Annotated in this window: 60 protein-coding genes, 1 tRNA gene and 3 other annotated features (1 of these 64 cut by a window edge); of the genes, 1 reads left to right on the forward strand and 60 read right to left on the reverse strand. The window is 35.5% G+C overall.

Annotated elements, in window-relative coordinates:
* Positions 1-131: 131 nt before the first annotated feature.
* From HMPREF1864_RS00705 to HMPREF1864_RS00760, 12 genes are all read right to left on the reverse strand, one after another.
* A complete protein-coding gene (locus tag HMPREF1864_RS00705) occupies positions 132-1235 on the reverse strand; it encodes a tetratricopeptide repeat protein (protein ID WP_062570925.1) in 1104 nt (367 codons plus the stop codon).
* A 79-nt stretch (positions 1236-1314) separates the two neighbouring features.
* Positions 1315-2037 carry a peptidoglycan editing factor PgeF gene (pgeF, locus tag HMPREF1864_RS00710; protein ID WP_062570926.1) on the reverse strand — a complete coding sequence of 241 codons (723 nt, stop codon included), beginning with the start codon at positions 2035-2037 and terminating at the stop codon, positions 1315-1317.
* A 13-nt stretch (positions 2038-2050) separates the two neighbouring features.
* Positions 2051-2878 (reverse strand): exodeoxyribonuclease III, encoded by an 828-nt coding sequence (locus tag HMPREF1864_RS00715; RefSeq protein ID WP_062570927.1) that lies wholly within the window; start codon positions 2876-2878, stop codon positions 2051-2053.
* 189 nt (positions 2879-3067) lie between these two features.
* Positions 3068-3841 (reverse strand): hypothetical protein, encoded by a 774-nt coding sequence (locus tag HMPREF1864_RS00720; RefSeq protein WP_062570928.1) that lies wholly within the window; start codon positions 3839-3841, stop codon positions 3068-3070.
* Between the two features lie 4 nt (positions 3842-3845).
* Positions 3846-5555 (reverse strand): arginine--tRNA ligase, encoded by a 1710-nt coding sequence (gene argS / locus HMPREF1864_RS00725; protein ID WP_062570929.1) that lies wholly within the window; start codon positions 5553-5555, stop codon positions 3846-3848.
* 9 nt (positions 5556-5564) lie between these two features.
* A complete protein-coding gene (locus HMPREF1864_RS00730; protein WP_062570930.1) occupies positions 5565-7940 on the reverse strand; it encodes an endonuclease MutS2 in 2376 nt (791 codons plus the stop codon).
* Positions 7933-10272: a U32 family peptidase gene (locus tag HMPREF1864_RS00735; RefSeq protein WP_062570931.1), complete on the reverse strand. Its 2340-nt coding sequence runs from the start codon at positions 10270-10272 to the stop codon at positions 7933-7935. Before HMPREF1864_RS00735 ends, HMPREF1864_RS00730 begins: the two co-directional genes overlap by 8 nt.
* Positions 10259-10810 carry a cell division protein ZapA gene (gene zapA, locus HMPREF1864_RS00740; RefSeq protein WP_062570932.1) on the reverse strand — a complete coding sequence of 184 codons (552 nt, stop codon included), beginning with the start codon at positions 10808-10810 and terminating at the stop codon, positions 10259-10261. Before zapA ends, HMPREF1864_RS00735 begins: the two co-directional genes overlap by 14 nt.
* A gap of 10 nt (positions 10811-10820) precedes the next feature.
* Positions 10821-13196, reverse strand: coding sequence for a phenylalanine--tRNA ligase subunit beta (pheT, locus tag HMPREF1864_RS00745; protein ID WP_062570933.1), 2376 nt, complete (start codon positions 13194-13196; stop codon positions 10821-10823).
* Between the two features lie 10 nt (positions 13197-13206).
* Positions 13207-14229: a phenylalanine--tRNA ligase subunit alpha gene (gene pheS, locus HMPREF1864_RS00750; RefSeq protein ID WP_062570934.1), complete on the reverse strand. Its 1023-nt coding sequence runs from the start codon at positions 14227-14229 to the stop codon at positions 13207-13209.
* A 332-nt stretch (positions 14230-14561) separates the two neighbouring features.
* On the reverse strand, positions 14562-14963 hold the full coding sequence (locus HMPREF1864_RS00755) for a type II toxin-antitoxin system HicB family antitoxin (protein WP_062570935.1): 402 nt from the start codon (positions 14961-14963) through the stop codon (positions 14562-14564).
* A gap of 30 nt (positions 14964-14993) precedes the next feature.
* Entirely contained in the window at positions 14994-15185 is a 192-nt protein-coding gene (locus HMPREF1864_RS00760) for a type II toxin-antitoxin system HicA family toxin (protein ID WP_062570936.1), read from the reverse strand.
* Between the two features lie 144 nt (positions 15186-15329).
* On the opposite strand from HMPREF1864_RS00760, the gene HMPREF1864_RS00765 reads away from it, so the two are divergent.
* Positions 15330-15405: transfer RNA gene (locus tag HMPREF1864_RS00765), tRNA-Trp, on the forward strand.
* A 95-nt stretch (positions 15406-15500) separates the two neighbouring features.
* Here the strand turns inward: HMPREF1864_RS00765 and coaE are convergent.
* The 48 genes from coaE to HMPREF1864_RS01005 all read right to left on the reverse strand — a co-directional run.
* Positions 15501-16094, reverse strand: a complete 594-nt coding sequence (gene coaE / locus HMPREF1864_RS00770; protein ID WP_062570937.1) for a dephospho-CoA kinase — start codon at positions 16092-16094, stop codon at positions 15501-15503.
* The gene (polA, locus tag HMPREF1864_RS00775; protein ID WP_062570938.1) at positions 16081-18738 is read right to left on the reverse strand and encodes a DNA polymerase I; all 2658 of its coding nucleotides are present in this window, start codon (positions 18736-18738) and stop codon (positions 16081-16083) included. The genes coaE and polA overlap by 14 nt, the downstream gene beginning before the upstream one ends.
* A gap of 145 nt (positions 18739-18883) precedes the next feature.
* Positions 18884-20518, reverse strand: coding sequence for a DEAD/DEAH box helicase (locus HMPREF1864_RS00780; protein ID WP_062570939.1), 1635 nt, complete (start codon positions 20516-20518; stop codon positions 18884-18886).
* Positions 20519-20890: 372 nt separating this feature from the next.
* Positions 20891-21181: a rhodanese-like domain-containing protein gene (locus HMPREF1864_RS00785; protein ID WP_062570940.1), complete on the reverse strand. Its 291-nt coding sequence runs from the start codon at positions 21179-21181 to the stop codon at positions 20891-20893.
* A gap of 49 nt (positions 21182-21230) precedes the next feature.
* Positions 21231-21608, reverse strand: coding sequence for a RidA family protein (locus HMPREF1864_RS00790; RefSeq protein WP_062570941.1), 378 nt, complete (start codon positions 21606-21608; stop codon positions 21231-21233).
* 1 nt (position 21609) lies between these two features.
* Positions 21610-21954 (reverse strand): ribosome silencing factor, encoded by a 345-nt coding sequence (rsfS, locus tag HMPREF1864_RS00795; protein ID WP_062570942.1) that lies wholly within the window; start codon positions 21952-21954, stop codon positions 21610-21612.
* Between the two features lie 8 nt (positions 21955-21962).
* A complete protein-coding gene (locus HMPREF1864_RS00800; protein ID WP_062570943.1) occupies positions 21963-22841 on the reverse strand; it encodes an LCP family protein in 879 nt (292 codons plus the stop codon).
* A 4-nt stretch (positions 22842-22845) separates the two neighbouring features.
* Positions 22846-23412: a bis(5'-nucleosyl)-tetraphosphatase (symmetrical) YqeK gene (gene yqeK, locus HMPREF1864_RS00805; RefSeq protein ID WP_062570944.1), complete on the reverse strand. Its 567-nt coding sequence runs from the start codon at positions 23410-23412 to the stop codon at positions 22846-22848.
* Positions 23402-24010 carry a nicotinate-nucleotide adenylyltransferase gene (gene nadD, locus HMPREF1864_RS00810; RefSeq protein WP_062570945.1) on the reverse strand — a complete coding sequence of 203 codons (609 nt, stop codon included), beginning with the start codon at positions 24008-24010 and terminating at the stop codon, positions 23402-23404. The genes yqeK and nadD overlap by 11 nt, the downstream gene beginning before the upstream one ends.
* Positions 24010-24297 carry a ribosome assembly RNA-binding protein YhbY gene (yhbY, locus tag HMPREF1864_RS00815; RefSeq protein ID WP_062570946.1) on the reverse strand — a complete coding sequence of 96 codons (288 nt, stop codon included), beginning with the start codon at positions 24295-24297 and terminating at the stop codon, positions 24010-24012. Before yhbY ends, nadD begins: the two co-directional genes overlap by 1 nt.
* Positions 24298-24309: 12 nt before the next feature.
* Positions 24310-25578, reverse strand: coding sequence for a GTPase ObgE (obgE, locus tag HMPREF1864_RS00820; protein ID WP_062570947.1), 1269 nt, complete (start codon positions 25576-25578; stop codon positions 24310-24312).
* Between the two features lie 147 nt (positions 25579-25725).
* Positions 25726-26025 (reverse strand): 50S ribosomal protein L27, encoded by a 300-nt coding sequence (gene rpmA / locus HMPREF1864_RS00825; RefSeq protein WP_005956665.1) that lies wholly within the window; start codon positions 26023-26025, stop codon positions 25726-25728.
* Positions 26018-26356 carry a ribosomal-processing cysteine protease Prp gene (locus HMPREF1864_RS00830; protein ID WP_062570948.1) on the reverse strand — a complete coding sequence of 113 codons (339 nt, stop codon included), beginning with the start codon at positions 26354-26356 and terminating at the stop codon, positions 26018-26020. The genes rpmA and HMPREF1864_RS00830 overlap by 8 nt, the downstream gene beginning before the upstream one ends.
* Entirely contained in the window at positions 26356-26661 is a 306-nt protein-coding gene (gene rplU, locus HMPREF1864_RS00835) for a 50S ribosomal protein L21 (protein ID WP_062570949.1), read from the reverse strand. Before rplU ends, HMPREF1864_RS00830 begins: the two co-directional genes overlap by 1 nt.
* Before the next feature lie 11 nt (positions 26662-26672).
* Positions 26673-26740, reverse strand: a sequence feature (ribosomal protein L21 leader region).
* Between the two features lie 293 nt (positions 26741-27033).
* The gene (gene thrS, locus HMPREF1864_RS00840; protein ID WP_062570950.1) at positions 27034-28944 is read right to left on the reverse strand and encodes a threonine--tRNA ligase; all 1911 of its coding nucleotides are present in this window, start codon (positions 28942-28944) and stop codon (positions 27034-27036) included.
* A gap of 40 nt (positions 28945-28984) precedes the next feature.
* Positions 28985-29163: a binding site (T-box leader), on the reverse strand.
* 121 nt (positions 29164-29284) lie between these two features.
* Positions 29285-29974 (reverse strand): DUF6873 family GME fold protein, encoded by a 690-nt coding sequence (locus tag HMPREF1864_RS00845; protein ID WP_062570951.1) that lies wholly within the window; start codon positions 29972-29974, stop codon positions 29285-29287.
* Entirely contained in the window at positions 29971-30717 is a 747-nt protein-coding gene (locus HMPREF1864_RS00850; protein ID WP_062570952.1) for a TrmH family RNA methyltransferase, read from the reverse strand. Before HMPREF1864_RS00850 ends, HMPREF1864_RS00845 begins: the two co-directional genes overlap by 4 nt.
* A gap of 57 nt (positions 30718-30774) precedes the next feature.
* The gene (locus HMPREF1864_RS00855) at positions 30775-31275 is read right to left on the reverse strand and encodes a DUF4342 domain-containing protein (protein ID WP_062570953.1); all 501 of its coding nucleotides are present in this window, start codon (positions 31273-31275) and stop codon (positions 30775-30777) included.
* A gap of 46 nt (positions 31276-31321) precedes the next feature.
* On the reverse strand, positions 31322-32416 hold the full coding sequence (locus HMPREF1864_RS00860; protein WP_062570954.1) for a DUF3048 domain-containing protein: 1095 nt from the start codon (positions 32414-32416) through the stop codon (positions 31322-31324).
* Positions 32417-32804: 388 nt separating this feature from the next.
* Positions 32805-33455: a potassium channel family protein gene (locus HMPREF1864_RS00865; protein ID WP_062570955.1), complete on the reverse strand. Its 651-nt coding sequence runs from the start codon at positions 33453-33455 to the stop codon at positions 32805-32807.
* Positions 33456-33458: 3 nt separating this feature from the next.
* Positions 33459-34787, reverse strand: coding sequence for a TrkH family potassium uptake protein (locus tag HMPREF1864_RS00870; protein WP_062570956.1), 1329 nt, complete (start codon positions 34785-34787; stop codon positions 33459-33461).
* Positions 34788-34855: 68 nt separating this feature from the next.
* Positions 34856-35206, reverse strand: coding sequence for a 50S ribosomal protein L20 (gene rplT / locus HMPREF1864_RS00875; protein WP_062570957.1), 351 nt, complete (start codon positions 35204-35206; stop codon positions 34856-34858).
* 12 nt (positions 35207-35218) lie between these two features.
* The gene (gene rpmI, locus HMPREF1864_RS00880) at positions 35219-35410 is read right to left on the reverse strand and encodes a 50S ribosomal protein L35 (protein ID WP_005956626.1); all 192 of its coding nucleotides are present in this window, start codon (positions 35408-35410) and stop codon (positions 35219-35221) included.
* Positions 35411-35421: 11 nt separating this feature from the next.
* The gene (gene infC, locus HMPREF1864_RS00885; RefSeq protein ID WP_062570994.1) at positions 35422-36042 is read right to left on the reverse strand and encodes a translation initiation factor IF-3; all 621 of its coding nucleotides are present in this window, start codon (positions 36040-36042) and stop codon (positions 35422-35424) included.
* Positions 35963-36072: a sequence feature (ribosomal protein L20 leader region), on the reverse strand. Its footprint overlaps the gene before it by 80 nt.
* Before the next feature lie 43 nt (positions 36073-36115).
* The gene (udk, locus tag HMPREF1864_RS00890; protein WP_062570958.1) at positions 36116-36733 is read right to left on the reverse strand and encodes a uridine kinase; all 618 of its coding nucleotides are present in this window, start codon (positions 36731-36733) and stop codon (positions 36116-36118) included.
* Entirely contained in the window at positions 36723-37952 is a 1230-nt protein-coding gene (locus tag HMPREF1864_RS00895; RefSeq protein ID WP_062570959.1) for a peptidase U32 family protein, read from the reverse strand. Before HMPREF1864_RS00895 ends, udk begins: the two co-directional genes overlap by 11 nt.
* Positions 37939-38595, reverse strand: a complete 657-nt coding sequence (locus tag HMPREF1864_RS00900) for an O-methyltransferase (protein ID WP_062570960.1) — start codon at positions 38593-38595, stop codon at positions 37939-37941. Before HMPREF1864_RS00900 ends, HMPREF1864_RS00895 begins: the two co-directional genes overlap by 14 nt.
* 42 nt (positions 38596-38637) lie before the next feature.
* Positions 38638-40299, reverse strand: coding sequence for a ribonuclease J (locus HMPREF1864_RS00905; RefSeq protein WP_062570961.1), 1662 nt, complete (start codon positions 40297-40299; stop codon positions 38638-38640).
* On the reverse strand, positions 40299-40760 hold the full coding sequence (locus HMPREF1864_RS00910) for a Fur family transcriptional regulator (protein ID WP_062570962.1): 462 nt from the start codon (positions 40758-40760) through the stop codon (positions 40299-40301). The genes HMPREF1864_RS00905 and HMPREF1864_RS00910 overlap by 1 nt, the downstream gene beginning before the upstream one ends.
* The gene (locus HMPREF1864_RS00915) at positions 40761-41006 is read right to left on the reverse strand and encodes a DUF1292 domain-containing protein (RefSeq protein ID WP_062570963.1); all 246 of its coding nucleotides are present in this window, start codon (positions 41004-41006) and stop codon (positions 40761-40763) included.
* Positions 41007-41014: 8 nt separating this feature from the next.
* Entirely contained in the window at positions 41015-41431 is a 417-nt protein-coding gene (gene ruvX, locus HMPREF1864_RS00920; protein WP_062570964.1) for a Holliday junction resolvase RuvX, read from the reverse strand.
* A 57-nt stretch (positions 41432-41488) separates the two neighbouring features.
* Positions 41489-41743 carry an IreB family regulatory phosphoprotein gene (locus HMPREF1864_RS00925; protein ID WP_062570965.1) on the reverse strand — a complete coding sequence of 85 codons (255 nt, stop codon included), beginning with the start codon at positions 41741-41743 and terminating at the stop codon, positions 41489-41491.
* A gap of 48 nt (positions 41744-41791) precedes the next feature.
* Complete coding sequence (alaS, locus tag HMPREF1864_RS00930; protein ID WP_062570966.1) at positions 41792-44404, reverse strand: alanine--tRNA ligase; 2613 nt, start codon at positions 44402-44404, stop codon at positions 41792-41794.
* A 77-nt stretch (positions 44405-44481) separates the two neighbouring features.
* Positions 44482-45765 carry an AI-2E family transporter gene (locus tag HMPREF1864_RS00935; protein WP_062570967.1) on the reverse strand — a complete coding sequence of 428 codons (1284 nt, stop codon included), beginning with the start codon at positions 45763-45765 and terminating at the stop codon, positions 44482-44484.
* A 4-nt stretch (positions 45766-45769) separates the two neighbouring features.
* On the reverse strand, positions 45770-46897 hold the full coding sequence (locus tag HMPREF1864_RS00940) for a cysteine desulfurase family protein (RefSeq protein ID WP_197415044.1): 1128 nt from the start codon (positions 46895-46897) through the stop codon (positions 45770-45772).
* A gap of 7 nt (positions 46898-46904) precedes the next feature.
* Complete coding sequence (locus HMPREF1864_RS00945) at positions 46905-47300, reverse strand: RrF2 family transcriptional regulator (protein WP_062570968.1); 396 nt, start codon at positions 47298-47300, stop codon at positions 46905-46907.
* 11 nt (positions 47301-47311) lie between these two features.
* On the reverse strand, positions 47312-47767 hold the full coding sequence (gene sufU / locus HMPREF1864_RS00950; RefSeq protein ID WP_062570969.1) for a Fe-S cluster assembly sulfur transfer protein SufU: 456 nt from the start codon (positions 47765-47767) through the stop codon (positions 47312-47314).
* Entirely contained in the window at positions 47757-48998 is a 1242-nt protein-coding gene (locus HMPREF1864_RS00955; protein WP_062570970.1) for an aminotransferase class V-fold PLP-dependent enzyme, read from the reverse strand. Before HMPREF1864_RS00955 ends, sufU begins: the two co-directional genes overlap by 11 nt.
* Positions 48999-50048 (reverse strand): SufB/SufD family protein, encoded by a 1050-nt coding sequence (locus HMPREF1864_RS00960; RefSeq protein ID WP_062570971.1) that lies wholly within the window; start codon positions 50046-50048, stop codon positions 48999-49001.
* Between the two features lie 7 nt (positions 50049-50055).
* Positions 50056-51435, reverse strand: a complete 1380-nt coding sequence (gene sufB, locus HMPREF1864_RS00965; RefSeq protein ID WP_062570996.1) for a Fe-S cluster assembly protein SufB — start codon at positions 51433-51435, stop codon at positions 50056-50058.
* Positions 51436-51472: 37 nt separating this feature from the next.
* Positions 51473-52219 (reverse strand): Fe-S cluster assembly ATPase SufC, encoded by a 747-nt coding sequence (sufC, locus tag HMPREF1864_RS00970; RefSeq protein WP_062570972.1) that lies wholly within the window; start codon positions 52217-52219, stop codon positions 51473-51475.
* A gap of 125 nt (positions 52220-52344) precedes the next feature.
* Complete coding sequence (locus HMPREF1864_RS00975; protein WP_062570973.1) at positions 52345-52704, reverse strand: YraN family protein; 360 nt, start codon at positions 52702-52704, stop codon at positions 52345-52347.
* Positions 52698-53315 (reverse strand): ribonuclease HII, encoded by a 618-nt coding sequence (locus tag HMPREF1864_RS00980; RefSeq protein ID WP_062570974.1) that lies wholly within the window; start codon positions 53313-53315, stop codon positions 52698-52700. Before HMPREF1864_RS00980 ends, HMPREF1864_RS00975 begins: the two co-directional genes overlap by 7 nt.
* Positions 53302-54153 carry a ribosome biogenesis GTPase YlqF gene (ylqF, locus tag HMPREF1864_RS00985; RefSeq protein ID WP_062570975.1) on the reverse strand — a complete coding sequence of 284 codons (852 nt, stop codon included), beginning with the start codon at positions 54151-54153 and terminating at the stop codon, positions 53302-53304. The genes HMPREF1864_RS00980 and ylqF overlap by 14 nt, the downstream gene beginning before the upstream one ends.
* Positions 54154-54984 carry an HAD-IIB family hydrolase gene (locus HMPREF1864_RS00990; protein WP_062570976.1) on the reverse strand — a complete coding sequence of 277 codons (831 nt, stop codon included), beginning with the start codon at positions 54982-54984 and terminating at the stop codon, positions 54154-54156.
* 26 nt (positions 54985-55010) lie between these two features.
* Positions 55011-56099 carry a redox-regulated ATPase YchF gene (gene ychF / locus HMPREF1864_RS00995; protein WP_062570977.1) on the reverse strand — a complete coding sequence of 363 codons (1089 nt, stop codon included), beginning with the start codon at positions 56097-56099 and terminating at the stop codon, positions 55011-55013.
* A 143-nt stretch (positions 56100-56242) separates the two neighbouring features.
* Complete coding sequence (locus tag HMPREF1864_RS01000) at positions 56243-56740, reverse strand: hypothetical protein (protein ID WP_062570978.1); 498 nt, start codon at positions 56738-56740, stop codon at positions 56243-56245.
* Positions 56721-56953: the 3' end of a hypothetical protein gene (locus HMPREF1864_RS01005; RefSeq protein WP_062570979.1), read on the reverse strand. 418 nt of this gene lie beyond the right edge of the window; 233 of the gene's 651 nt are visible here — the last part of the coding sequence; the start codon falls outside the window, past its right edge — the gene reads right to left on this strand; the stop codon is at positions 56721-56723. Before HMPREF1864_RS01005 ends, HMPREF1864_RS01000 begins: the two co-directional genes overlap by 20 nt.

Below are 56953 nucleotides of genomic sequence, written 5' to 3' on the forward strand. Positions count from 1 at the left end.
TAGCATCTAGAAATTTATCTGTCAACTGTTTTTTTATTTTTTTAAATGTTTTTATTTAAATTTTAAAAATAACAGCTGCCTTTTTCGATAACTGTTATATATTACTATCTCATTCTATGGACTGTCAATATTTATTTTAAATTTTTTATAAATTTCTCCAGGTCTTTATTCTGATTTAACTTGTTAGCTTTTTCTAAATATTCTAGCCCCTTTTCTTTTTCATTCATATTGAGATAAATTATTCCCATGTTGTAATTCAATGGATAGGAGTCTTCTATCTCTTCTATTCCAAGTTCTAATATTTCAATTGATCTTGTGAACTCTTGCCTTCCTGCATAGATTGTTGCAAGCAAGTTTATATTTTCTTCTGTGGTTTTCTTTTCCACCGATAGCTTTCCATACTCTTCAGCCTTATCTAATTCTCCTATGTTGTAGTAACAAATTGCGTAAGTATAATAGAAGGATTCTTCCTTATCAAAGTCTTCACTTATACTTTCTAATTGGTTGATGGCCTTGTCATAGTCTCCATAGGATAAATAAGTTTTTGCTGAGTCAAAGCTAACATTATTTCTTATTATTTCTATCTCTTTTCTCACTTGGTCTTTGAGTTCTTCATCTCTTGACAGGTTTATAAACTTTTCAAAGTACATATTGGCTTTTATATATTTGGCAAGGGCGAGGTTAATGTAAGCTAGTCTGTAGTAAGCTAATGAATAATTTTCATCTAGATTTAAGACCTTGTTGTATTTTTTAATTATTATGTTTAAGAGTTTTTCACTTTTTTCATAGTCTTTTTCATGAATTTGATTGTAAAGTGCCTCTAAGATGTTTGCTTCTTTAAAAATTATATCTGGGTCTTCTCCAGCGACTTCCTCATATCCCTTTAAAAAGATATAAGAGTCTAAAGGATCTTCTTCTTGATTTACATAGGCCTTGTGCATAGCATAGTTTTTTAAATCTATTTTTAATTTTTTTAAAATTTCCTTATAGTCCCTTGAGTATTTAAATTCGCTGTCAATTCCAAGTAGGTAGACCATGGCTTCGACTATTTTTTCAAGATTGATCTCTTCTTCTAGTTCCTTTTCTTTTATTCCCTCTATAAGATAGTCCAACTTTATGGGCAAGGAAAAACCCCATGGCAGATCAATGTCCTCCAAGTGGTATTCTTCTTTTAAGTCTATAAAAACTAAATTTTTTAATTTTTTATTGATTTCTTCTTTAAAAAGATTTTCCATTAAATTTCCTCTATTTCTAATCTCATTTGTTTTCTAATAATATTTTAAATACTAACAGATTAAAATTAGATTTTCAATTTTATCTCATCATGACTATCATGGAGTTAAGTCCATAGGTCTTGCCTTCTCTTCTTGCAGAGTGAAGGTCTAGGTTTTTGTAAGTTGATTCCCTGCAGGTATCTATGTTTTCTTCATCTATTCCTGACTCTAATAAAATTCCTTTATTAACCTCTGTCATAGAAAGATGCCAAGTACCTCCAATTTTTTCGAAGAACTTTCCTCTATTCTCGAAGTCTTTAAACTCTTCATAAACTTCTTCTCCAACTTCATAATTTTCTATGTCAATGTTGGGACCAATGTAGGCGAGAATATCCCTTGGGTCTGAGTCAAATTCTCTCTTCATTTTTTCTAAGGCTTTAGCAGGAATTTTCTTTTGTGCTCCCCTCCAACCTGAGTGAACTATTGAAAGAACTTTTTTATTTTTATCATAAAGAACTATGGGAGTACAATCGGCAAACTTTAACAAGAGGGCAAGATTTTTCTTATCTGTTACGAGGCCATCGGTGTCCGGAAAGTTCCTTCCATAGACAAAGTCGCTCCCATTTTCTCCATCACAATATGCAATTTTATCTGTGTGAGTTTGGATGCAAGAATAAATTTCATCTGGTGAGATTTCCATTCTCTTTAACATATCAGCTACATAGTCCTTGACCTTGTCGCCCTCCTTTGCATAGGAAAGAGAATACTCCATACCACTGATTAAGTTTGCAATACCATTATCTTCTAAAAATTTTGACTTCATTTTAAATCTCTTTTTATAAATTAATATCCAATAGAATTGGTGTGTGGTCTTGTCTTTCCCCGGAGTCAATCATTTTTGATTCTGCAACAAGGTCTTTGATCCTATCACTAACTATGAAGTAGTCAATTCTCCAGCCAGAGTTATTTATCTTCGAAGTCTTAACTCTTTGTGCCCACCAAGTGTAAACTCCTTCTGCATCTCCGTGGATGTGTCTAAAGGTATCAGTGAAGCCCCTGGCTAATAAGTTTGTGAAGCCTTGTCTTTCTTCATCAGTGAAGCCTGCTGACATCCTATTGCCCTCTGGGTTTGCAAGGTCGATCTCCTTGTGAGCTACGTTGAAGTCCCCTGTTGCAATTACAGGTTTGATTTCATCAAGTCTTGATAAGTATTCGCCATACTTTTCATCCCAAATTTGTCTTAGTGGAAGTCTTTTTAATTCTCCACCTGCATTTGGTGTGTAGACTTGTGTAAGGAAGAAGTTGTCGAACTCTAAAGTTATGATTCTTCCTTCAAAGTCCATTGTGTCTGGCGCATCGATTTTTGGGAAAGTTACCTTTGGTTCAAGACCCTTCTTGAAGAATGCCATATTGCCTGCGTAACCCTTTCGAGCAGGTTCTTCTGATGAAACAAAAACATAATCATAGTCAGCGAACATTTCTGCTAAGATTTCCTTGTGTTTTTTGCTTGGGCCACCCTTAGGAAGCTTTGTCTCTTGAATTGCAATTATGTCTGGGTCTTCTCTTAATATTGTTGCAAGAACTTCTCTTGACATCTTCGCTCTATTTGAGTCGCTTGTTAGGGCTGCGTTAATTGAATCTATATTCCACGAAATTATTTTCATTTTATTCCTCCAATTTTATTTTATACTTCAATCCTATCAAATAGAATTTTTTCATTCAATCTTAATTTGATTTTATTTATCAAGATTTGTGTTTAAATTTATAGTTACATAACTTCTTATAACTTTATTAAATCCCATAAAGTTTGCAATAAAAAAAGACCTGACCGAAGTCAAGTCTTGATTTAAATTTTATAACTCGCCCATATAGGCTCTCTTTCTTCTAGTTGATCCAACTAATATCCTGTAGAGGTTGCCCCTAAAGATTGCATAGGCACCTGTGATGATGCTGGCAAGTAAAATTTTAATATTGTATGGATCAAGAGGGTTTAGGTAAGATAGACCTGTCATTATCGTTTGACCAAGAGGAATATCTACAATGGAATTCGTTGTAATCATAAAGGTAAAATCAAATCCTAAGAGATGAAGTATGCCAAGGTAAATCAAAAAGGGTATAGTCCAAAGTAAGAAATTTTCCTTCATAAACTCAAGTGAGTGAATGTAGGCTGAAGTGTAATACTCTCCCTTAATATAAATTGACTCTGCAATTGGATTAAGGGCAAGAGTGATTACTGCTCCCACAAGAGTAGTTGCTCCTATCACACCACCTAGAGCTGGCATCAAAAATGAAATTATCATAAGGATAAAAAACACTGAATAAATTGATGCAAAGTATTCCATAAAAGTTTTTGAAAAATTCCTAAAGCTAATTCTATTGTAGTAAATCAAATCACTTAAAACAGAAAAGTAGCTTGATAGGATTAAGGACGTCAAAAGCGGTGCAACAAATCCCATTAGTCCTCCAAGTACCATACCAAGAAAGTTACCAATAAAGAAAAATCCCAAAGTATAAATTATCCCATAAATAAAAGGAAAAACTAAAAATATAGGAGCCTTCTTTATTTTTAAAAGAGTATCCTTGCCTGCCTTCTTATAAACTAATTGTAAGTCTTCAAAAAAATTCATTACATCACATCTTTTCAGGTGCTTTTATGCCAAGCAAGTTAAGTCCACTTGCTATTACATTCTTAACTGCGTAGCAAAGCATAAGTCTTGTATTTTTTAATTTTTCATCATCAACTAAGATTTGAGTTTGGTTGTAGAATTTGTTGAAGTTCTTTGCAAGTTCAACTGTGTATCTTGTGATGAAGTAAGGTTCATATTTTTCGCAAGCATCAACAACAACGTCAGTGAAGTTGTAAAGACTTCTAATAATATTTATTTCGCTTTCTTCTGTAAGTAGACTTGGGTCAATTTCATTATTTATGTCAAAGTCACCCTTCTTAAGAAGAGAGCAAATTCTTGCGTGAACGTATTGAACGTAAGGTCCAGTTTCTCCTTCAAAGGAAAGTGTCTTGTCCCAATTAAATGTGTAGTCCTTGATTCTTCCATTGAAAAGTTCTTGGAATTTAATTGCACCAATACCAACAGTTTGTGCAAGCTCTTCCTTGTTTTCGATTTTTTGACCTTGTTCTTCTTCTCTTGCATCGAGAATTTCACGAACCTTATCTGTGGCCTTGTTGAGTACATCTTCAAGGTAAACTACCTTACCCCTTCTTGTTGAAAGAGTTCCATCTTCAAGAGAAACCATACCAAAAGGAACGTGAACAATTTCATCGTACCAATCGTAGCCAGCCTTCTTTAAGGCAGACTTAAGTTGGTTGAAGTGAAGACTTTGTTGACTTCCTACTACATAAATATTTTTGTAAGGTTTGTAAGTTTCGTGTCTGTACTTAGCAGCTGCTAGGTCCCTAGTTAAATAAATTGTTGTTCCATCAGACTTAACAACAATTGCTGGTGGCAAGTCATACTCCTCTAGGTTAATAACTTCTGCACCTTGTGATTCTTCAAGAACTTTTTTCTCTCTAAGTTCTTCAATAAGTCCTGGCATCTTGTCAGAATAGAAGGATTCTCCATTGTAAGAATCAAAGTGAATGTCAAGCATGTCATAAACCCTGTTGAATTCCTTAAGAGAAACTTCCTTAAACCATTGCCAAATTTCTACAGCTTCAGGATTTCCATTTTCAAGTTCCTTAAACCAATAACGACACTCGTCCTTAACACTTTCATCTTCTTCACAAACTCCATTTACCTTAACATAAAGTTTTAAAAGTTCATTAATTGGATCATTTTCAATTGCTGCCTTGCTGCCCCAAGTCTTGTAGGCATAGATAAGCATACCAAATTGAGTTCCATAGTCCCCAAGGTGGTTAATGGCAATCGTGTTAAAGCCCAAGAAGTCATAAATTCTCTTTAGTGAATCTCCAATAACAGTTGATCTAATGTGACCAATGTGGAAGGGCTTTGCAATATTTGTAGAAGAGTATTCTACGATTACATTTTTATTATCTCCATAGTTTGTCTTGCCAAAGTCTTCTTTTCTATCAGCAGCTTCTCTTAGGATTTCTTCCACTAATATGGACTTGTTGATATAAAAGTTTAGGTAGGCATTTTTATTTTCAACTTTTTCAAAATATTTTGAATCAATTTGTCCTGCCAATTCTTCTGCAATCATAGCTGGATTTTTTCTGTAAATCTTTGCTAGACTAAAAACCGGAAAAGCAAAATCACCAAGTTCATAGTTTGGTGGCACTTCTATCATCTTGTCGATTTCTTTGGCATCAAGGCCATCGATTTTTTCATCAAGTATTTTTATTATTTCTTCTCTAAAATTTATCATCTTGACTCCTTACTTAAGGGTAACTACAGTTACACCGTCGCCACCCTCATTATATTCTGCATCTTTATAGGACTTTATAATCTTAACATTCCTAAATTGTTCTCTTAACTTTTGTCTAAGGACACCTGTGCCCTTTCCATGAATTATTCTAACGGATTTTAAGCCAGAAAGATAGGCATCATCTAAATATTTATCAACAATATCTTTGGCATCTTCAAAATTCTTGCCCCTAATGTCAATTTCACTCTTAACATTTGTGGCCTTGTTCTTCAGAATGCTTCTAGTGTTGTTCTTAGTTGTGTCCTCTTGGACATCAATCCTTGTTAGGGAATCCTTTGGCATATTCATTTTCATTATGCCCGATTGGACTAAGACGTTGCCCTTTTTATCTGGAAGCTCCAAGACAGTTGCAAGATTACCAAGTGATGTCCTCACCTTGTCGCCAACTTTTATTTCTCTTATTGGGTTGGCTGATCTTGTTATTTCAAGTTCTGATCTGTCCCTGGCATTTTTTATGCTTTCACGCAAGAGGTCCTGAGCCTCTTGAATTTTTTTAGAATTTTCAGAACTTATCTTGTCCCTGGCTTCGCTTATTTCAGATAAAATTATATCAACATTTTCTTTAGTGTTTAATAAAAGTCTCTTGGCTTCTTCACGTGATTTTTCTAAAATCTTTTCCTTTTGATCTTCTAGCTTTTTAATTTTTGATTGAAGCCTCTTGTTTTCTTTTTCTAAATCAACTTTTTCTCTCTCAAGTTCTTCCCTGTACTCACGAATTTTTGTCCTGTCCTCGTCAATGGATTGAAGGACGTCTTCGAATTCAATGTTTTCTGAGCTCAAGAGATTTTTTGCCTCTCCAATTATCTCATCAGGAAGTCCCAACCTCCTAGAAATTTCAAAGGCGTTGGACTTGCCTGGGACTCCAATTAAAAGTCTATAGGTTGGAGATAGGCTATCAACATCAAACTCCATGCTGGCATTGGCAACTCCATCAGTTGTCAGTGCATAAATTTTTAATTGATTGTAGTGGGATGTGGAGATGCATCTTATCTTTCTCTCCAACATAAAGTCCATGATTGACCTTGCAAGAGCAGCACCCTCTGTTGGGTCCGTTCCAGCTCCAAGTTCGTCAAAGAGAACCAGGGAGTTCGGCGTTACATTTTTTAAGATGTAGACAATGTTCACCATATGAGATGAAAAAGTTGAGAGAGACTGCTCAATGGATTGTTCATCGCCAATGTCTGCAAAAACTTTTTCAAAAACTGCAATCTCCGATGCTTCATCAGCTGGTATTAAGAGTCCAAATTGTGTCATCAAGGTCAAGAGACCCACTGTCTTAATACTTACTGTCTTACCACCTGTGTTTGGCCCTGTGACAATAAGTGATGTAAAGTCTATCCCCAAGTTTATGTCTATTGGCACTGCAATCTTTCTGTCTAAGAAGGGGTGGTAGGCCTTTATTAAATTTATCCTGCCTTCACGATTTAGCTTTGGCATATTGGCACGATAATTTAATCCTAGTCTTGCCTTGGCAAAAATAAAATCAAGCTCAACTAATTTCTCTTGGTTTGATTTTATTTCTTCGCTTCTTTCTCCAACTAACTCTGAAAGTTCTTTAAGTATTTTTTCGATTTCTAAATTTTCTTTTATATATAATTCCTTTAAGTCGTTGTTGGCTTCCACAACTGCCACGGGTTCAATGTAGGCAGTCTGTCCTGAACCAGAAATGTCGTGGACAAGCCCCTTGACCCTGGACTTATTTTCAATCTTAACAGGAACAACGTACCTTCCATCACGAAGGGTAACTAGGGCATCTTGCAAGAAGTCTGCGTGAGAAGATAAAATTCCATTTAGCCTTGTTTTTATGGAATCCTTTTTTGCCACTATGCCCCTTCTAATTCTCAAAAGTTCACGAGAAGCATCGTCAGCAATTTCTTCTTCAGAAATAATTTTTGAGCTTATCTCATCTTCTAAACTCTTGTCTGTGTAAAGATCATTAATTAGCTTGTCAATGTATTCTAACTTTACTTCTTCGTCACTGTTGAAAGAATCCTTCTTGAGATAAGTCTTTAAGCCACGAGAAACTCTTAAAAAGTCAGAAACTTGTAAGAGACCTCCTGCTGTTAAGCCCCCACCGATTTCTGTCCTCTTGATTATTGACCTAATGTCAACAATGCCAAATAATTGAGGCTCACCCTTGGCAATAATTAATTTTAGGGCTTCATGAGTTTCGTTAAGTCTATTTTTTACAACTTCGTATTGGGTAGAAATCTCAACCTGGTCAATATATTCACTTGTGATACTTGCACTGGCAAGTTTTTTAAGTTCAACTAAGACCTTGTCAAACTCCAAAGTCTTTGATGCTCTCTTTAAAGAATTATCCACTGACAATCCCCCTATTTATATGTCCCTTAGTAACCGCTTGGTACTTGTCTTCTAGTTTTCCTTTTAGTTTATAAAAGTATTCTTCATTGTAGTTCTTGTATAAGTCTATGACTTCATTAGTAAACTCATCTGCCAAGAAAATAAGGCTAATTTTATTTTCTTTTAGCTTGTTCACGTAGCCGTCTAATAAAATTGGATATGAGTTAAAGATTTCTGTAAAAGTGTTTTGCCTCAAAACTTCAAAGTCCACTGACTTTTCATCTCTTAAGAGGTAGTTCTTAGACTTACAGCTTGGACAGTTTCTTTCGTCCTTACAATTTTTTTCAATGGAGTAAGGACAGTGCTTCATTGTCATCACTGGGACCCTCCCATAAGAAATCACATTGACTTCCATGTCTTGCCCCTTAATTATATTTTGAATTTGTCCACTATTCATCTCTGGCGATAAAGTTGCCGACTTAAATCCAAGGTCCTTAAAGAAGTCTAGTGAATTTTTGTTGAAGATATTTAGTCCAATATCTGCGTTGAGTTCAAGTCCGTCATCTTTAAAGATATAGTATTCTGAAAGATTATTTATCCAAAGTCCCTTAAGGTTTTTGTTTTTTAAAATGTATGCTCTAAGTCTTTCAAGTTCGTCGTAGGAATAAAATTTATCCAAATAAATCGAAATATTTTTATCGCCGTAGGACTTTTTAAATTTTTCTAAGTCCTTGGCTCTGATAATTATTTCGTCGATTTTATTTAAATCTGTCTTCTCTAAATCTTTAAACTTGTTGAAAAATACTTTTATAAGAGATTTCTCTGCTTTTATTTTATTTTCATGAACTTGTAATTTATTTTCGACTTGAACCTTTTCAATAGATTCACTTAAAATTTTATCTTCTAAGATCTTTAACCCTTCTCTTCTAAGTTCATTGATAGATGAAATTGGAAGAAAGGCATTGTTATCTAGGTCCAAATTTATATTTTCTAACTCAAAAATACTGTCTCCAGTTTTCGAAATATTTTCAATAACTCTTTCTCTTTCTAAGCCAGCTTTCTTAGCTGGCTCAACTAACCTGTCTAAGGTGTAAGACCCTTCAAGGTCACCTGACTTGAGATAAATTTTTGGATTTTCTCCAATTTTAATCTTTAAGTCCACATTCACTTTTCTCTTGTAGTCATAGGAAGCTATCTTCTCATCAATTTTTTCATAGAGTTTCTTTGAGTAGGTCCTGTTAATTTTTGAATTTTCTAGAGGTCTTTTAAATAGTTCAACTTGATAAACTTGTCCAGCCTTATAAAATTCTTTGGACTTCATCCCAAATCTTCCCTTGGAAGAATTAAATTCTAGTCCGTCACCTTCAAAGATGTCTGTGTCAAAAATTATTTTCGCAAAATTTTTACCAACTTCTAAGACTCTACCGATTTCTATTCCCCTGTTGTCAGGTCTGTCATAGGAAGTGAAGTCCCTACCAAAGTCTCCGTTAAAAAGTCCCTTTGTAAAACCCCTGTTGAATACTTGGATAGTATCTTCCTTGTCCTCCTCTTGTAGTTTTCCTTCAAGGGATTTTTTATAAGAAGAAACCACTGTGTAGACGTACTCGGGGTTTTTCATCCTACCTTCGATTTTAAGAGAATAGCCACCAGCCTTTATAACTTTTGCCACATCGCCAAGGGTGTTTAGGTCCTTGGGAGAAAGATAGTAAAGTCTATTGGCTAGCTTCTTGCCATCAAAGTCCACAATCTCATAAGACCTTCTACAAGCTTGGGCACATTCGCCACGATTCCCTGACTTGCCCCCAATCATTGATGACATTAGGCACTGACCAGAGTAAGAAACGCAAAGGGCCCCATGAATAAAGGTCTCCACATCTATGTCTAAGTCTTTTATTTTTTCAATTTCAAAAATAGGAGTTTCACGAGCAAGTACAAGTCTTGAAAAACCCATATCTTTTAAAAATTTTGCTCCGTAGTAATTGTTTACTGCCATTTGAGTAGATGCGTGGAGTTCAAAATCTGGAAAGTCCTCCCTAATTTTTGCTGCAATCCCAATGTCTTGAAGGATAAAAGCATCAACACCAATGTCATAAAGCATCTTAACACTTTTCATTGCCCTCTTGAATTCGAAGTCTGCAATTAAAATGTTAAAGGTTACATAAATTTCCACCCCTCTTAGATGAGCATACTCAATTGCCTCTTCAAGTTCTTCCTTGTTGAAGTTCTTGGCCTTGGCTCTGGCAGAGAATTCATCATAACCCAAATAAATGGCATTAGCACCTGCTGACACAGCAGCCTTAAGAGCTGCCATATCACCTGCAGGTGCTAACAATTCATATTTATTTCTCTTCATAAATATTTTCCAATTCTCTCGATAGGTCAATTATCCTTCTCGATGCAGAGTTGTTTTTTTCTTCAAGATTAGAGATGCTTTCCTCAAGTTTTTTGATTTCTTCTTTAGCTTCTGTTAGGACCTGGTTCTTATCCATAAGGTCCCTGTTTAGTTTCCTGTTTCTGTCCTCTAGTTCAAGAGTTTTCTCCTGAAGGTCCCTATAAGACTTGTTGGACTTTTTGTTTTCTTCTTCAAAAATCAAAAGTTGCCTCTTCAAATCTTTGATTTCTTCCATCTTCTCCATGATTTCCTTTTTGTCATCGCTGGTGCTTGCCAAGTCGTCCTTGTCAGACTTCATCTTTTCAAAGTCATCTAAGACATTGAGGGCACAAAGGACAAGAGTTTGTACTTGATTCAATTTGTAATTAGTTCTCGCAGTTTCCTTTATTTTTTCATCAAGGTCAGCTGCAAGATCCTTAATATACTTTTCGTTGTCATTACCCATGACATAAAACTTCATGCCATCGATATTAACTTCGATTCTCTTCGCATGGGACATAATAGCCTCCTTAGGATCTTAGTTTAGCTTTAATTTCACTTTCAATCTCAGCAACTACTTTTTCACAAATTTCTGTAACTTCACTTTCTTCAAGAGTCCTGTCTGCCGCCCTAAATACTAGGGAGAAGGCAACAGATTTCTTTCCTTCTTCTATATTTTCACCTTCATAAATGTCGAATACCTTAAAGGATTCAAGAAGGTCCTTACCATATTTTTTCGCAACTTTTTCAAGGTCAACTGAGTCAACATCCCTATCTATAATGAAGGCAAAGTCCCTCTTCATTGTTGGATATTTAGGAAGGTCCTTGTAAGTGTAGTTGTCAATTGTGTTTTCTACGATTTTTTCAAAGTCAAGTTCTGCAACATAGGCTTTTTTCTTTAAGCCATAGTTTTCAAGAACCCTTGGATGTACTTCTCCAAATACTCCAAGACTTTCTCCATTTAATAGGAATTCTGCAGACCTGCCTGGGTGCAAGAAGCTTGCTTCTTTTCTCCTAACTTCTAGCTTATTAATGCCCAAGAACCAAAGGATTTTTTCGATTGATTCCTTTAGGTAGTAGAAGTCGCCTAGGTCATAGAAGCCCATAGTTAATTTTAACTTTTCACTTGGAAGTTCACCTTCTGTTGGGAAGAAAGTATTTCCAATTTCAAATCCACCAACATTTTCGTTGCCCCTTGCATAGTTTTTAGCAAGGGCATCAATCATTGAAGGTACCAGAGTTGTCCTCATAACCGAGTAATCTTCTCCCAATGGGTTTAGAATTCTTATAATATTTTTTTCATCTTCTTGGTAATTTGCCTTTTCATAAGAAGATGGACTCACAAAGGAGTAAGTCATAAATTCAGAATAGCCAAGACCAGTTAAAAGATTTTTGATCCTGTCTTCAACATTTCTAAATCTAGGTTTTCTACCAACTGTTAAAGTTCCCATAAGCTTTTTAGGTTCAATCTTATCATAGCCATAAACTCTTGCAACTTCTTCAATTAGATCTTCTTCTATGTCAAGGTCAAGTCTTACACTTGGAATTTTTGCAACAAGATAGTCGCCTTTTATTTCAGTTTCAATTTCTAATCTATTTAAAATATTTGCAACCTCTTCAATTGTGAAGTCAACTCCAATTAGGTCCACAAGTTTTTGATGTCTAAGTTTAATTTCTTTTTCTTCCTTAGAGAAGTTTCCAACATCCTTAGATCCATCTACCACTTCGGCAATCCCCAACTCTGATGCAAGTTGACAAACTCTGTCAACAGCTTTCTTAGCAAGATTAGGATCAAGACCCTTTTCAAATCTTGAAGATGCTTCACTTCTTAGGTTAAGTCTTCTTGAAGTCTTCCTAATATTTTCCTTGTTGAAATTAGCTCCTTCTAATAAAACATTTACAGTTTTGTCAGTGATTTCAGAATCAAGTCCACCCATAATTCCTGCAAGACCAATGATTTCTTGACCATCAGTAATTAAAATATCGTCAGACTTTAACTTTCTTGTTTCTCCATCAAGAGTAACTGTTTCTTCACCATCTTTTGCCATCCTAACGACAATTTTTTTAGAGTGAAGTCTGTCTAGGTCAAAAGCATGAAGAGGTTGACCATATTCAAGCATTACAAAGTTTGTAAGGTCAACAATATTTGAAATTGGTCTAACTCCAGCTTGCATTAGGTAGGCTTGTAGCCATAGTGGAGATGGTCCAATTTTTATATTTTTAAGTATCTTTGAATAATATCTTGTGCAATTTTCTGTATCTATTTCAATATCATCAAAATAATCAGAAAAATCATCAACTTGATTTTCGATCTTTATTTCCTTGTGCTTAGTCTTTAAGTCAAAGGATGCAGCAGTTTCCACAGCCATTCCCATAATACTTAGGCAGTCTGGTCTATTTGGTGTGATTTCAAATTCAAGAATTTCATTGTCCATGAAAAGAGCTTCCATAGCAGATCCACCAATTTCAGTTCCTTCAGGGAAGATGAAAATTCCATCACGAGCTTCCTTAGGAATAACTGAAGTTTCATAACCAAGTTCTTCTAGGGAGCAAAGCATACCATTGGATTCAACACCACGAAGCTTGCCTTTCTTAATTTTTGTGCCACCAGCCACAGTAGAACCATGAAGGGCAACGGGAACAATAGCTCCCTCAAAAACATTTTTAGCGCCAGTAACTATTTGAAGAACTTCGTCACCAACATTTACAGAACAAATAACAAGCTTGTCTGCATCTGGGTGGTTTTCAATTTTTTCTATCCTTCCAACTACAATTTTATCTAAGCCTTCAGATGGAATAATAATAGATTCAACATGAGAACCAGAATTAGAAAGTCCATCTGCAAGTCTTTTTATATCAAAATCGAAATCAACATAATCTTTAAGCCATTTAATCGGTAATAACATTTATATCTCCTTAAAATTGTTCCAAGAACTTCTTGTTGTTTTCAAACATCATTCTAATATCTGTAATCTTGTACCTTACCATTGCAATTCTGTCAATACCCATACCAAAGGCAAAACCAGAATACTTTTCGGGATCAATACCACAGTTTCTAAGAACATTTGGGTGAACCATACCGCAACCCAAAAGTTCCATAGACCAGCCAGTGTGATTACAAGCACTACATCCCTTGCCGCCACATGAAGTACAAGTCGTATCAACTTCAAGGCTTGGCTCAGTGAATGGGAAGTAGTGAGGCCTAAATCTTGTCTTAACTTCTTCACCAAAGAAGGCCTTAACAAAATAATTTAGGGTGTCAATTAAGTTGGCAACAGAAATCTTTTCATCAACAACAAGTCCCTCAAGTTGATGGAACATTGGAGAGTGAGTTGCGTCAACTTCGTCAGACCTAAAAACTCTACCAGAACATATCATGCGAATTGGAGCGCCATGTTCCTTCATTGCCCTAATTTGGACAGGAGATGTTTGCGACCTAAGAATTGTATTCTTATCAAAATAAAAAGTATCAGACATATCTCTAGATGGGTGGTCCTTAGGTGCATTAAGAAGATCAAAGTTGTTTTCAACAGTTTCAATCTCTGGACCATCGTAAACAGTAAAGCCCATGTGGGTAAATAAGTCTTCAAGATCTTCAAGCGTCTTCTTTAAAGGATGCCTATGTCCTAAAACAATATCGTCAGTCTTTAAAGTAACATCAATTCTCTCGTCGTGAAGTTTCTTTTCCAAGATTTTTACATTTAACTCAGTTTTTTTATCTTCAAGAGCCTTTTCAATCTCTTCACGCACTTCGTTGACAAGGGCACCCATTACAGGTCTTTCTTCCTTGGAAAGATCCTTCATACTCTTTAGGATTTGAGTAATCTCTCCCTTCTTACCTAAGTACTTAACTTTCAGTTCATCTATATCTTTAATTGTCTTAACTTCATTTAAAAGTTTCATGGATTCATCTTTGATTCCAATTAATTTTTCTTTCATTTTGACCTCCAATTCATAATATATAATTATAACATAGTTGCAAAAAATTTTTAAACAAAATCAAGCATATCGCCTTTTTATCACCTATTAAATCATTTTTTTAATTATATCTTAAATTTTTTTCAAGCTTTGATTCTTACATCACTTTTTACAATGGCAATTCAATTTCTTATTAAATCAATTTTATTGTGAAATAAAATCAAATTTTTCACTTTTTTTGATTTTATATTTTTAAAATGAGAAATAAAATTAAATTTTCACTTTTTTTTGATTTTATATTTTAGTTTTATTAATTTGTTTACAAACAAAAAAGAGTGATTGCTCAACCACTCTTAATTTAATCCAATATATTTTTTTATAGCTACTTGTAGAAGTTGTGAAAAATTTACATTATTTTCTTCTGCAAGATCATTTAACCACTTGGGTATGGTCAAGGTTTTTTTTACAGATTTTTCCTCTATTCTGTCTCTAACTAGAGGCATCCACACAGAAATATAGGATAATGATTCATTCTCTCCAGTCTTTATCATAGACTCTGTTGTTTTAGGAATTTCTCTACCCATCTTCTCTCTCTCATAAATAACAAGTCCTAAAACTTCTTGTGCATTATACACTGCTTCCTTTAAGCTATCTCCATCTGTAAAAGCTTCTTCAATATCTGGAAATCTAACATAATAAATCTTATCTTCTTCATCAAATTTTATAATACAGGGAAATGTATAGGTATCTTTCATAAAATCACTCCTCTATGGAAGTTGTCAGGGCTAAAATTTTAGCCCCGTAATTCTTTCAATACTCGTTAAAGTTCCTGATGGAATATCTTTCTTGCTGCACTTTACAGGGCAGGCTTTTCCATCTTTTACATAAATTTCATGAGAGCCATCAGTTCTCGTGTGAACCCAACCATTATCTTTTAGAATTTTGACAACTTTTCTGTAAGGCTTTGTTTTGGCCATAAACAATTCCTCCTTACGCTTATAATTATACACGTATTAATCACACGTGTAAATGTTTATGTTATTTTTTATAACATGTAATTTTGCAAAAAATAATATTCTCTTTACAAGCAATTAAAAATTTGGTATTATGTAATCTGTTGTAGGGGTATAGTTCAGTTGGTAGAACATTGGTCTCCAAAACCAAGTGTCGTGGGTTCGAGTCCTGCTACCCCTGCCAAGATACTGATTGCGTATGCAGTCAGTTTTTTTATTTCCATTTATAATTTTAAAGCAATCTAAAAGATGTGTTAGGTCGGCCCAACACATCTCTTTTTATAATCTTTTTAAATTTTCTTCTACTTGGCGAAAGGTTTCTTCCAAGCTTCCTGAGTTATCTATTATGACGTCTGCCATAACTTTTTTGTCCTCAACAGACATTTGCGAATTTATTTTTTCTAGTGCGTAGCCCCTGCTTATCTTGTCTCTCTTCATAAGTCTTACAATTTGCGTTTCCCTACTTACATATACAAGCCAAACTTCATCAAAGTCTAAGCCATATTTTTCATTTAAGTGCTTGGCTTCAAAGAGAAGTGGTATATCCACAAAGACCCTGCCCGCAGAATTTTTTATCTCTTCTAAGATTATCCTATAAATCTCTGGGTGCTCAATTTCATTTAAGACCTTCCTCTTGTCCTCGTCCCTAAAGACAATTTCTCCAAGAGCCTCCCTGTCCAGTTTATCATCCTTATAGATGTCATCTCCAAAGACTTTTTTTATTTTTCCTTTAACTGGTTCAAGGTCCACAACTTCTCTTGCAATTAAATCGGCGTCGATAAGATTTTCTCCTCTTTGCCTTAAATAATTTGACACCTGGGTCTTGCCTGTTGAGATTGATCCTGTCAATCCAATGATTTTATTTGGACTCATATAGATTCTTTCCCGTATTCATATCCACAGACAATTTTACATTTAAGTCCACAGAGTTTTCCATTAGGTCCTTCATAAGTTCTTTCACTTCTTCAATTTCATCTTCTGCTGTGTCAACAACAAGCTCGTCATGAATTTGAATTATTAATTTTGATTTTAAATTTCTCTTCTTAAGTTCATTGTAAACTTTCACCATGGCAATTTTTATGATGTCGGCAGCTGACCCTTGGATAGGAGTGTTAAGAGCAATTCTCTCTCCAAAGCTTCTAATGTTGAAGTTCTTGGCATTTAGTTCTGGGATGTATCTCCTTCTCTTGAAGATTGTTTCCACATAGCCCTTGTCCTTGCCATTTTTAATTTCTTCTGCCATATAGTCTTTTATTCCCACAAAATGACCAAGATAGTTATCAATATATTCCTTGGCAGCCTTCCTTGGTATGTTTAAATTTTGTGAAAGTCCGTAGTCGGAAATTCCATATACAATTCCAAAGTTTACTGCCTTGGCTTCATATCTTTGACGGTCCTCAACTTGATCGTAGTCTATATGAAAGACTTCTGATGCAGTTTTTCTGTGGATGTCTAGTCCATGCTTAAAGGCATCAAGCATCTCCTTGTCATCTGATAAGGCAGCTAAGACTCTAAGTTCAATTTGTGAGTAGTCGGCGTCAACTAGGACTCCACCCTCTGATGCCAAGAAGGCCTTTCTTATTAATCGTCCTTCTTCAGTTTTTATTGGAATATTTTGTAGGTTTGGATCAATTGAAGAAATCCTTCCAGTGGCAGTCACTGTTTGCATAAACCTTGAGTGAATCCTCTTAGTTTTTTTATTTATAACAGCCTTTAAACCGTCAATATAAGTTGACTTCAACTTGGAGAACTTCCTATAGTCCAAGATTTTGTCGATTATCTCGCCCTTGCCACGTAACTTTTCCAATACATCTGCAGAAGTTGAGTAACCAGTCTTAGTCTTTTTAATAACTGGAAAGTCCATCTTGTCAAATAAGATTGCACCCAATTGCTTTGGCGAATTTATGTTAAATTTTTCTCCAGCTTCATCATAAATTTTCTCTTCCAAAGTTTTTAATTTTTCAATAATTTGCTCGTCAATTTCATCAAGGACTGCCTCATCAGTGTTGATGCCTACATATTCCATTGATGCAAGGACTTCAACAAGGGGTAGCTCCATATCTTGGTAGAGAGCTGTCATCTCCTCTTCATCAATTTTTTTCTTTTGAAGGTCCTCTAACCTATAAATTGTGTTTAAGACAAAGGCAAAATACTTAAAGAGGTCAACCTTATCTAAGTCGGCATAAGTTTTCTTCTTTGCTCCCTTGCCAAGTAGGTCTTCAAGGTCCAAGTAACCATTTTTAAAGTAGTCCATGGAAATTTTATTGATGTCATAGTCTGACTTAGTTGAATTTAATAAATATTCTGCAATTTCAACGTCGTGGGAATAGTTTTTGATGTCAATCCCAAGGCCCATTAGGATGATAATATCTTCCTTTAAAGAATATCCAAGCTTCTCTAGCTCTTCATCTTCCATAAGCTTTTTCAAGATGTCAAAGTCTATGTCCTCATAAGAAATAAGCTTGACTTCTGAGTCCTTGACCTTGACTGCAAGATAGATGGGCTTCACATCTTCATAAATCTTTCCATCTGTAATAAATTTAAAGGCAAGAGACTTCTTGTCCTTTAATTCTTTTTCAATTTCCTTTAGGTCTTTTATTTCAACAAATTCAAAGTTGTCTTGGGAGATTTCCTCCACTTCTTCCTTGCGATATTCTTCTGGAAGCCTATCTAACATAGAGTTGAACTCAAACTCACGATAAAGTTCTGACAACTTTTCATAATCGTAGTCGACTTTTTTGAAGTCATCAAGGCTTTCTTCAAGAGGAACATCCTTTACAATTGTTCCCAGCTTCTTACTCATAAAAGCAGACATCTTTCCATCAATTAATTTTTCCCTTAACTTCTTGCCAGAAACTTCATCAATATTGTCATAAAGATTTTCAATAGTGTGGAAGTCATGAATTAATTTAAGGCCAGTCTTTTCTCCAATCCCATAAATCCCTGGTATGTTGTCAGATGAATCTCCCATAAGAGCCTTTAGTTCAATGAATTCAAGAGGCTCAATCCCATAATCTCCTTTAATCTTTTCCACTGTCATAATGTCTATGTCAGTGATGCCCTTGCGAGTGAAGAGGACCTTAGTCTTTTCATTTACAAGTTGAAAATAGTCCTTGTCCCCTGTCAAAAGATAATTTTCAAAACCTTCTTCAGTCCCAAGCTTCGAAAGAGTACCGGCAATATCGTCAGCCTCATAAATTGGTGACTCAAGAATTTTTACATTCATGTAGCCCAAGATCTCACGCACAAGAGGCCATTGTTGTTCCAACTCGTTAGGAGTTTTTTGCCTAGTTCCCTTATAGTCCTTGTAAATCTCTGACCTAAAAGTCTTCCCCTTCATGTCAAAGCAAACTGCAAGGTGAGTTGGCTTGATCTTATCAATGGCATTTTCTACCATCATGACAAAACCATAAATTGCATTTGTATAAAGTCCCCTCTTAGTCTTAAGAAGTGGCAGAGCATAAAAGGCCCTGAAGAAGAGAGAACTTCCATCTATAATTAAAAATTTGTTATCCATAAAAACCTCCTAGGTCTATTATAACAAAGATTGAAATAAATAAAATTTGCAAATAAAAATCCCAAAGTGAGTGAACTCCACCTGGGGAAATTTTAAAATTTATTTTTTTAAAATTTACTTTTTAATATTTATTAACTCATAAAAATTATTTTTCAGAATACTCTGCCTTAATAGACTTGCCCTTAAGATTTTTGCCATCAATATCTCTTATGGCATCCTTAATCATATTTTTTGGAATTTCTACGAAGCTGAAGTTCGGCATAATATTAATCCTCCCAATATCGCTAGGTGTAAGATTAGTGTACTTGCCAAGGAACTTAATGATATCACGAGAGTCAAGGTCGTCTCTCTTGCCCTTGTTAATAAAAATCTTTGGCCCCTTAATTTTTTTCATGCCCTTGTCCTTGGACTTCCTCTTAGAAGAGTCAGACTTCTTAGACATTTCAAACTTCTTACCATAGTCAACCCTATCAAGATTCTTTATCTTTGTCTTGTTAGATGACTCATTCACCATCTTTAGAAGAGATGTAGAAATATCGTAGAGGCTGTTGCCCTCAGCCAATAGTTTATTTAAAACTTCTGTGTAGTTCTCTTGGTCCTCAGCTCTTATTATATTCTTCTTGACCTTGTCAAAGAGGTTGTCAAGACTCTCCCTCTCAACATCAGCCTTAGTAGGTAGCTTTATCTTTTCCATCTTTATGTTTGCATACTTTTCGATTTCCCTAAACTTTGGATAATCCTTGCTAGTTACAAAGGTAAAGGAAGCACCCTTCTTGCCAGCCCTTGCAGTACGTCCTATCCTGTGAACATAATACTCAGCTTGTTGTGGCAAGTCGTAGTTGAAGACAAGGTCAATGTCAGACACATCAAGACCACGAGCAGCAACATCAGTGGCAATTAAGACATCAATAGTCCCATTTCTAAACTTCTTCATAACATTATCCCTTGATGACTGACGCATATCCCCATGGAGGGAGTCAACCTTGTAACCCCTTTGAGCAATCTCAACCTCGAGAGCCTCCACCATCCTCTTGGTATTGCAGAAGATTATAGACTTCTTCGGCTTGTGGATGAGGATGAGTCTGTTTAAAATTTCTGTCTTCATATTCCTGTTGAGTTCAAGATAAAATTGCTCAATCTTCTCAGCAGTAAGTTCCTTCTTCTCAATAATAACTTTAGCAGGATCAACTTGATATAGTCTTGAAAATTCCTTTATATCATTGTCAAAAGTTGCTGAGAAAAATAAAGTTTGCCTATGAGGGTTAGTCTTCTCGATAATAGTCTTCATATCATCCCTAAAGCCCATGTCAAACATCTCGTCAGCCTCATCAAGAGTCAAAAACTTTAAGTCATCAAGCACAATAGTCTTTCTCTTCATGTGGTCCATAACCCTTCCCGGAGTACCAACTACTATGTTTGCTCCTTTCTTTAGGTCACGAAGTTGCTTACTCATATCAGCACCACCATAAATGGGCACAATATTGATGAACTTTTTATACTTGGCTAACTTTTTCAACTCATCAGAAACTTGTCTTGCAAGCTCCCTTGTTGGAACAAGAACAAGTCCCTGCAAGTCATGTCTCTTATCTTCTATTCCTTCAATCATTGGTATCCCAAAAGAAGCGGTCTTGCCAGTACCAGTTTGGGCTTGAGCGAGTACGTCACGACCTTCTAAGATAAGAGGTATAGTAGCCTCTTGGACCTCAGATGGACTTTCAAAACCCATATCATCAATTGCCTGCAAAACTTCCTTTGATAAAATTAAATCACTAAATCTCAATATATTCTCCTAATCTATTTTAAAAATAAAAAAAGACCGAGATTCCCTCGGTCCTTCAAGTTCTTTCTTAAGACATTATAACACAAAAAACATTAAAAAGTTTATAAGATTGACATTTACTTAAAATATTATGAGTTTGTAAATAATCACAGAGTCGTAAAAAATTATAAATTTGTAGAAAGCTATTACGTTAATAGGAAATCTTAACTCTGCAAGAAAGTATTACTTAATGAGAAGTCAAAAGTCCCACTCAAAAATCCCACAAGATTTCTCCTGTGGGATTTGTTTACTTTCTATTAACTTAAAATTTTTTATTAACTTCTTATTTTATATTAACTTGTAATTTTATATTAACTTGCAAGTTTTTACTACTTACTTAACCAAGTCGCCCTTGTAGTTTATTATACCGCCATCAAGGTTTATGGCTTCATATCCTATTTGGTTTAGATATTTTGCTACGTTGTAGGACCTCACTCCTGACCTGCAGAGGATATAGACTTCTCTGTCCTTTGGTATGTCGCCCAGTCTATTTGGGACTTCATTCATAGGGATGTGGATGGCACCCTTTATAGTGCCTGTTTCTTTTAGCTCGTAGTCCTCACGCACATCTATAACTATCGGGTCCACGACCCTACCTATCTCGTTAACATTTATTTCTTTCATGTCTACCTCGTTATTAAAAAAAAGAACCCTCTCGGGTCCTCTTTAGAAATTATTTTACTGCTATTGCTTCGATTTCTAGAAGGCCACCCTTTGGTAGCTTTGCTACTTCTACGCAAGATCTTGCTGGTTTGTGGTTTGCGAAGTATTCTGAATATACTTCGTTTACTGCTGCAAAGTCATTTACATCGTCTAGGAAGATGTTAACTTTTACAACCTTGTCTAGGCTTGAGCCTGCTTCTTCTAGGATTGCCTTGATGTTGTCAAGACTTCTTGCTGTTGCTTTTTTGATGTCATCAGTGATTAGTTCCCCTGTTTCTGGAACTAATGGAAGTTGTCCTGATGTGAATATAAATCCGTTTGCTTCTGTTGCTTGTGAATAAGGTCCCACTGCTGCTGGTGCCTTATCTGTGTGTAATGTTTTTACCATTTTACTCCTCCTCTTTTGTTTCGTGGTTTTCTTCCCACAATCTTTCTAGATTGTAGTATTCTCTTTCATCCTTGTGGAATACATGTACTATTATATCGCCAAAGTCTAAGATTATCCACCTTGATGAATTTTTACCTTCTTGATTTTGTGGTTTTTCTCCCTTTTCAGATAATTTTTCGTCAATTTCTCTTGTTAGGGCATCAACTTGTGATGATGAGTTACCACTTACTATTACAAAGTAGTCTGCGATTGATGTCATGCCCTTAATGTCTAGGACCTTGATGTCAATCCCCTTCTTGTCTTCACAAGATTTTACGATAATGTCTAATTTTTCTTGAGTTGTCATGTTACCTCCTATTTAAAATTATTTTCCAATAACATTACTTGTATTTTGTTTTCATTTGGTATGAAGTAGGAAACTCCTCCCATATATTTTGGTGCTCCTGGTAGGGTGTTAGTAACTATGTCTTCACTTGTCACGTGACGCATTTTTGCTGCGATTTTTATAAGTTTCTTTACAGGTATGTTGTTTTCTGTGTAAGATACATAGGATGAAAGTAGGAGTGGTGCCTTGACTAGGGTCTTTGGATCTTTCATCTTTGAGAGGATGGCTGACATAAATTGTTGTTGTGCCTTTACTCTACCAAGGTCGGCATTCTTGTATCCCTTCCTAAATCTCAAAAATCCTATGGCATCGTAGCCCATTAGGTTTTGCCTTCCTGCCTTTATGTCTATTGTTAGTGGTGGGTCTGCTGTTGGGTCCTTGTATTTCATATCTATTGGGACATCAACTTCTACTCCACCTATTTTATTTACCACGTCTTCTACAAACCTGTAGTCCACTGTAACGTAATATTTTATATCTGTTCCAAGGAGTTTATTAACTGTGTCAAGGGTAAGTTCACTTCCACCAAACTTAAATGAATGGTTGATTTTTGTCTTTTTGTAACCCTTTATCTTTGTGTAGGTATCTCTTGGGATTGAAATTATATTTACTTTTCCAGTCTTGCCGTCTAGGTTGACTACCATTATTGTGTCGGACCTTGCATTGTCTGCTTTCTTTGCATCAAGGGAGTCTACTCCCAGCATCAAGAATTGTAGGTCTTCCCTTCCTTGGTCTATCTTGTCAGCATCTTCGTCTTCAAAGAAGTAGAAGTAGCCTGCTACTCCTGCAAGGGCAAGTATTAGTATTAATATTATTGTTGTAAAAAAGGCTTTAAAAAAAGTTTTCAAGGATTCAACACTCCTTATAATAATTTCTAGCTGTTACTGTTGTTGGCACTATATAAGTGTCATGGTCAACTAAAAATTTTAATGTGTTATTTAGTGCGAAATACATGGCTGCGTCAAGGTCTTTCTTTGCAAGTTGTCTTGCCCTTTCCACCCCATCAAAGTTTCTCATAGGCTCGATGTAATCTGCTAAGAAAATTATTTTTTCTAGGTCTGACATATTTGCCCTGCCTGTTGTGTGATAGGTGATGGCATTTAGGATGTCCTCATCTTCTATCCCATAAAGGTCTCTTGCATAGATAGCCCCAAGATAGGAGTGGATGATTTGTGGTGCCTTGATCATTTCCTTTGTTAGGAGAAGTCCAGCTTCCTTTGCCGCCTTTATAAGCTCCTCATGGTCTCTTATCTTGGCACAGTCGTGTAAAAATCCTGCCACTTCTGCCTTTTCTTGGTCTACTTCATAAATCTTTGCAAGTTCTAGGGCAGTATCTCTAACCCTTAAGGTGTGGAGAAATCTTTTTTCGCCTATCCTGTCACGTATTTCTTTTTCATATTTTTTTAAATTATAGGTCACCTTTATAAAACCCACTTTCTTCTATATAATCTAGAACTTTTTTTGGAATTAAATATCTTAGAGACTTGCCCTCACGGATCCTATCTCTTAGGTCTGTTGAAGAAATTTCATAGAGGGGAGTATTTATAAGATTTACCTTCGTCCCAAAGTTTTCTCTTAAAAAGTCTATCTCCCTATTTATTTCGTCTTTGTTAATGTAGCCTGGTCTTAGGGCTACTACGAATTCTATCTCCTTGGATAGGTCGCCTATCTTCATCCAAGTCTTAAGTTGGAAGATGGAATCCAAGCCTATCAAAAAGTATAGTTTTTCTTCTCTGTAGATTTTTTTCAGTTCCCTAATGGTGTCTACTGTGTAGGACATCTTGACCCTAGTGGTCTCTATGTCTGATATTTCAAAATCTGGGTTTGGGGAGATGGCAAGTCTAACCATCTCATACCTGTCCTTTGCTGAAACCTCAAGGTCCTTGTGGGGTGGGTTACCTGTTGGTATAAAAATTACCTTGTCCAGGCCCATCTCCTCCTTGATATACTCACATATCATGAGGTGACCATAGTGGATTGGGTTAAAGCTGCCTCCAAAAATTCCGTACTTTTTCATTATAATTCTATTTTTTTGTTTTCTTTAGATTCCCTATAAATTGTAAGCTTCTTGCCAATCTTTTGGACAAATTCTGCTCCTGTTGCATCAAGGATGTCGTCGACAATTTCGTCAACTTCCACTGGTGCGTTTTGTAGGACATTGATTTTTACAATTTCATGGTCTTCTAATAGTTTATCTATTTGACTTAAAAAGCCTTGGTTTATTCCATCTTTTCCCAGTTGGATAAGTGGGTCCATATTGTGGGCAAGGCTCTTTAGGTAGGCTCTCTCTTTTCCTGTTAACATTCTATCACCTGCTTATTCAAAAAATTCAAATTCGTATTCGCCAATAAATACTGAGCAGCCATCATGGGCTCCAAGTTCTTCTAGTTTTTCTACAACCTTATTCTTTCTAAGGTTTTCTTGGAAGTATTTAAGTGAATCGTAATCATCGAAGTTTGTGGAGCGAAGGAGCTTGTCAATGTAAGGCCCTTCAACAAAGTATTCTCCTTGGTCCTTATAGACCCTGATGCCTTCTTCTCTCTTAACTTCTTCTACGTGTTCTATGTCGTAAGTTTCATAATCTGTGTAGTCCACTTCTTGAAGTTGTCTGTAGGTTTCCTTCATTAGCTTGTCTACATTTTCAGTTGTGGCACAGGAGCCGGCAATTATTTCATACTTGTCCCCAAGTTCTTCTCTTAGTTTCTTGAGATTTTCTTCTGCCCCTGGTACATCAGTCTTGTTGGCAAAAATAATTTGTCTCTTTTCTCCCAGCTTTTCATTGTATCTCACAAGTTCTTCATTTATCTTGTAGAAGTCTTCAACTGGGTCCCTATGTTCTGATCCAGAAACATCAAGGACGTGGATGAGGATTCCTGTCCTCTCAACGTGTTTTAGGAATTCGTCTCCGAGACCAACTCCTTCAGATGCTCCCTCAATAAGTCCAGGTATGTCTGCTATAACAAAGGATTCGCCTTCATCAATTTTTACAACTCCAAGGTTTGGAGTAAGGGTTGTAAAGTGATAATTGGCAATCTTTGGTCTAGCAGATGTAACTATAGAAAGTAGGGTTGACTTACCTACGTTAGGGAAACCAACAAGTCCCACATCAGCAAGGAGTTTAAGTTCTAATATTATCTCTCTTTCTTCTCCCATGTTACCAGCTTGAGCAAAGGCTGGTGCCTGTCTAGTAGAAGTCTTGAACCTGGCATTACCCATGCCACCACGTCCACCCTTGCAAACAGTTACAGCCATGCCATTTTCCTTTAAGTCGTAGATAACTCCCTTAGTATTAGCGTCCCTAATTAGGGTTCCCACTGGTACCTTTAGGACAATATCTTCTCCGTCTTTTCCAAACTTTAATTTGCTCATGCCGTTTTGTCCGTTTTCGGCCTTGTATTCTCTTTTGTATCTAAAGTCCATCAAAGTGTGAAGTCCAGAGTCTGTCATTACAATTACATTGCCACCTCTGCCTCCGTCGCCACCAGCTGGTCCTCCTGCTGGTTCGAATTTCTCTCTTCGCCAAGCGACAGCGCCATCTCCACCTTTTCCAGCTTTTAATTTAATTTTAGCTATATCTATAAACATTTTTACCTCACATTTTCTAAAATTATATCACAGAATTAGCACAGAATTGTAGTGAAAACTTGAACCTTGTATCAAATATGTAAAATCTTTGTGAAAATTAGACTTTACTCTTAAAAAAATAAAAGCAAGGTTTCCCTTGCTTCATCTTTATGCTAATTCAACTTTTTCTTCTTGGTAAACATTAGCGAATTTCTTTCCGCCCTTGCCCTTAGTTGTGAATCTTAAAATTCCATCAGCTGTTGCAAATAAAGTGTCATCTGACCCTCTCATTACATTTTCACCTGGATGGATTTTAGTTCCTCTTTGTCTAACGATGATGTTACCTGCTAGAACAAATTGTCCGTCGCCTCTCTTAACTCCAAGTCTTTTTGAGTTTGAGTCACGACCGTTCTTAGAAGAACCTGCTCCCTTTTTTGAAGAAAAAAGCAATAAATCAAATTTAATCATTTTGCACCTCCACCTTCTTTAGTGTCAAATATCCTGGATAGGCCTCGTCAATGAGTTCTATCCCCTTAATCATAAATTCAAAACAAGTTTGAATATCATTTCTTTTAAAAATATCACTTTTTAAAATTTCTATTTTTAACATTCCGTCGCCCTGTGAGTCCCTAATGTCACCTTCACTTACTCCCAACTTATCTATCAAGGTAAAGTATAGGGTTTGAGTGAGAGTTGATATGCTGGAGCAGACAAGTTTGTCAAATTCTCCCTCTGCGTGACCACAAGACTTAAATCCATAGTAATAATCGCCCTTTTTGTAAAGGTCAATCCTAGTCATTAGTTAATACCTGAAATTTCAACTAAAGTGTATGGTTGACGGTGTCCGTTTTTCTTTCTTTCGTTTTTCTTAGATTTGTATTTATATACAATAACTTTTCTAGCCTTAGCTTGAGCTAATACCTTAGCTTCAACCTTAGCACCCTCAACGTATGGAGTACCAACTTTTGGCTCGTCACCTGATACAAAAACAACCTTGTCAAAAGTTACAACGTCGCCTTCTTTTGCATCTAGTTTTTCAACTCTAAGTTTGTCACCAGCTTCAACAGTGTATTGTTTTCCGCCTGTTTCAATAATTGCGTACATTTGTAGCACCTCCTCATTACAAGACTCGCCATCCTAGGTACCTAAGTTTAAAACCTATTCTGTGCGGTTACATCAATGTATTCTATCACATGGACCAAACTTTGTAAAGAAATTTTATAAATATTTATGACTTTATAGGATTCTCTTCTTATCATAAAAATTCATAAGCTCGTAAAAAATTATGGTTTTATAAAAAATTATAACTTTATAAAAATTTATGACTTTATTAATCTTTATAAGATTATAATATCTTACTTTGTCATAAAAGTCTCTGACTTTATAAAAATTTATTAACTTATAAAAATTCTCACAAAAATAGCAGGCCCCTAAGACCTGCTAAAATTTTATATTTTATATTTTTTCAAGTACAACTTAATCAGTGATTGTCTTGTTTTTAATTTCTTCTTTAAGTGATGCGATAAATTCATCTACATCAACATCTTGAACTTCTTCCCCATTTCTCTTTCTTACTGAAAGCTTGCCAGAAGTTTCTTCTTTTTCACCAATAACTAGCATGTAGTTGATCTTCTTAACTTGTGCTTCTCTGATCTTGTAACCAACTTTTTCAGCACGTCCGTCTAGGTGAACCCTAAGTCCTTCTGCGTGAAGTTTATCTGCAATAGACTTAGCAAAGTCTTTGAACTTGTCTGATACAGGGATAACTTCAACTTGTACTGGAGATAACCATAGTGGGAACTTACCTGCAAAGTGTTCGATTAGGATACCCATAAATCTTTCAACTGATCCAAGTAGGGCCCTATGAAGCATAACTGGTCTTTTCTTTTCTCCATTTTCATCAACATAAGTTAGGTCAAAGTTTTCTGGAAGTTGGAAGTCAAGTTGGATTGTACCACATTGCCAAGTTCTACCAATGGCATCTTCTAGGTGGAAGTCAATCTTTGGACCGTAGAAAGCTCCGTCGCCTTCGTTAATTGTGTAAGGAAGCTTCTTTTCTTCTAGTGCTTCTTTTAGACTTTCTTCTGCAAGGTTCCAAGCTTCAAGTTCTCCCATGTAGTCGTCTGGTCTTGTTGAAAGTTCAATTGAATACTTAAATCCAAATGTTGAGTATAGGTAGTCTGCAAGGTCAATCATCTTGAATACTTCGTCCTTAACTTGTGAGAACAAGCAGTAAACGTGGGCATCGTCTTGAGTAAATGTTCTTACCCTAAATAAACCATGTAATGCTCCAGAAAGTTCGTGTCTGTGAACTATACCATATTCAGCAAGTCTAATAGGAAGGTCCCTATAAGAGTGCTTGTTGGAATTGTAAACAAGGATTGAGCCAGGGCAGTTCATTGGTTTAACTGCATAGTCACCATCGTCAATCTTTGTAAAGTACATATTGTCCTTGTAGTGATCCCAGTGACCTGATCTGTGCCATAGGTCTTCGTTTAGGATAATTGGTGTTAAGATTTCTCCGTAACCATTTTCATCAAGAACTCCCCTCCACCAGTTTAGTAGGTTATTTCTCAATACCATTCCATTTGGGTGGAAGAATGGGAAGCCAGGTCCTTCTTCGTGCATACTAAAGAGGTCAAGTTCCTTACCAAGTTTTCTGTGATCTCTCTTTTCAGCTTCTTCACGTCTTTCGATATATTCATCAAGTTGTAATTGTTTTTCAAAGGCAATACCGTAAAGTCTTTGAAGCATCTTATTGTTAGAGTCCCCTCTCCAATAAGCACCTGCTATAGAAAGAAGTTTAATAGCCTTGATTTTTTTAGTTGAAAGAAGGTGAGGTCCCTTGCAAAGGTCAAGGAAGTCACCAATCTTATACATTGTGATCTTTTCATCTGCTGGTAGGTCTTCTATTAGTTCAACCTTGTAGTCTTGTCCCTTTTCTTTGAAGTGAGCAAGTGCATCTTCTCTTGAAATTTCAATTTTTTCTACTGGAAGGTCCTTCTTTGCAATTTCCTTCATCTTGTCTTCAATTGCCTTGAAGTCTTCTTCTACAAATCTGTGTTCAAGGTCAAGGTCGTAGTAGAAGCCTGTTTCAGTTGAAGGTCCAATGGCAAATTTTGTATCTGGATAAAGTTCTTGGATTGCATAAGCCATGATGTGGGATGCAGTGTGCCAGAAAATTTGCTTTCCTTCCTTGTCTTCAAATTTTACAACCTTGAAGTCACTGTCTTCATAAACCTTGTCGTCAAGGCCTAGGATTTCTCCATTAACAACTGCTCCAAGAGATTGTCTCAAAAGACCTTCTGAGATATCTCCAGTGATTTGAGATACCTTAACTCCACTTTCGTATTCTTTTTGTGATCCGTCTGGATACTTTATAATCATTTTATCCTCCTAAAAATTAATAATAAAAAAAGCCACCATCCCAAAGGACGATGACCGTGGTTCCACCTTAATTAAACTCTAGGGACTTAACGCGTCCTGACGCCATAGTTTGCTATGGGACTCCAAGATAGTTTTCAAAAATATAAAATTGGAAATTTACACCAACCATTTCCTCTCTGAGAATTTTATAAATCCTACTCTTCTTATCAAAGTCTCTTTTAAAATTGTTTCTATAATAACACAAAGGTCTTATATGTTCAAGAATAATTCTGAAAGAATATATCATTTCTCTCGCCCCTATATATTACCCAGGCGAATTTATTTAAAACAAGTTTTAGATTTATTTTATAAAAAATATTGTTCCAAAGTCTTCTATTGGGTCTTTGGACAAAATTTCAATTTCATAATCATATTTATTAATAATTTTTAGAATTTCTTCATGGGAGGAGTGATGAGAAAAATCTCCTGTGAAGAATATTTTTTTGCCCAAGACTCCACTTGCCCCGCCAATAAAACCATAGTTGAAGTTTTGAAGTTTAATTTGCCCCTGGTCTATCTTATAAATGGGAATCAAGCCCTTTAGGGTCTCGTAGATTCCTCCGTCGCTTGTGATAACAAAGTCCTGAGTCACAAGGCAGGAGCACTTGCCATAGCCTTGCTTGATGTTTACAAGGTCAAATCCTTCATTTTTATAATAATCTAGGATAACTTGGTCGGTGTGCTTTAAGTTGTGGATGAAAATATTCTTAAATGCAAAGGCATTTAAGTGGATGTCTCCTGGATATTTTGCAGATAAAGATGAATGTGATGGAAGAATTTTTTTGTCTTTGAAGATCTCTTTATAATAGTCAAAATTATCCCTGTCAACAATTAAATCTCCACTTGGAAGAGGATGTACCAAGATGTCTGGGTGGGTGTCTAGTCCTTCTAATACATTTTTGTTTGCCTTGGTCCTCACCACTTGTCCATATTTTTTTAATTTTTCGGCAGACTCTTCTGGAAAGTTTTCTGCCACTAATACATAGGTCATTTCATCATCTCGTAAATTATAATTGATGCTGCCACATTGGCATTAAGGGAGTCAACCTTGTCAGAAATTGGAATATTTAAAAATCCCCTTGCATGGGACATTAAAAAGTCCGAAACTCCCTTAGCTTCGTTTCCTATTACAACTATGTCCTTGTCCTTGAAGTCATAATCCCTCGTTGAAGTTGAATTTTCTAATGAAGTTGCAAGAATATTAAAGTCTAAGCCCACTAAGTCTTCTCGAGCCATAAAGTAAATTGGCAGCCTAAAGATGGAGGACATGGAAGACCTAACAGTCTTAGGATTGTAAAGGTCGCAGGACTCAGGAGAAATTATAAGGCCGTCAAGTCCCAGGGCATCGGCTGAACGAATTATTCCTCCAAGATTGCCTGGCTCCCTTATGTCGTCAAGATACAAAAATTTGCCAGAAGTCCTGTCAAAGTCCCTGTGAAGGTAAGAGTAGTAGGCTATGATGCCAGGAGATGTGACAGCATCGCAAAGATTTTTGAAAATATTGTCGGAAAAGACAAAGAGTTTATCTTGATCTACATTTTTTACAATTTTCTCAAATTTATTTGACCTGTAGGCAGACTCACTAAGGGCAAGATATCGAATTTTAATCCCCTCAGCCTCTTCAATAACCACAGGCTTCTCCACCATAAAGAGTTTATTCTCCTGCCTGTGCTTTTTCTCCAAAAGCCCCTTTAAAAATTTGTATGTATTGTTATTTTTACTTGTAATTATCATTTTTCCCCTCATTTTTAAAGAAAAAAAGCCCCGAAGGGCTCTTAACTTTAATAAATTTTATAAAAATTTGCTCTTGTCCTTTAGATATTCCTTAACGTCAATTACTTCTCCATTGTCCATGATTATTTTGAAGGAGTAGTCATAGATGTAGGCTGCAGAAAGACCAAGTAGTGATGCTGGAAGGGCCAATAGCATACCAATAGCAGATGTTGTCAATGAAAGTGATAGGACAGTTTTGCCCTTATTTTCCACCAATAACCTGCTGGCATTTCCCTTTCTCCAGATTTCCTTTACTGCTTCAAGGATTTCATCAAGATAGTTTATTACATCATCAACATAGTCCTTGCTAGACTTCTTTTCTTTATGAGAGTCAGAATCCTTTTCTTCCTCACTTTCATAAACCCTTGAAGGTTCAATGTTGATATCGTACTTGCCTTCTCTGATGTAAGAGATTGCCACATCAACGTCGCCGTCGCTATCTAAAAGTGCCTTCCTTACAATGTCATAGGAGGCTCCAGTTGTATTTATTACATAGTCGATTTTTGCCATGTTAATCATAAAATCACCTCTAAATCTTAATTACCCAAAATATTTTTTTTTAATTTTATTTTTGGCTATCAACTTTTGCTGGGTCATGGTTTCCTGTAGCGTTTCCTTCCCCTGCTTGGCTTTCAGTTTCTGGAACTTGGTAGACTGCATCCTTTTCTTCATCAACTATGGAGAAGAAAGTTCTGCCTGGGCAGAATTTTACTTCAGTTTCATCAGGATATTTTAAGATTGTCCTTGCATCTTCGTTTTCCTTTTCCCAAGTTATTGGTGCAAGTTTTCCCTTTTGAAGAAGAAGTCCTGTACCACTTCCTATGTTTGCCATTTTTAAAGTTCCCTTAGGCCCAGCAACTACTCCCTTTTGGAAGAGGACAACTAAATTATCTGTATCAAACTCTTGACCTGTTGCCTCATCAATTACTGGTTGACCTTGGCGAATGTATTTATACTTCCCAGTGGCTTCGTCAAAGATAAACTTTGTCTTATACCTATTGTTGAAGTTTAAAGTAATTTCTTTTACATCAAGGCCTTCTATATTTGCTTCCTTATCGTAGAAGTTAAGGGATGCTGCGTTATCATTTACGTCAACTCCCTTTTCAACTAGATAGTTTTCAAGTTCCGGAAGGGAAATATATCCATTGTGAGGAGCCCTTTTGCCAACATTTTTATTTCTGTGGAAGACAAGACCTTCAAGGGCAATCCCGTCAAGGTCCACAACATTTCTCTTTTTAACTTCTTCAAGTCCTGCAACTGAACCACCCCAGTGGGCATAAATTGCATTGTATTCCTTGGCAGTTTGAACAAAGTAAGGTCTTGCAGAACGAACTGGTCCCACATTTTCTGGGAAGTTACTTTGGAAGAGTGCCATGTATCTTGTGTATTCCCCTTCAACCCTGTACTCGTAAATTATGTCGGCCTTTGAGATTTGTGCTTGAGGTCTTGCATCGTCATGGTTATCAAGCATAACTGCAAAGATTTTTTTCTTGGCTTGTTCTTCGTTGTCTCTCTCTTCATGAGTAAGTGGTGTGTAGTAAACTATCTTTTCTGGCTCTTTAACTTCTACTGCTTGATTTTTATTTTCTGCTTTCTTGCCACAGGCAACCAAAGTCGTGGCTGCTAAGCCCACAAGTAAAAGTTGTTTAAATTTTTTCATTATCTCTCCTCTTTTCTAATTTTATTTCTTTTATGTATTAACTTAATTTTAGTTTATAAATATAAATATGTAAACAAGAGGATTGTTATAATTTTTGTACTCTAAAAGTTTTCGTAGTAAAATTGTTTTAGGCGGTGGTTCTATGAATAAATATCTCGAAATAATTATCTATTTTACTGCTCTGATTGGATATCTTTTAACTGAGTACACAAAGATAATTAAAAATGAAAAACTTAGAAAAAAACTTTCTTTTATATTTTACATAATAACTTTGCTAATCCTTCTATATGAATTTGTCTTAAAAAAATTTATATAAAAGTTTATAAAAAAATAAGGACTAGATCTTAAGCGACTTAGTCCTTTTCTTATATTTTTCATTTATGAATTTTTAGTTTTCTGCTATAAATCTTTTTATGTCCTTGTCTGAACCCACAACTGTCAATATGTCCTCTTCCTTAATCTTAAAATTAGAACTTGGATTTACATAATTTTCTCCATTCCTCTTGACCATTAAGATGTTGAAATTGTAATCTTCTCTAAGACCAAGCTCAGTAAGTCCCTTTCCATTCATCTTAGGTGGCGCTTTGAAATCATAAAAGCTGTAGCCCTTTGAGATTTCATCTGAGTCAAGCAAGTTGTCATTGGAAAGATTATTTGCAAGTCTGTAGCCAATATCTCTTTCAGGAAAGATTATCTTATCAGCTCCACACTTTAATAAAATTTTTCCAAACTTATCAGACGTTGCCTTGGCGATAACTTTTTTTATTCCAGCTTCCTTTGATGCAAGGACTGCCATAATTGCTGGCTCGAGACTTTCACCAATGGCAACTATTGCCACGTCATAATTATTTAGGGCAAGTTCTCCTACTGCCTTTTCATCTTCAAGATCACAAACAACTGCCTCAGTAACATTGTCGTTAATCAAATCAATTTTTTCATGGTCTGAATCAACAACTACAACGTCGTTTTTCAAATCATATAATCTAGTGGCCACAGTAGACCCGAATCTACCACAGCCAAATACAATAAATGTCTTCATAATTTACCCCACTATAATTTTTCCATAAGAATATCTTGTGTGCTTTTTATTTTTTCTATTTAAAATACTTATGCCAAGAGTAGCTGCTCCAACTCTACCTATATACATCAAAACTATTAAGATAAGCTTCGAAAGAGGACTTAGGTTTGGAGTGATTCCTCTAGTGACTCCCACTGTACCAATAGCTGATACAATTTCATAAAGTATGTCTAGGTACAAGAATTTTCCATCTTCAATAATTGTTATCCAAAGTGATGAAAAAATCACCAAGACAGAGCCCAGTGAAACAATGCAAAGACTCTTTAAGATGGTGTCACGCGAAATTGACTTGTGAAAAATTTCTGTTTCATCATTTCCCCTTAAGACAGAAATTGTCGCAAAGAGCAAGGCACCAAAAGTTGTAGTTTTAATACCACCACCAGTTGATGCTGGTGATGCACCTATAAACATAAGAATAATTGTTACAATTACAGAACCTTCTTGCATCTCACCAATGTCTATGGAATTAAATCCAGCAGTTCTTGCAGATGCAGACATAAAGAAGGATGCCAAAACTTTTCCCTTTAGGGTCAAGCCTTCCATTGCCCCACTCTTGTGTTCAAGTATGAAGTAGGCAAGACTTCCCACTAGAAGGAGGATGCTTGTAATTGATATAACCACCTTGGAGTGGAGGGTCAAGTTCCTAAACCTTCTCTTCTTATAAATGTCAAGATAAACTGTAAAGCCAAGCCCACCAAAAATTATTAGAAAGGCTACAACAAGATTAACAGTTATGTTGTCTACATAATCCACAAGGGAATTGCCTATAATATCAAAGCCTGCGTTACAAAAGGCTGAGACTGCGTGGAAGAGAGAAAATAAAATTCCTCTTTTCAAGCCGAAGTCAGGAATGAATCTTGTTGCAAGTAAAATTGCACCAATAAATTCCACACTCAAACTAAACTTGATGATATAGATTACAAGTCTAATAATCCCCTTGCTAGTATCAGCATTAGTTTGTTCCTTTATAATTCTTCTCTCTGTAATACCAATTTTTTTATTTAAAACAAGAGCTATTAGAGACAAGAAGACCATGGTTCCCAAACCGCCAATTTGTATTAAAGTTATGATTATAAGTTTTCCAAAAACTGTCCACTGGGTTGCTGTGTTGGCAACAATGAGTCCTGTTACACATGAAGCAGAAGTTGATGTGAAGAGGGCATTTAAAAATCCAATGGATCTACCATTTGCCGATGCAAGAGGAAGGTTTAATAAAATTGCCCCAAATAGGATCAAACCAAAAAAAGAAAGGCAGACCATGAGGGGTGGATTCTTTTTTAATTTTCTAATCATAATTTCCTCATTAAATAAATTTTTTCAAACTCATTATACAAAAAAAGCTCCCAATTGGGAGCAATAATTTATTGTTCTTTTGCAATTTCAACTAGCTTTGCAAAACTAGCTGGATCATTAATTGCCATTTCAGAAAGCATCTTTCTATTAATAGTGATGTTTGCCTTCTTAAGACCGCTAATGAATTTTGAATAGCTCATGCCATTAATTCTTGCAGCTGCATTAATTCTTGTAATCCAAAGTTTTCTAAAATCTCTTTTTCTTTGTTTTCTACCAATATAAGCATAGTTAAGAGATTTCATAACAGCTTGGTTAGCAGTTCTAAATAATTTTGATTTAGCACCAAAATATCCCTTGGATTGCTTTAGTATATTCTTATGTCTTTTTTTAGCGTTAACGCCTCTTTTTACTCTAGCCATTTTTACCTCCTATTAAGGGATCATGTGATCAATTCTTCTTTGATCACCTTTAGAAACCGTACTGCTCTTTCTAAGTTTTCTTAGTCTCTTAGCAGTTTTCTTACCTGTTAAATGTCCTTTAAAAGCGTAAAATCTCTTAAGCTTTCCAGAACCTGTTCTCTTAAACCTCTTCGCGGAAGCTCTGTGAGTTTTCATCTTTGCCATAAAAATCCTCCTTATTTATCAGACTTATCGCTGTCTTTTCTTTCTGAAAGGAACATAACTAAACTTCTTCCTTCCATTTTAGGTTTTTTGTCCACAACTCCATACTCAGAAATTAAATCATAAAACTTGTCGAGAACTTCTCTACCAAGATCAGTATGACCCATCTCTCTACCTCTAAATCTAACTGAAAGCTTAACTCTATCACCGTTTTTTAAGAAATCAATAGCTCTATTGGCTTTAGTATTTAAGTCATGATCTTCAATGTTCGGACTAAATCTTAGTTCCTTAACATTGATAACTTTTTGCTTTTTTCTAGCTTCTTTTTCTTTTTTCTCTTGCTCGTATCTGTATTTACCATAGTCCATTATACGACATACTGGTGGTTTTGCGTTTGGCGCAACATTCACTAGGTCAAGTTTTTTAGATATAGCCAAGTCGATGGCTTGATTTTTGGGCACAACACCAAGTTGATTTCCCTCATCATCTACTAATCTGACTTCTTTTTCTCTTATCTCTTCATTGATTTGAAGTTCTTTAATTTCTAAGCACCTCCGTAAATTAAAAAAGCGGACACCTAAAAAGATGCCCGCAAATTCATCGAAATTTTCAAATAACCTAAATGACTGAGCCATTAGGTGAGAAGCGGACTTCTTCTTTAATAACAAAGACAATGATAACACATGAGTTACCTCTTGTCAAACACTTTTATACCAAAGATTTAATTTTTTGATACAAAATATCTATGGCCACTTCGTTTTCGCCACCTTCTGGGATGATTAAGTCTGCATACCTCTTTGATGGCTCAACAAATTGGAGATGTGATGGTCTAACTGTTGAAAGGTACTGATCAATAACTGAGTCAAGTGACCTTCCTCTCTCAAGCATATCCCTCTTAATCCTTCTTATGATTCTCACATCGGCATCAGTATCAACAAAAACTTTTATATCCATGATGTCTATTAGATTAACTTCATTAAAGATTAAAATTCCCTCAAGAATAATAATGGGTTTTGCTTCAACAATTTCCTTTTCTCTTTTTCTATTGTGAAGGGCAAAATCATAAATTGGTTTCTCAATAGACTTGCCATCCTTTAACATTTCTAAATGTTCAAACAAGAGGTCATTATCAAAAGCAAGGGGATGGTCATAATTTGTCTTAACTCTTTCTTCAAAGACTAAGTTTGATTGGTCCTTGTAGTAGGAGTCCTGTTCAATTACAGATACCTTGTCCCTTCCAATTAAATCAATTAGTTTTTTGGTAACAGTACTCTTACCGCTACCACTTCCACCACATATTCCAATAATACAGGCCTTATTCTTCATTTTCTCTCCTCAAAATAAATCCTTTTTTAATAGGTTGATCGATTTTAATTTTAAAAATTTGCTTTGCCTTATTTGCAACATCAATTTCTCTATCCTTATCATCTAACATTTTTTCTATCTTGTAGTCAAAATGCTTTACACCAGGTCCAAAGATTTCAATCTCTTCTCCAACAAAGACCCTGTTTCTCTGTTCGATTGTAGCTATCTTTGTTTCATCATCGTAGTCTAAGACGATACCCACGAAGTCGTAACCTCTGATGTAGGAGTTGTCCTTATACACTTGTGAATTTTCATTAGCTTGTCCGAAGAAGAAACCTGTTGTGAAGTCCCTGTGACTTACCTTTTTAATTTCTTCTAATAAAGATGGGTCATACTTGTAATTTTCTGGGTCAGCATAGTAGGCATCAATTGCCATCCTGTAGGATCTAATTACTGTTGCAAGATAGTATTCACTTTTTACACGGCCTTCAATCTTTAGACTTGCAATACCAGCTTCAATCATTTCATCAATGTGTTCAATCATACAAAGGTCCTTGGAATTCATAATAAAAGTTCCCTCGTCGTGTTCTTCTATTGGAAAGTATTCTCCAGGCCTTTTTTCTTCGACTAAATGGTACTTGTACCTACAAGGTTGGGCACAGTCCCCCATGTTAGCATCCCTTCCAGTCATGTAATTTGATAAAAGACACCTTCCTGAGTAGGACATACACATAGCACCGTGAGCAAAAGTTTCAACTTCAATGGAGTCGCCAACTTCTTTAATAATATCAGCAACTTCCTTTAGACTTAGTTCTCTTGCCATTACAACTCTTTCTGCTCCAAGTTTTTGCCAGAATTTTACAGTTTCCACATTAGTAACTGATCCTTGAGTTGAAATATGGATTGGAAAGTCTGGCACAACTTCCTTTACCTTCATAAACATACCTGGGTCAGCAACTATAAGAGCGTCAACTCCAATTTCATAGAGTTCCTTGATGTAGTCTTCTACACCTTCCATGTCATGGTTGTGGGGAATTATGTTAAGAGTTACGTGAATCTTCTTTCCCCTCTCGTGTAAATAATCCGTTGCCCATTTAATATCATCCATTGAGAAGTTCTTAGAAGCTTTTCTAAGTCCAAAGCTTTCTCCTCCAAGATACACTGCATCGGCCCCATATTCCACTGCAGTTTTTAATTTATTTATATCACCTGCCGGTGCTAAAAGTTCAATCTTCTTCATCTTTTCTCCTTACTAAAAGTATTCCATCCCCAATGGGTATTACTGATGAGTCAAATCTCTCATCGCAGGAAATATCTTTTAAAAACTTCCTAAGTCTTTTTACAATTGTTATCTTTCTTCTCTTAACTAGGGAGTCTTCTGCTATCATCCCCTTGAAGAGGACATTGTCACAGAGAATTATCCCTCCATCATTTAAATTCTTAATGGACTCATCAAAATATTTTTCATATTGTCCCTTAGCTGCATCTATAAAAATAAAGTCGTACTTTTCCTCTAGGTCTAAAAGAAAATCGTAGGCATCTCTGTGGTGAACCTCTATCTTATCTTCAAGGCCCACTTCAAAAATATTTCTTCTCGCAATTTCTACCATTTCTTCTTTTAGCTCTACGCTGTCAATTTTTTCTATGCATTTATTCCTCTTGGCAAAAGAAATAGAAGAATAGCCTATGGCAGTTCCAAGCTCAAGGATTTTCTTTGGCTTATGCATGGCTAGAAGGAAGTTTATAAACTCTTCACTTTCTCTCTCCACAATTGGAACGTGATTTTCTTCAGCGTAATTCATCATCTCGCGAAGTTTTTCATCTTTTAAATCTTTTAAATCTCTTAAATAATTCTCTATATAATCGTAATTTATATTTGGCATAATTCCTCTAAAAAAGGGAACCTAGTAGATTCCCTAAATATCCTAAACTTCCATAATAATTGGTAAAATCATAGGATTTCTCTTTGTGTTTTTGAAAATATATGATCTCAAGTTATCTCTTATGTCAGACTTGAGTCCATTCCAGTCCCTTAAGTTGTCGCGTGAATCATCATTAAGGATTTTTCTTACGACATTCTTTGCATCTTCAATAAGGTCTTCTGATTCTCTTACATAAACAAAACCTCTTGAAATAATGTCTGGACCTGAAACAACCTTACCTTCTTTTGTCAAGGAGATAACTACAATTATTAGTCCGTCTTCTGACAAGTGTCTCCTATCTCTTAAGACGATGTTACCAACGTCACCAACTCCAAGTCCATCAACAAGAATATTTCCAGATGGCACATCACCAACAAGTTTTGCAGATTTTTGTGAAATTTCGAGACAATTTCCATTTTCCATTATGAAAATATTCTCTTCATCCATGCCCATTTGATGTGCAATCTGAGCATGCTTCATAAGGTGTCTTACTTCACCATGGGCTGGTATAAAGTATTTTGGCTTTACTAGGCTCAAGATAAGTTTTAACTCTTCTTGACAAGCGTGCCCAGAAACGTGAATTTCTGATAGTGTTTCATAAATTACCTTAGCACCTCTTTCAAGAAGCCTATTTATTACCTTTGTAACAGCATTTTCATTTCCTGGTATTGGAGTCGCCGAAAGGATGATTGCATCATTTGGTGTGAGTTGAATCTTTCTATGTTCTCCATAGGCAATTCTTGTAAGAGCTGACATTGGCTCTCCTTGTGAACCAGTTGTGATTAATACAAGCTCACTATCTTCATACTTATCCATATCCTTGATGTCAACAAAGGTATCCTTCTTAACCCTAAATTGTCCAAGCTTTCTCGCTGTTTCTGTTACATTTACCATAGATCTACCAGACAAGACAACTTTTCTTCCATACTTTTCTGCAGAGTTAATAATTTGTTGGATTCTGTGTACGTTGGAAGCAAAAGTTGCAATAATAATTCTGTTGTCAGATAGGCTTTGGAAGAGCCTGTTAAAAGTCTCCCCAACCTTGGACTCACTCATTGTGTAGCCTTCTCTTAGGACGTTTGTAGATTCACCAATCATAGCAAGTACACCCTTTTGACCAATTTCTGCAATCCTAGTTAAGTTAATTGGCTCTCCACTAATTGGAGTAAAGTCTACCTTGAAGTCACCAGAGTGGTAAACATATCCAAGTGGTGTTTTTATTGCTAGGGCACAAGAATCTGGAATAGAGTGATTTACATTTATCCATTCAACTTCCATCTTCCCAAGTTTAACAACATCTCCAGCATTTACTACGTGAAGTTTATCTCTTGAAAGTCTGTGCTCTTTTAATTTATTTTCTAATAGTCCAATTGTTAGTCCAGTTCCATAAATGTCTAGGTCTAACTTCCTTAGTACATATGGAATAGCACCAATGTGATCTTCGTGACCATGAGTTAGGACAAGTCCCCTTATCCTATTTTTGTTGTTTTCTAGATAAGTTACATCTGGTATTACAACATCAATACCAAGCATTTCATCTTCTGGGAAAGTCATACCACAGTCTACTATGATAATGTCATCTCTATATTCAACTACTGTAAGATTCTTTCCAATTTCGTGAAGCCCTCCCAGTGGGATAATCTTCACCTTATTTGTGTTTTTCATTAATTTGCCTTCTCCTCAATTTTGTGTTGGCAGTCTTCGCAATAACCCATAAATTTTAGAGTGTGGTCAACTATTTTAAAATTCTTTTCTTTCTCTATTTTAGCTTCTAGTTCATTTAAGTTATCAATATCAACTTCTTCGACTTTTCCGCAATTTATGCAAACGAGATGGTGGTGCCTATGGCCTTCACTTGGTACTCTAAGCTCATACCTCAGAATATTGTCATCAAAGGCAATTTGATCTAAGACTCCAAGCTTGTGGAATAATTGCACAGTCCTGTAAATAGTTGCAATACCCATTTCTGGATCATTTTTTGCAACTAAGTTATAAACTTCTTCTGTCGTCAAGTGCTTGTCCCTATTGTCCAGAAAAATTTCATAGACTTTTGCCCTCTGTTTAGTGTATTTATATCCACTGTCTTTTAAGATTTTTTTAACAGGTTCAACGTTTTTTGTATTCATTTATTCACCGTCTAATTCATCTAATAGTTCTTCATAAGCTTTGCTTGCAACTTCTAACTCTTCATCATCGATGCCAGCAAGAAGTTCGTCACCATTTTCGTCTTCAATTATTTTTAAAATATATACTTCTGGATTATCTTCATCAGTATAGAGTGCGACATAATCAATGTCCTCAACAGAAAATTTTGCATCAACAAAAAATTCAACTTCTTTATCATTTTCGTCATATAGTTTTATTTTTTCCATCTTATCACCTATAAATTTATTCTATCCAGATAGGATTGCAGGATATAAGTCGCAGCAATTTTATCTATATATTTTTTCCTATTTTCTCTTCGAACAGAACCTTCTATTAAAACTTGTTCTGCCATTAAAGTGGTCATTCTCTCGTCAACATACTCAATTTCTACTTTAAATTTGTTTTTTAATTTTTCTGCAAACTTAATTACTTTTTCACTTTGTGGCCCTATAGTATTGTTCATATTCTTAGGAAGACCTACCACTACTTTTTCTACATTGTTCTCTTTTATAATTTCATGAATTTTCTCATAGGCTATCTTATTAGATTCTCTTTTTATTGTCATAAGAGGTTGTGCGGTAAGCATTAGAGCATCACTTATGGCTGCACCAATCCACACATCTCCTACGTCAAGGCCTAAAATTTTATTCATTTAACCACAACCTTTACAGGTACATATATAATATGTAAAAGAGATGGTCAAACCATCTCAAATTTTTTCTAAATAAACTTTTAACATTTCTTGTAAAAGCTCGTCACGCTCTACTTCTTGTATCATGGATCTTGCATTATCATGGCTTGTGATATATGTTGGATCACCAGATAATATATATCCTATAATTTGGTCAGTTGGGTTGTATCCTTTTTGTTCTAGAGCATTGTAAACTGTCTTTAAAATACTCTTAATTCTTTCTTGTTCCAAACTGCTTTTTTCAAAAATTTGTGTATTATTATTTTGACCCATAATTACCTCCAAATAGATTATATCATAAAAATATCTATTTTGACATTATTATAAGAGCTCATCTAGCTTGTTTAGAGCTTCTTCAACCTTATCTAAGTCCTTTGCACCAGCAGTTGCCATATCAGGTCTACCACCTCCGCCACCGCCAGCTACTTTGGCGATTTCCTTGATTAGTTTACCTGCAGCAATTTTCTTTTCAACAAGATCCTTGGAAACTGCACATACAAAGTTTAGTTTATCATCATTAACTGCAGCAAATAAAACAACAACTGATTCAAGTTTATTTCTAACTTCATCAGCTAAGTCACGAAGAGTATTAACATCTACTCCGTCGAACTTTTTGATTACGTACTTGATTCCATTCTTTTCTCTAACATCCTTTGTTAAATCAGAAATTTGATCTTTAGCAAGGTCATGTTCAAGTTTTTCTATATTTTTATTTGCTTCTTTTAGATTTTTAATATTTAATTTTATCTTTTGAATAATTTCATCTTTGTTGGACTTTAATTCACTAGCTATTTCTTCTTCTTTTTTGCTTAAGTTATTTAGGTATTCATAAACAGCCGGTCCAGTAATGGATTCAATTCTTCTAACTCCATTACTTATACCACTTTCAGATAGGATCTTAAACATGGAAATCTCTGAAGTGTTTGATACGTGAGAACCACCACAAAGTTCACGTGAGTAATCGCCCATAGATATAACCCTAACTTGATCTTGGTATTTACCTTCAAAAAGTCCAATAGCTCCCATTTTCTTAGCTTCTTCAAGCCCTGTTACTTTTGTTTCAACTGGAAGTCCTTCAAAGATTTTTTCATTAACTCTTCTTTCTACTTCGGCAATTTCTTCTTTTGTCATTGCATCAAAGTGGGAGAAGTCAAATCTCATTCTGTCAGCCATAACTAAAGAACCTGCTTGGTTTACATGACTTCCCAATACTTCTTTAAGAGCTTTGTGAAGTAAGTGAGTTACAGAGTGATTTCTTCTTATATTATTCCTCCTCTTAGAATCAATAATAGCCTTAACAGGAGCTTTTTCTAGTCTTCCCTCTTCAACTTTTACAAGGTGAAGGTGAATTCCATCCTTGGTTTTCTTTGTATCAGTGACTCTTAACTTGAAGTTGCCAGAAATAATTTCACCAGTGTCTCCTACTTGACCGCCGCTTTCTCCATAGAAAGTTGTCTTATCAAGGACTACGAGGCCTTCTTCTCCTTCTTCAAGAGACTCAACAATTTCATCATTAGAAATTATTCTTATAATGTTTGCATCGCATTCATCTTTTTCATATCCAAGAAATTCATTACTTAGTCCTTCAAAAAGATGCTTGCTATCTTGGTTGGCCCAGCCAACATTGGAGTCATTTCTAGCTTCTCTTGCCCTTCTCTTTTGGTCATCCATTTCTTTTTGGAAGCCATCCATATCAACATCATATCCATCTTCTCTAAGGATTTCTTCTGTTAAGTCAATTGGGAAACCATAAGTGTCATAAAGCTTAAAGGCCTTTTCTCCATCTAGTAGCCTTTCATTTTTTCCCTTCATTTCATCTATGTGGGCCTTAAGTCTAACAAGACCTCCATCAATAGTTTCCAAGAATTTTTCTTCTTCTCTTCTAATGATTCCCTTGATAGATTCTCTATTTTCCTTAAGTTCTTTATATTGTTCGCCCCAAGAGTCAATTACCATGTCGGCAATTTCATATAAGAAGGCTCTTTCTATGCCAAGTTTTCTTCCATGTCTTGCAGCTCTTCTTATAAGTCTTCTAAGCACATAGCCCCTTCCTTCATTAGAAGGTACAATTGTATCAGAAATCATAAAAGTCATTGCCCTAATGTGGTCAGTGATTACCCTAAAGGAAATATCTGCATTCTTGTCTTGGCCATATTTTTTACCAGAAACTTTTGAAATCTCTTGGATAATATCTTTTATGGCATCAATTTCAAAAATATTGTCAGTTCCTTGAAGGACAGTTGCAATTCTTTCAAGCCCCATTCCTGTATCAATGTTTGGATGAGCTAGAGGCTTGTAGTTTCCTTCTTCGTCCTTATCGAATTGAGTGAATACAAGGTTCCAAACTTCAATAAATCTGTCTCCTTCTCCACCAGGTCTTTCATCCTCAGATCCGTGTTCAAGTCCCCTGTCAACATAAATTTCTGAACATGGACCAGATGGACCAACTTCTAGTTCCCAGAAGTTATCTTCTTTTCCCAGTCTAATGATTTTTTCTTCATCGATTCCAACTACATCCTTCCAGATGTTGTAGGCTTCGTCATCTTCATGGTAAACTGTAACCCATAAATCTTCTTTTGGGATTTCAAGATTAACTGTTAAGAATTCCCAAGCCCATGGAATTACTTCGTGCTTGAAGTAATCTCCAAAGGAGAAATTCCCTAGCATTTCAAAAAATGTTGCGTGCCTATCTGTTAAACCTACATTATCTATATCGCCAGTCCTAATACATTTTTGACAAGTTGTAACTCTTTTTGCAGGAGGGGTTTCTTCGCCAGTGAAAAATTTCTTCATTGGTGCCATCCCAGCTCCTATTAAAAGAAGTGATTTATCATTTTTTGGAATTAGTGAAAAACTTGGTAGTATGAAGTGCCCTTTTGATTCAAAAAATTTTAAAAACTCTGTTCTTATATCGTGTAAACCTAAATATTTCATATACAACTCCTATTAAAAATCCTCCCATACCCTGGGAGGATGTGCTATAAATATTATAATTATAAAGAATATGAATGTCAATTAGAGCTGTATCTATCGTTGTATTTTATTTTGATAAAATCAACGAGTATAAAGATAATTGACGTCAATGGAACAGAGATAACCATTCCCCATACACCAAAGATTCCACCACCTATAATTATTGAAATTAAAATTACAAGTGGGTTAAGTCCTGTTGAGTCTCCAATGAGTTTTGGTGCAAGAATATTATTTTCTACCCACTGAACAATTACAAATAATATTAGAACCCAAAGGGCCTTCATTGGTGAGTCCATAAAGGCAAATAAAACTGCTGGCGCACAACCAAGGAAGGGACCAATAAAAGGAATTATATCTGCAATACAAGTTATAAGACCAATTATAATGGCAAAGTCTACTCTTAATACTAAAAGATAAACCATTGTAAGTACGCCCACAAAGATTGCCATAAGCATTCTTCCCCTTATAAATTGTTGAAGGGCTGTGTCAATGTTGCTTGTCAAGTAAGAGATATCTTCTCTATGTTTATTTGGTATTGCCTTCTTCACTTTCAACAAAAATCTTTCCTTGTCCACTGAAAAGTAGAAAGAAAAAATAATTATTAAGACCAACCTAAAGGCTGATGTTAAAAATCCATAAAGTTTAGAGATCACGTTAGAAAGTGAGCCCATTAAGGATCCTTGGGCTTTTACTATTAGGTCATTAATAGTGCCCTTAATAGAATCCAAAATGTTAGAAACTATTTGTGGAGTTTCTACATTTCCATTTACCTTTGGATTTGTTTCTTTATAAATGTTTATAAAATTCTTTGGAAGTTCAATGTTAAACTTGGCAAATACATTTGATAAGAAATTATTAAATTCTCTTATTAGGGTATCCACCATTCCAGGTAAACTTGTAAGAAGATTTGAAACTTCATTTATTGTTTTTGGAATTACAGAAACTATTAAAATTCCAAAAATAAGTATTGCTGAGATGTAAACTATTATTACACCAAACTGTCTCTTTACTCCCTTTCTCTCCAAGTAGTTTACTATTGGGTCGATTATATATGCAAAGATTATTGCAATCATTACCGATGAAAGGGTGTAACCGATGATAGGGAACTTATTAAAGAGTATGTTTATTAAATAAAAAATAAGTATCCCCAAAAATATTTTTGTGATAAGGCTTAGGTCTATATTTATTCTCTTCCTGCCTTCTATATATCTGTTCCCAATATTTATTAGATAATAAATTGCTAAAAATATTAAAAGAATAGAGAGTACCACGAGGGCATAAATCATAAATCTAGCAGCGTTACCAGATATTTGCTCTAACATAATATCACCTGTTCTTGAACTTTTTCATCCCTTGATTTATTTTTTCCACCACATAATCACACTCTTCTTTTGTGTTTTCGTGATTTATGGAAAGTCTAAGCATAGAAAGTGAATCTTCTTCGTTTCTTCCTATTGCCCTTAAAACATGAGATGGGTTAATGCTTCCTGCTGCACAAGCAGATCCAGAAGAAACACATATATCAAACATATCAAGATACTGAACCATAGTTTGAGGCTTAGTATTTTTTAAAGTGATATTTATATTTCCAGGAAGTCTTTTTTCTCTAGGACCATTTAAAACTATTCCATCTATATTTAAAAGTTTTTCGATTGTATAATCTCTCAAATCTCTTGTATAAGATGAATGGTCCTCCATATTATTGTAAGCATCTTCCATTGCTCTTGCAAGCCCAACTATTGATGCAAGATTTTCTGTTGACGCTCTTCTTCCTCTTTCCTGTTCGCCACCATCTAGGAAGTTATCCAGGTCTATACCTTCTCTTAGGTATAGGACTCCTACTCCCTTAGGTGCTCCAAGCTTGTGACCTGATAAGGAAAGCATGTCTACTCCAATGTCTTTGATTTTAAATTTTACATTTCCCACAGCTTGAACTGCATCTGTGTGAAATAAAATATTTTTTTCCTTGGCTATTTTTGCAATTTCAGCAAGGGGTTCTATAGTTCCTATTTCATTGTTGGCAAACATAATTGAAATAAGCCTTGTGGAATCTTTAATTGAATTTTCAATTTCTTTTAAGTCAACAAAACCTTCTTCATCAACAGAAACAAGACTAGCTTCCCCACCCCATTTTTCAATTTTTTTAAGTGAATTTAAAATTGCTGGGTGCTCAATCTTTGATGAGATAATGTGATTTTCTTGATTAGGCAAAAACGAGCCCTTTAGAGCCCAATTATCTGATTCAGACCCTGAGGAAGTAAAGTAGATTTCACTTGCCTTTACTCCCAAGAGGTCTGCAATTTTTATTCTTGAATTTTCTATTGCTGCCCTAGACCTTTGACCAAGTGAATATATTGCCGACGGATTTCCATAATTTTCCTTTAAATAAGGAAGCATGGCTTCAAAAACCCTGTCTGTTATCCTAGTAGTGGCAGCATTGTCCATATAAATCATAAGAGCCTCACATATCTGCTAGGGTCATAGACTCCATGACCCCTTCAATTCGACCTTGAAGTTTAGATAAGATATCCCTTGTTGCGCAATCAGCTTGCTTGCCACAAGCTACATTTTTCCCAAGGTCGCAACAGGAAAGAGAAATATCTCCCTCGAGGGCATTTATAATTTCTCCAATTGCTATATTTTGTGGGTCTCTTGCTAATACATAACCTCCACCTGCACCCCTAATTGATTTGACAAGGTCTGCCTTCCTAAGAAGGGTGAAGAGTTGTTCTAAATAAGATTCGGAAAGATTTTCATCTCTTGCTATATCCTTTAAGGCTATGGGACCCTTGCCCATATTTTCCTTTAAGTTATACATTGCCATTAGACCGTAACGACCCTTTGTAGATAATTTCATCTAGTCACCTCTTATAATGGATTAAAAGATCCCTTATCTTTATTATTTTCTAGCATATTTTTTAATGTGTACCATGATAGGACTGCACACTTTACTCTTGCAGGTAGAGTTGAAATAGATTCAAAGGCAACGGCATCGTCAAGATCTTCTAACTCGTCTGGGTCATCAATCTCTCCCTTTACCATTCCAATAAACTTATTTGCTCTTTCAATAGCTTCTTCAACTTTTATGCCCTTTACATTGTCACACATAATTGAAGTTGACGCTTGAGAGATGGCACATCCGTGACCTGTGTAGGATATATCTTCTATAATGTCATCTTTAATCTTAACTTCAAGAGTGATTTCATCTCCACAACTTGGATTGTGACCAAGCTCTTTTTTTGTGTAGTCTTCTAGTTCTCTTCTGTTGTGTTTGTTCCTAGAGTGCTCTAAGATTAATTCTGTGTAAATATTATCAAGATTCAATTCCTAAAATCCTCCTTACATCTTCAAGATGTTCAACGAAATAATCAATTTCTTCCACTGTGTTGTAGATTGCAAAACTTGCCCTACAAGAGAAATTTGAACCCAAGTACCTGTGTAGTGGTTGGGCACAGTGGTGACCTGATCTTATGGCAATGCCATAAGTGTCAAGAATTGATGCAACATCGTGAGGATGAGCTTCTTTAAAGTTGAAAGAAATTACTGGTGCCCTGTTCTTGTCACTTGTTGTGTAGACATCAAGATAATTTAGTTTTTTAAGCTTGTAGTAACAGTAGTCAGTTAAAAATCTTTCGTACTCGTCAATTTTTTCCATTCCATATTTGTTTATAAAGTCAATGGCTGCTGCAAGATTAACTGCTCCTTCAACATTGGTAGTTCCTGCTTCAAACCTTTGTGGCGCATCTAAGAAAGTTGTGTGGTCTTCATAGACATATTCAATCATATCGCCACCAGTAAGGAAGACATCCATCTTGTTTAAGAGTTCTTCTTTTCCATAAAGTACACCAATTCCCAAGGCAGAATACATCTTGTGACCAGAAAATGCCATAAAGTCAACATCAAGTTCACTTACATTGACCTTCCTATGGGGAACTAATTGTGCCCCATCAAGAATGATCTTTGCGTCTGAATTTTCTCTTGCATACTTTACAATTTTTTCTATGTCAGGATTTGTTCCAACAACGTTAGATGCTCCTGTGATAGAAATAAGTTTTGTATTCTTAGTAACTTTTTCTTCGATTTCAGAAAAAGGAATTTGCATATCATGGTCAAGATATAAAAACTTTAACTTTGCTCCAGTTTTCTTGCAAACTTCTTGCCAAGGCACAAGGTTGGAATGGTGTTCCATAATTGAAATCACAATTTCATCGCCTTCTTTTAAATTGTTTAGCCCATAGGAATAAGCAAGAAGGTTTAAGGCTTCAGTTGCATTTCTAAGAAATACAACTTCTGATGCCTTCCTTGCTCCTATAAAGTCTGCTATCTTTTGTCTTGCATCTTCGTAAACTTCTGTTGACTTCATTGCAAGATAATGGGCTCCCCTGTGAGGATTTCCATTTTCGCATTCGTAAAAGTTTTTTATATTGTCAATAATTTCTCTTGGTTTTTGTGTTGTTGCACCGTTGTCAAAATAAACTATTTGCTTTCCATTGGGTTTCAAATTTAAAAAGGGAAACTCTTTTCTAATTTCTTCTATTTCGTTTTTAGTAAACATTTAATTTCCTCTCTTTATAATTTCTCTAACTGATTTCCAAACTTCTTCCTTTAGCTTTTCATCGCCAAGAGCATCAATAGCTCCAGAAAATTTGGACTCAACTATTAGAGCTTCTGCTTCATCAAAGCTTATGCCCCTAGACATTAGATAAAAAATTTGGTTGCTATCAAGCTTACCTGAACTTGATGCGTGGTTACCAACAACGTCATCTTCGTGAGCAAGCATTAGGGGTACTGAGATTGAGTGAACTGTGTCATCAAGTAGGATTGAATATTCTTCTTCAGAACCCTCTGCACCCTTGGCGCCTTCTATAAATTGAAGATTTGACTTAAAGTTCTTTGATGACCTTCCCTTTAAGGCACCGTTAACTAGGATGTCTGACTCAGTCTTTCTACCCTTGTGAATCATGTCAAAGTTCATATTGAGGTACTCGTCTTTTTGACCAAAGTAAATTGAATTAACAAGTCCCTCTGAATATTCGCCAATTAATTCGCACTTGTAGTTTGTGTAAAGTCTAGCGGAACCAAGTTCATATTGGTGTACGCTAACTTTTGCATGATTTTCTGTATAAACTCCAATTGATTCAAGCACTAGGGACTTGTCATCATCTCTCGCTATTACAAAAACTTCAACTTCTGAGTTTTCTTTTGCAAGGACTTTGATAACAGTATTCCTAAATTTTTCACTGCTGCCACAAGATGTGTAGTCAAGGACAACTTTTAATTTTGAATCTTTTTCTGCAACTATGTGGTGAAGGTCAAAGAGCTCAGAATATTCATCGTCAAGTTCAAATAACTTGAAGTTTTCTACTGCCTTTCCTTCTCCACTTGTGTGGGACTTATAATAATTTAGGTATTTCCTATTTAAATCTAAGACATCATCTGATATGCCGTACTTAAAATTTTCAAATTCAGAAATTTCTCCTGGATTATCTTCTCCTACTTCTCTATATGAAATCCCTTTAATTTGTGGAATTTCTATTTCTGTTTCATTAACCCTTAAGAAGTCAAAAGTCTTAAAGGCTATTTCATTTCCTATTAATTTATTCATCTTTCACCTACCCAATTGATCCAACAAGTTCAAGATTTATTAAGTTATTCATCTCAACTGCGTATTCCATAGGAAGTTCCTTAGCTATTGGCTCAGCAAAACCTCTTACTACCATTTCCTTGGCCTCTTGTTCAGAGATACCCCTGGACATTAGGTAGAAGATAACTGAATCGCTAATCCTTCCGATTTTTGCTTCGTGTCCAATATCAATATTATTGTTTTCAATTTTTATTGTAGGAATTGTATCTGACCTTGACTTGCTATCAAGCATCAAGGACTCACAAGATGTTGCGTTCTTTGCACCAACAGCATTTTCTTTTATTTCAACAAGCCCCCTGTAAATTGCAATCCCACCAGATTTTGAAATTGATTTTGTGTTTATAGTTGAAGTAGTGTGTGGTGCTGCGTGAACAACTTGTGCTCCTGTGTCAAGATTTTGTCCCTCACCTGCAAAGGAGATACCAGTGAATTCACTAGATGCATTTTCTCCCACAAGGATTGATGATGGGTAAAGCATAGAAACTTTTGAACCAAAGGATCCTGAAACCCATTCGATCTTTCCATTTTTTTCTACGATTGCCTTCTTAGTGTTGAGGTTGTACATATTTCTTGACCAGTTTTCTATTGTTGAGTACCTAAGAGTTGCCCCTTCTCCAACAAAAAGTTCAACTGCACCTGCGTGTAGGTTTATGACATTGTACTTAGGAGCAGAGCAACCTTCTATGAAGTGGCAGTAGGCTCCATCTTCTATAATAATTAAGGTGTGTTCAAATTGTCCTGCACCTGGTGCATTAAGTCTAAAGTAAGATTGTAGAGGTATATCTACATTTACTCCCTTTGGCACATATACAAAGGATCCACCAGACCATACAGCATAGTGAAGAGCTGCATACTTGTGAAGCTTAGGTGTTATACACTTGCTAAAATATTTTTTTACGATTTCAGGATATTTTTTAAGTCCTGTTTCAAAGTCTGTATAAATTACACCTTGGTCTGAAAGATGTTTTTGGATGGAGTGGTAAACTACTTCAGAGTCGTATTGAGCTCCAACACCAGAAAGCATAGATTCCTTTTCTGCTTCAGGTATTCCAAGCTTGTCAAAGGTGTCCCTAATTTCTTCAGGTACATTCTTCCAGTCGTCAGACATATCTGCATCTGGTCTTATATAAGTTGTGATTTTATCCATATCAACTTCAGAAAGGTCTGGACCCCATTTTGGATTTTCTTTTTCATTAAAGATCTTAAGAGCCTTAAGTCTACTTTCAAGCATCCATTCTGGTTCGTCCTTTTCAGCAGAAATTTGTCTTACAATTTCTTCTGTAAGTCCCTTCTCAGTCTTTGATCTAAATGTAAATTTATTTTTAATGTCATAGACACCACGGTCCATGTCTTCTACATAAGTTTTTTCTACCTTCTTAACCAAATTATTTCACCTCTTCTCTTATCCAGTTAAATCCATCTTTTTCGATTTTATCGATTAGAGAAGCGTCTCCTTCTTTTACAATTTCACCATCTAATACAACGTGAACAAAGTCAGGCTTAATGTTGTCGATTAACTCCTTGTGGTGAGTGATAATTAAAACAGCATTGTCCTTGTTTAAATATTTTTCAATACCCCTTGATACAATTCTTGTTGCATCAACATCAAGACCTGAGTCTGTTTCGTCAAGAATAGCAAGCTTAGGCTTTAACATTAACATTTGAAGAATTTCATTTTTCTTTTTTTCTCCTCCAGAGAAGCCTACGTTTAAATATCTTTCTGCGTAAGAAGAATCCATTTTTAATTCTTCCATTTCCTTCTTAATTTCTTTTTTAAATTTTAAAATTGAAATTTGTTTGTCTTCCTTTAAAGACTTTGCAGTCCTAATAAAGTTTTCTACAGAAATTCCTGGAACTTCTTCTGGAGTTTGGAAGGACATAAATAGTCCCTTGTTTGCTCTCTTGTCTGTAGTAAGGTCTGTTATGTCTTCTCCATCTAAGAAGATCTTTCCGCTTGTAACAGTGTAAACAGGATTGTCCATGATTACATTGGCAAGTGTAGACTTACCAGAACCATTTGGTCCCATGATTACGTGAACTTCACCGTAATTAATTTTCAAATTTATATTTTTTAAAATTTGTTTATCCTCTACGCCTGCACTTAAATTTTCTATTCTCAATAACTCTGTCATACTTCCTCCATTTATTAAAAATAATTCATACAAAATTACTATGTTTTTTCTATTAACTATAATAACACAAGTTTTTTAATAAGCAAGTAATTATTGCAAATAAAAAAACTAGGCTTAACCTAGTTTTACGAAAGCATAAATGCCGACTCTATGTGATTGATTTCCTTCTCGTTAAAATAAATTTCGATTATGTCAAAGCGAACCATTATATCATAGAGTCCCTTTGCCATGATGTAAGCTGTGGCTGTTTGAATAATATTTTGCATCTTGTATTCTGTCACTGCCTCGTAGGCATCTCCATACTTTCTCGAGTTACGTGACTTAACTTCTACAAAGACAAGTTCGTCCTTGTCACGTGCAATAATATCTATTTCAGTTCCAAGGGCACGATAATTTCTATCTAATATTATATAACCCTTGTCCTCTAAAAATTTTGTGGCAATATCTTCCCCACGGTTTCCGAAAAATAAATTATGTCCTACCATGATTTTATATTCTTTAAAAAAGTCCTTCTGTGCATGTCACTTGGACCGTAAGCCTTTAAAGCTTCTCTATGATATTTTGTTGCGTAGCCCTTGTGCTTTTCAAGTCCATATTGGGGATACTCTTCTGCCCACTTCTTGCAAAGATTGTCCCTATAGACCTTTGCAACAATAGATGCGCAAGCAATAGAGTAGCAGGACTCGTCCCCCTTGATTATTCCCTTTTGAAAAATTCCTGTTTCAATAGTTTCTGCATCAATAAGAACGCAGTCAGCTTCGATTTTATTATTTTCACTGTCTCTTAAGTTTTCAAGAGCATTGATCATTGAGATGTGGGTTGCCATCCTAATATTTACCTTGTCAATTATGTCAGCACTTGCCCTGCCAATTCCCACTGCTATGGCAGAGTCCAAAATTTTTAAGTAAAGGCTCTCTCTCTTCTTGGGAGATAACTTTTTGGAGTCATTGACTCCCTCAATGTATTCTCCCCTTGGCATAATTACTGCGCAGGAAACTACGTCTCCAAAGAGACAGCCCCTGCCAACTTCATCTATGCCGCAAATTTTTTTGTAGCCCTTTTCATAGTATTCTTCTTCGAAATTATAAAAACTCATCAGGAACCTCCAATGTAATCCTACCAAGGATTCCCTTCCTAAATTCATCTAGGATAATGCCAGAAACTTTTTCATAATCAATGTAGCCTCCACGCATTAGGGCCCCCCTCTTGCTTCCAATTTCATCCATAATTTCTACTCCACTCATATCATGAATGTTAGAAAGTTTATATCTTTCTTCCAAGGAAGAAGGAGCAATTTCCTTTAACTTTTCTATTAGTCTCAAGGCAAGAGTTTCCCTGTCCATAATTTCATCTTTTATGGCACCAGTAAAGGCAAGGTTAAGTCCAACCTTATCTTCAAACTTTGGCCAAAGAACTCCTGGCGTGTCAAGAAGGTGGAGCTTGGGATGAATTTTTATCCACTGGTTGACCTTGGTAACTCCTGGTCTGTTTCCAGTCTTAGCTGACCTTGTGCCTGATATTGAATTTATAAAAGTTGACTTGCCTGAGTTGGGAATACCAACAATCATAGCACGAAGGGGGCCCTTGTTAAGACCCTTGTCTTCAAATTTTTTTATCTCTTCTGCCATAAGTTCTTCTGACTTATTTACAACAAGACCAACGTTAGGTTTCATTGCATTATAGGAGATGGCAAAGTTGTTGTCATCAGTTAGCCTATCCATCCAAAGGTCATTTAACTTGGGATCAGATAGGTCTGACTTATTAAAAATAAGAAGTCTTTTTTTGTTTTTAAAGAGGTCATCAAAGAGAGGATTTCTACTTGAGAAGGGGATTCTGGAATCTATGATTTCTATTACAAAGTCAACGAGCTTTAACTTTTTCTCAATATCCTCTATGGTCTTCTTCATGTGACCAGGGTACCAGTTAATATTCATTTAATCACCAAACAAAACCTTATCTAAAATCTTTATTGCACCATCGTGGTTGTTGTCATAGTCAGAAACCACATCGGCAACTTCCTTTAAGACATCAACAGCATTTATCATAGCAAAACCAAGTCCAACATTTTCTACAAGCATCTTATCGTTGGAGTCGTCGCCTATAGCTGCAACTTCTTCTAGTTTTATATTCCTATTTTCTGCATACTTCTTTACGCCGAAAAACTTGTCTCCATTCTTTTGAAGAATTTCCAACATCCACTTAGGCTGTCTCTTTATCTTCATAAGATGGAAGTTGAACTTGTCATCTCCAATGCCAGCCTTTATATTCCTTCTAAGTTCAACTAAGTCCTCATGACTACCTGCAAAAACAATTGAAAGAGGATGACCTTCGAAGTCATTAAAGTTATCAAGTCCAAGATTTCTTCCCCTAAAGGCATCTACATAAGTAGCTTCTAGAGAATCAAAATTCTTTTTCTTGTATATTAGGTCAATCCCATCTTCCCTCTCAACATGAATTGTGGAGTAGATTTTGTCATTATTGTCAAAGGACATAATTAAATCTACATCTTCCTGTGACATGGGATTTACAAATTCAAGTTTTCCAGTTTTATTATTTTTTATAATATTTCCATTGTTGCAAATTAAATCTATCTCAAGATCTTGACCCACAAACCTGTGGGCAGTGTAAAATTCTCTTCCAGTTGCAACCACAGGAATAATATTATTAGCTTTTAATTTTTCAACAAAGGGCCTAAAGGATTCTGTCATCAGCTTATCAGTTGATAAAAGAGTTTCATCTAGGTCCATTGAAAGCATTTTAATCATAAATCACCTTTTTTTCTTCAACTTAATTATACGTTAAACTTAAAGACGATAACGTCGCCATCTTCAACGACATAGTCCTTTCCTTCACTTCTAATAAGTCCCTTTTCCCTAGCATTTGCCATAGACCCAGAGTCCACAAGGTCTTGGTAGGAAATTGTGTCTGCCTTGATAAATCCTCTTTCCATATCTGTGTGAATTTTTCCAGCAGCAACTGGTGCCTTAGACCCTCTTTTAACAGTCCAAGCCCTAGTTTCCATTTCTCCAGTTGTGATAAAGGAAATTAGTCCAAGGAGTTTGTAGCTTGACTTAATTAACTTATCAAGACCTGATGAGTCAAGACCTAACTCTTCTAAGAATAATTCCTTTTCATCTTCATCAAGGGCAGCTATTTCTGATTCAATTTCTGCAGAGATAACTACAACTTCGTCGCCAGTTTTTTCTGCGTATTCCTTAACTGCCTTCACATACTTATTGTCATCCTTAGTGAGTTCATCTTCTGCAACGTTACAAACATAGATAACTGGCTTTGCACTAAGAAGTGAGTAGTTCTTGATAATTTTCTTTTCTTCGTCATCAAGTTCAACTTCTCTTGCAGACCTTCCCTCTTCAAGGGCAGTCTTAATTTTTTCTAAAAGGTCTCTTTCCTTGGCAAGATTTTTTTCAGCCCTTGCCTTTTTTGCAACCTTTCCATACCTATTTTCAACTTGCTCAAGGTCAGAGAAAATTAATTCTAGGTTTATATTTTCAATGTCACGCAAGGGATCAACAGATCCATCAACGTGAATAATGTTCTCGTCATCAAAACATCTTACAACGTGGACAATGGCATCAACTTCACGGATATTTGATAAAAATTGGTTGCCAAGTCCTTCGCCCTTGCTGGCTCCCTTAACAAGTCCAGCAATATCATAAAATTCTATATTAGTGTAGACAATTCTTTGTGAGTTATTTAGTTTTGAAAGAACTTCTAGTCTTTCATCTGGCACGTTTACAACCCCAACATTTGGTTCAATTGTTGCAAAGGGATAGTTTGCAGCTTCTGCACCAGCACTTGTTAGGGCATTAAATAAAGTAGACTTACCTACGTTAGGTAGTCCCACGATTCCAAGTTTCATTTAAAAACCTCCATTCAAAGTAAAATTATATCACAATTAGGAAGCTTAGGTATATTAATTAAAAAATAGTGCTAATCTTTATGACTAACACTATAATTTACCGCTTAAATTAAATTTTCAAATTAAACTATAGAATATTTATTTTATATCCTATTCCCAAAATTGGATATTTCTCCATAACCATGTATCGGAGAATCGACACCTCTCGTTAAACCTGTGTCCATTCTAAAAAAATACTTTCCATCTATATAATGTAAATTATTAAATTTAGCATGATCTGACCCATTTAAAGACATATTTCTTTCTCCAACATAGTGGTATGACCAATTTCTATACGCTTTCTCATATAAAGAAATAACAAATGCTGGTGTGAAAGTAGTTCCTTCATAAGTAGAATTACAATAAATTGTCGTATAACTATTAGTTAATGTGAATTTATCAGAAGCTAGTCCTTGATAAAAGGAATAATCAAATGAACCGTCAGAGCTCATTCTATCTTCTCTACTCGCCCAATTAAAGATACCATCATCACTTTCCTTCTTTCCATCAACAATTTCATTGCTTGTAGCAAATACACTAGAAGAACAAATCAATATCATAATTGATATTAAAACAAAATTCTTACAAAATCTTTTTATCATAAAAACCTCCTATATTTAATTTAAACGGAATTTTACAAATAATCTCATCTGTAATAATAGCAGATAATAAACCAAATAAGATATTATCTAAATTAAAGCTTTTGTATAAAAAGAACTTCGCCGCTTCTAACGAAATAATAATAATTGAAATAAATATATAGTAATTTCTATAGCATTTAGTTTTGATAAAAATAAAAACTGGGATTAGGTAAA

Origin of the sequence: Peptoniphilus sp. DNF00840 (assembly GCF_001553125.1) — a bacterium.
In the GTDB taxonomy this organism is placed as follows: Bacteria; Bacillota; Clostridia; order Tissierellales; family Peptoniphilaceae; genus Peptoniphilus_A; species Peptoniphilus_A vaginalis.

What these genes read in the sequence shown, in the direction of transcription:
- HMPREF1864_RS00715 (WP_062570927.1), bottom strand. Translation starts at nt 2,878, where the DNA reads ATGAAAATAATTTCGTGGAATATAGATTCAATTAACGCAGCCCTAACA.
- HMPREF1864_RS00720 (WP_062570928.1), bottom strand. Translation starts at nt 3,841, where the DNA reads ATGAATTTTTTTGAAGACTTACAATTAGTTTATAAGAAGGCAGGCAAG.
- HMPREF1864_RS00755 (WP_062570935.1), bottom strand. Translation starts at nt 14,963, where the DNA reads ATGAAAGATACCTATACATTTCCCTGTATTATAAAATTTGATGAAGAA.
- HMPREF1864_RS00870 (WP_062570956.1), bottom strand. Translation starts at nt 34,787, where the DNA reads ATGATTAGAAAATTAAAAAAGAATCCACCCCTCATGGTCTGCCTTTCT.
- rpmI (WP_005956626.1), bottom strand. Translation starts at nt 35,410, where the DNA reads ATGGCAAAGATGAAAACTCACAGAGCTTCCGCGAAGAGGTTTAAGAGA.
- HMPREF1864_RS00790 (WP_062570941.1), bottom strand. Translation starts at nt 21,608, where the DNA reads ATGGTAAAAACATTACACACAGATAAGGCACCAGCAGCAGTGGGACCT.
- infC (WP_062570994.1), bottom strand. Translation starts at nt 36,042, where the DNA reads ATGGCTCAGTCATTTAGGTTATTTGAAAATTTCGATGAATTTGCGGGC.
- coaE (WP_062570937.1), bottom strand. Translation starts at nt 16,094, where the DNA reads ATGAGTCCAAATAAAATCATTGGATTGACAGGATCAATCTCAACAGGC.
- thrS (WP_062570950.1), bottom strand. Translation starts at nt 28,944, where the DNA reads ATGATTATAAAGTATCCAGACGGATCACAAAAAGAATACGAAAGTGGA.
- rplT (WP_062570957.1), bottom strand. Translation starts at nt 35,206, where the DNA reads ATGGCTAGAGTAAAAAGAGGCGTTAACGCTAAAAAAAGACATAAGAAT.
- HMPREF1864_RS00850 (WP_062570952.1), bottom strand. Translation starts at nt 30,717, where the DNA reads ATGATAATTACAAGTAAAAATAACAATACATACAAATTTTTAAAGGGG.
- rsfS (WP_062570942.1), bottom strand. Translation starts at nt 21,954, where the DNA reads ATGACAACTCAAGAAAAATTAGACATTATCGTAAAATCTTGTGAAGAC.
- HMPREF1864_RS00960 (WP_062570971.1), bottom strand. Translation starts at nt 50,048, where the DNA reads ATGAATAAATTAATAGGAAATGAAATAGCCTTTAAGACTTTTGACTTC.
- sufC (WP_062570972.1), bottom strand. Translation starts at nt 52,219, where the DNA reads ATGACAGAGTTATTGAGAATAGAAAATTTAAGTGCAGGCGTAGAGGAT.
- rpmA (WP_005956665.1), bottom strand. Translation starts at nt 26,025, where the DNA reads ATGATTAAATTTGATTTATTGCTTTTTTCTTCAAAAAAGGGAGCAGGT.
- HMPREF1864_RS00855 (WP_062570953.1), bottom strand. Translation starts at nt 31,275, where the DNA reads ATGATTAACATGGCAAAAATCGACTATGTAATAAATACAACTGGAGCC.
- ruvX (WP_062570964.1), bottom strand. Translation starts at nt 41,431, where the DNA reads ATGAATAAAATTTTAGGCCTTGACGTAGGAGATGTGTGGATTGGTGCA.
- HMPREF1864_RS01000 (WP_062570978.1), bottom strand. Translation starts at nt 56,740, where the DNA reads ATGATAAAAAGATTTTGTAAGAATTTTGTTTTAATATCAATTATGATA.
- pheT (WP_062570933.1), bottom strand. Translation starts at nt 13,196, where the DNA reads ATGTTATTACCGATTAAATGGCTTAAAGATTATGTTGATTTCGATTTT.
- HMPREF1864_RS00980 (WP_062570974.1), bottom strand. Translation starts at nt 53,315, where the DNA reads ATGAGTTTTTATAATTTCGAAGAAGAATACTATGAAAAGGGCTACAAA.
- pheS (WP_062570934.1), bottom strand. Translation starts at nt 14,229, where the DNA reads ATGAAAGAAAAATTAATTGGAATCAAAGATGAATCCATGAAACTTTTA.
- yhbY (WP_062570946.1), bottom strand. Translation starts at nt 24,297, where the DNA reads ATGTTAACAGGAAAAGAGAGAGCCTACCTAAAGAGCCTTGCCCACAAT.
- ylqF (WP_062570975.1), bottom strand. Translation starts at nt 54,153, where the DNA reads ATGAATATTAACTGGTACCCTGGTCACATGAAGAAGACCATAGAGGAT.
- HMPREF1864_RS00785 (WP_062570940.1), bottom strand. Translation starts at nt 21,181, where the DNA reads ATGAAAGAAATAAATGTTAACGAGATAGGTAGGGTCGTGGACCCGATA.
- HMPREF1864_RS00975 (WP_062570973.1), bottom strand. Translation starts at nt 52,704, where the DNA reads ATGGTAGGACATAATTTATTTTTCGGAAACCGTGGGGAAGATATTGCC.
- HMPREF1864_RS00895 (WP_062570959.1), bottom strand. Translation starts at nt 37,952, where the DNA reads ATGAAGAAGATTGAACTTTTAGCACCGGCAGGTGATATAAATAAATTA.
- HMPREF1864_RS00910 (WP_062570962.1), bottom strand. Translation starts at nt 40,760, where the DNA reads ATGAATACAAAAAACGTTGAACCTGTTAAAAAAATCTTAAAAGACAGT.
- HMPREF1864_RS00905 (WP_062570961.1), bottom strand. Translation starts at nt 40,299, where the DNA reads ATGAAAAACACAAATAAGGTGAAGATTATCCCACTGGGAGGGCTTCAC.
- zapA (WP_062570932.1), bottom strand. Translation starts at nt 10,810, where the DNA reads ATGTCCCATGCGAAGAGAATCGAAGTTAATATCGATGGCATGAAGTTT.
- HMPREF1864_RS00830 (WP_062570948.1), bottom strand. Translation starts at nt 26,356, where the DNA reads ATGACTAGGATTGACCTTTACAAAAAGGGCGATTATTACTATGGATTT.
- HMPREF1864_RS00955 (WP_062570970.1), bottom strand. Translation starts at nt 48,998, where the DNA reads ATGTTTACTAAAAACGAAATAGAAGAAATTAGAAAAGAGTTTCCCTTT.
- HMPREF1864_RS00705 (WP_062570925.1), bottom strand. Translation starts at nt 1,235, where the DNA reads ATGGAAAATCTTTTTAAAGAAGAAATCAATAAAAAATTAAAAAATTTA.
- sufB (WP_062570996.1), bottom strand. Translation starts at nt 51,435, where the DNA reads ATGGACCGTGGTGTCTATGACATTAAAAATAAATTTACATTTAGATCA.
- HMPREF1864_RS00860 (WP_062570954.1), bottom strand. Translation starts at nt 32,416, where the DNA reads ATGAAAAAATTTAAACAACTTTTACTTGTGGGCTTAGCAGCCACGACT.
- HMPREF1864_RS00945 (WP_062570968.1), bottom strand. Translation starts at nt 47,300, where the DNA reads ATGAAATTATCTACAAAGGGTCGTTACGGTCTAATGGCAATGTATAAC.
- ychF (WP_062570977.1), bottom strand. Translation starts at nt 56,099, where the DNA reads ATGAAACTTGGAATCGTGGGACTACCTAACGTAGGTAAGTCTACTTTA.
- polA (WP_062570938.1), bottom strand. Translation starts at nt 18,738, where the DNA reads ATGGATAACAAATTTTTAATTATAGATGGAAGTTCTCTCTTCTTCAGG.
- HMPREF1864_RS00935 (WP_062570967.1), bottom strand. Translation starts at nt 45,765, where the DNA reads ATGTTAGAGCAAATATCTGGTAACGCTGCTAGATTTATGATTTATGCC.
- HMPREF1864_RS00735 (WP_062570931.1), bottom strand. Translation starts at nt 10,272, where the DNA reads ATGAAGAGAAATAAATATGAATTGTTAGCACCTGCAGGTGATATGGCA.
- obgE (WP_062570947.1), bottom strand. Translation starts at nt 25,578, where the DNA reads ATGTTTATAGATATAGCTAAAATTAAATTAAAAGCTGGAAAAGGTGGA.
- udk (WP_062570958.1), bottom strand. Translation starts at nt 36,733, where the DNA reads ATGAAGAATAAGGCCTGTATTATTGGAATATGTGGTGGAAGTGGTAGC.
- HMPREF1864_RS00990 (WP_062570976.1), bottom strand. Translation starts at nt 54,984, where the DNA reads ATGATTAAAATGCTTTCAATGGACCTAGATGAAACTCTTTTATCAACT.
- argS (WP_062570929.1), bottom strand. Translation starts at nt 5,555, where the DNA reads ATGATAAATTTTAGAGAAGAAATAATAAAAATACTTGATGAAAAAATC.
- nadD (WP_062570945.1), bottom strand. Translation starts at nt 24,010, where the DNA reads ATGAAAAAGTACGGAATTTTTGGAGGCAGCTTTAACCCAATCCACTAT.
- rplU (WP_062570949.1), bottom strand. Translation starts at nt 26,661, where the DNA reads ATGTACGCAATTATTGAAACAGGCGGAAAACAATACACTGTTGAAGCT.
- HMPREF1864_RS00925 (WP_062570965.1), bottom strand. Translation starts at nt 41,743, where the DNA reads ATGGGTCAAAATAATAATACACAAATTTTTGAAAAAAGCAGTTTGGAA.
- pgeF (WP_062570926.1), bottom strand. Translation starts at nt 2,037, where the DNA reads ATGAAGTCAAAATTTTTAGAAGATAATGGTATTGCAAACTTAATCAGT.
- HMPREF1864_RS00940 (WP_197415044.1), bottom strand. Translation starts at nt 46,897, where the DNA reads ATGATTTATATGGACAATGCTGCCACTACTAGGATAACAGACAGGGTT.
- HMPREF1864_RS00865 (WP_062570955.1), bottom strand. Translation starts at nt 33,455, where the DNA reads ATGAAGACATTTATTGTATTTGGCTGTGGTAGATTCGGGTCTACTGTG.
- HMPREF1864_RS00760 (WP_062570936.1), bottom strand. Translation starts at nt 15,185, where the DNA reads ATGGCCAAAACAAAGCCTTACAGAAAAGTTGTCAAAATTCTAAAAGAT.
- HMPREF1864_RS00900 (WP_062570960.1), bottom strand. Translation starts at nt 38,595, where the DNA reads ATGCCAAATATAAATTACGATTATATAGAGAATTATTTAAGAGATTTA.
- HMPREF1864_RS00845 (WP_062570951.1), bottom strand. Translation starts at nt 29,974, where the DNA reads ATGACCTATGTATTAGTGGCAGAAAACTTTCCAGAAGAGTCTGCCGAA.
- HMPREF1864_RS00915 (WP_062570963.1), bottom strand. Translation starts at nt 41,006, where the DNA reads ATGGAAAAAATAAAACTATATGACGAAAATGATAAAGAAGTTGAATTT.
- alaS (WP_062570966.1), bottom strand. Translation starts at nt 44,404, where the DNA reads ATGAAATATTTAGGTTTACACGATATAAGAACAGAGTTTTTAAAATTT.